The sequence below is a fragment of the Maribacter arenosus genome, assembly GCF_014610845.1.
Lineage (GTDB): Bacteria > Bacteroidota > Bacteroidia > Flavobacteriales > Flavobacteriaceae > Maribacter_A > Maribacter_A arenosus.
This window is the reverse complement of sequence record NZ_JABTCG010000001.1, coordinates 1095757-1143067: the sequence shown is the minus strand read 5'-3', so window position 1 is coordinate 1143067 and position 47311 is coordinate 1095757. Positions and strand designations below refer to the sequence as shown.

Genomic DNA, 47311 nt, shown 5'->3' with positions numbered 1-47311 from the left:
TTACCATTCCGAACAGGGAAGTTAAGCCCGTCTGCGCCGATGGTACTGCCACACCAGGTGGGAGAGTAGGCCGCCGCCTTCCTTGAAGCCCCCCGCAGCAATGCGGGGGGCTTTTTTTATGGGAACATACCGCCAATTCGTATTTTTGTCCCTGAAAGATGAAGTACCATTATGACAAAGGGATTATCATACCATACCGAGGAAAAACTAAACGCAATCTCCCACGCCCTTGGCGCCATACTGGGTATATTGGGATGTTATTTCCTATTACAACACAATTCCGATAAGACAGCATATGCCCAGACCAGTATTGTAATTTACAGTATTTCATTTGTATTGCTATTTCTGGCTTCCACCCTCTACCATTCGGTTTCAGATCCGGATTTAAAACGGAAATTTAGGGTAATAGACCATATAAGTATCTATTTATTGATTGCCGGCACCTACACCCCAGTCGCCTTGATTACCTTGCAAAATAGTAATGGATGGTTGCTGTTTTATATAGTGTGGGCTATCGCGGCCCTAGGAATCGTATTAAAGATATTTTTTACTGGTAAATTTGAGGTTTTGTCCCTACTCTTATATCTTGCCATGGGCTGGCTGATTGTAATAGACTTCCAAAATCTCATGGTACATACAACGGAAAGGGGAGTAAGGTTGCTTTTTTTGGGAGGCGCCTTTTATACCCTGGGAACGGTTTTTTATGCATGGAGAAGTATACCATATAACCATTTTATATGGCATCTATTTGTACTTGGGGGCGCCTTTAGTCATTGGTTCTATATTTACCTTGATGTGGTTTGACAATCGATAGTATCAATCGAATTTTCCACCGACCAATTCACGGTACTCAACGAAGAACGCTTCCAATAATAACATCCGTGTTTCCATAAATACCATGGTTTCCTGCCAGGTATCCTTATTATGTATGGAAACATCTGATTTTTCAACATAAATCCTTGATATCTCCTTTTGGTTTTCCAACAAGAAAGAGTCTTTATAAATAGCTTCTGGCAGGTATTCTTCTTTCAAAATAGATTTTAAAGAAATTAGTTTTTCCCATAATTCCATTCTTCTTGCCAAGTCCGAATGTTCTATATCTATAGAGACCATAGCCTTTTTCAAGCCAAAATGGAATTTGAGGGAAAGGCCTTTTGTTTTGGTGTCGTACAAGATCCATTTATGTGGGAAAGATTTGCCAAAGGCAATCCAGAAATCATGACGCAATTGTTTCGATTCTTCCCTGCTGAACATCTAAAGGGCATAAGCGATTGCTATTCCCATAAAAATCACGACCAGTTTTCTCAAATTGAATTTATGTCCTTCAGAACTTTCAAAGAGAATAACGGTGGAAATATGCAGAAAAACACCGATTACCAGTGCTGTAATTGGCGCATAGAATGTAGTGGCGAACTCAAAATTGGAAGCGATGTAATTGCCTAAAGGGGTCATTAACGAAAAGAAGACCATAAATAGCAGGGCATTTACCATTTTTATTTTGGAGTTCAAAAGGAATATGCTCAGGATAATGGCGATAGGTATTTTATGGATTAGAATACCGTAGAGAATAGTTCCATGTTCCTCAATTGGAAATCCTTCCAATAATGAATGAATGGAAAGACTTATAAATAACAACCATGGAAAATTGGTTTTTTCAATGTCAAAATGAACATGGCCGTGCTCTGCCCCTTTGGAAAAGAACTCGAGGAATATCTGTAATAAAATGCCAAGCATTATAAAGACCCCTATGGTTTTTGAATCCGATTTTTCGTAGACTGATGGAAAAAGTTCAAAAATGGTCAAGGCCAGCAAAAATGCTCCACTAAAGGCTAGTAAGAGCTTAAAATTACCGGTGTTTGTAGGTTTTACTAAGTATACAAAGGCAAAACTTAACAACACCCCGAGAATAAGCAATACATAAGTCATTAATACTGGTTTAGGTGCAAAACGAAATTAATCCACCTGTCATGGATGGCGCAAAAATACTGTATTTTTGTCTCAATCTTTGTAATGCATATGAACAATAATTTTAGAATGGTGGCCAAAACCTTATTTGGTTTTGAGGAGCTTTTAGCCAAGGAATTACGCAATCTCGGGGCTGGAAATGTTATTGAAGGTGTCCGCAGCGTCTCATTCGATGGGGATACCGGTTTTATGTACAAGGCCAACCTCTGTTTGCGTACAGCCATTAAAATCATTAAGCCCATACATTCTTTTACGGTGCGAAATGAAAATGAGTTGTATAGGAAAATCTATCAAATGGATTGGACCGAAGTATTGTCCACCGATTCTACCTTTGCCATAGATACGACGTTGTTTTCCGATGAATTTACCCATTCGCTCTATGTTTCACAGAAAGTAAAGGATGCCATTGTTGACAAGTTCAGGGATACCAATGGGCAAAGACCTAATGTGGATGTTAAATTTCCTGATATGCGCATCAATGTTCATATCCATAAAGAACATTGTAATGTATCCTTGGATAGTTCTGGACGGTCGTTGCACCATAGGGGGTATAGAACGGCGACCAACATAGCCCCGATCAACGAGGTCTTGGCCTCTGGATTGTTATTGTTGAGCGGATGGGACGGTCAATCCGATTTTTTAGACCCCATGTGTGGCAGTGGTACCTTTTTGACCGAGGCAGCGATGATCGCTTGTAATATTCCGGCAAATATCAATAGAAAGGAATTTGCCTTTGAGAAATGGAATGATTTCGATGAGGAACTCTTTCAAAAGATCATTGATAGTAGTTTGAATAAAACCCGGGAGTTTCACCATAAAATCGTGGGTTATGATACAGCCCCATCGGCGGTGAGAAAATCAATTGATAATATTGCCAATGCCAACCTTTCGGAATATATCCATGTGGAACGTAAAAGCTTTTTTGAGTCCACGAAATTCACCGATAATCACTTGCATATGGTTTTTAACCCACCATACGGGGAACGATTGGATTTGGAAATGGAAGAATTTTATGCATCGATCGGTGATACTTTAAAACAGGAATACCCAGGAACCGATGCATGGTTCATTACTTCGAATTTAGAGGCACTTAAATTTGTAGGCCTAAGACCATCTAGAAAAATAAAGGTTTTCAATAGTCAATTAGAATCCCGATTGGTCAAATATGTGATGTATGAGGGGAGTAAAAAGGCCAAATTTCAAAATAAGGGGTAGCGACAAGAATTGTTGTGTTGAAATCATTTTTCGTCGAAGGAATTAGTGAAATCTATAATCTGATTCGATGTAGACCACACAAAAAAAGATTCAATTTTGTGGTTTGTTCCCCGGTCTTTCGGGTCGCTCAGGTTCTTGTTCCTTCGTTGGTTTTGTCTTCTTACTTTTGTTCGCCTTTTTATATAAGGGAATCATATAGGTTATCGAATAATTATATCCAATCCCGAATTTGCTGTTTTCGGTAACTTTGTTAAACCCCGGAATAAACAGATTTGGGAAATTGTCATCTTCCTTATTGCTGACCAGAAAGCCGATTCGAACACTTCCGCCTAAATATATATTGGCAAATAATTCCGCTTTTAAACCTAACACAAACTCTAACCATGAAGCATTTAATCCGTCAAATTCACTGACCACATCGGAACCCATGGCAAAATCGTTTTCAGACCAATATCTTTCAGTATTGAAATATTGGAAATTATTCAAGGTCTGATTAAAACTACTTAGAGCGAACCTACCACCAATAAATATGGAATTGTCCATGCCGTACCAATTTTCATAGGTATTATAATCTACCCCAACTTTCAAATAACTACCAGAAGTGGTGAAATTATAGAGGTCTTCTTGTCTGGTCCTTTCTTCATTTCCTATTTCGCTGGCCAAGTAAAGCTTTTGGGAAAGTCTATAGTCACCAACGATTTCAAAACCGGAATAATCGTCACTGGTCTGGGAAATAATAATTCGACTCAAATCGACCCCTACCCTTAAACCGTACGACTGTTTATGTACAACGGAATCCTTGGGCTGCAAATCAATGGGTTCATTTTGTGCCCATCCTGTAAAAACGCAAATCAGAAGACTTATGCTAGTGAAATATCTTAACATGGGCTGTGTCTGAATTTTCTATGGTAGTATTAACGATTTCGATACTTTCTATCCAGTTATCCGAATCAGTTGTTAATTCGGAGCTTAGATTTTCATAATTGGCAATAAATCCGCAGGCACGGGAAATAAATACGTCCTTGGTCCCATGGCTGAAGGTAAGAACATCAATATTCTCGGTATCATCACTTGATTCTTGGCGGGAGATTACAAAAGATGTAAAGGAAGCATCTGCCCGAAGGGGTATCGCGATCGAATCCAAATCGGCATTGGAAATCACATCCAAAGTATCAGGGGATATAAGGCCCCTCACCTCAAGATTCGTAACATCTTTGAATTCGGTGGTATCGGTTATGTCATAGAACCGAATCACCAGCAAGGGCTCATCGCCATCAACACAAATATCATCTTTTTCGCAGGCAGCGAATGAAATGATACCCAATACAATAAAAAAGGTAATTCTAATTTTATTCATCTGGCTAGAGCTTTTCCAAAAGTACAACATTTTCTACATGATGGGTTTGGGGAAACATATCAACGGGTTGTACTTTGATCACTTTATATTTATGTTTCATCATCTCCAAATCCCGAGCTTGGGTGGCACTATTACAACTTACATATACGATTCTCTTGGGAGCGATGTCAACTATTTGTTGCACAACATCCTTATGCATGCCATCCCTAGGAGGATCTGTAATAACAATATCGGGGTGCCCATGGGTTTTGATGAACGCTTCATTGAATACATTCTTCATATCACCGACAAAAAAATCTACATTTTCGATATTATTATTGGCTGCGTTCGCCTTTGCATCTGCAATCGCTTCAGGTACCGATTCGATACCAATGACTTTTTTAGCTTTTTTAGCAACAAATTGGGCGATGGTGCCTGTACCTGTATAGAGGTCATATACCAGCTCCTTTCCGGTGAGTCCGGCAAAATCGCGTGTTATTTTATATAATTCATACGCTTGTGCCGAATTAGTTTGATAAAATGACTTGGCATTGATTTTGAACTGTAGCCCTTCCATCGCTTCAATGATGTGATCTCGACCGGCAAAACAGAGAATTTCCTGATCATAAAGAGTGTCGTTCTGTTTCTTATTGATTACATATTGCAAGGACGTAATTTCTGGAAAAACCGTCGCCAAGTGATTCAATAACAGTTCCCTTTTAACCTTGTCCTCCTCATAAAACTGAATCAAAACCATGATCTCTCCAGTAGAGGAAGTACGAATCATCAAGGTCCGAAGCATACCATGCTGCTTTCGTGGATTGAAGAAAGTAATCTTGTTCTTTACTGAAAATGCCTTGACTTCCAAACGTATGGCATTGGATGGGTCTGCTTGAAGATGACAATTTTTTATGTCCAAAATTTTATCCCACATCCCGGGAATATGGAATCCCAATGCATTTTTATCCTCGATTTCAACATCGGATCGAATTTCTTCCAAAGTCAACCAGCGGCTATCGGAAAAGGAGAATTCCATTTTATTCCGGTAGAAATACTGGTCTTTAGAGCCTAAAATGGGGTTTGTAATCGGCAAATCCAGATGCCCGATTCGTTTCAGGTTGTTCTCCACTTCTTGCTGTTTATAGAATAATTGGTGATCATAGGCCATATGTTGCCATTTGCAGCCACCACAAATGCCAAAATGTTCACATTTTGCCTCAATACGTTTATTGGAATACGAATGGAAATTGATGGCCACCCCTTCAAAAAAGGACTTACGCTTTTTGGTGGTTTGCACATCAACCACATCGCCAGGGACGGTATTCGTCATAAAAATAACCCTACCGTCAGGAGCCTTGCCTATGGTTTTACCTTTGGCCACTGCATCCAACACCTCAATGTTTTCAAATACAACCCTTTTATTCTTTTTACGCATGGCGCAAAAGTACTAATAGGTTTGCATTTATTACCCCTATCTTTAATGGGAATACTATAAAAAAATCATAAAAATTTAACCTTTCCGACATATTACTGTCAATAGGTTAGAACAAACAATTCATGACTCCTGACAAAATCTTTGATGCCTGTTGGTGTTGCAATTTCAAGCTGATGACAGGCACGCTTTGGGCATGTTGGCCAAAAGGCACCATAGAAAACATAATAGCCATGCTTATTGGTTTCTGCACGATATTGAAGCTTGAAAGGATGTCGTACACGATTGTTGGGGAACCATCATTAATAAGTTATATACGCTAAGAGATGTCACTATTTTTCGAGCTCGGCGATGCGTATCATAATCCGACAATCGATTGAAGTTTTTATATAGAAACATTTTTAAATCATATATCATGAAGAAAGAAAAGGAAAAAATCGACGAACTAATTAAAAAAACACTTAATCAGGAGGAGGCAAAATTCTATGATGAATTAGAAGAACAAAATCTAATCGGGAAATTGGGCGAAGTCTATAAAAGTAAAGTAGGGTGGCTTGCGATAGTCATGAACATTGTGTACTTAGTGATTTTCGGGTTGTTCATTTATTGTATGTTCCGGTTTTTTGGGACCACCGAGACAAACGAACTTATTAAATGGGCATCTGCAGGTTTCTTATGTATGATTTTCATGGGGATGTTGAAACTTTATTTTTGGATGCAAATGGACAAAAATGACATTTTGAGGGAATTGAAAAGATTGGAACTCCAAGTAGCAACAATTTCGGGAAAGCTCGACGCATAGTTTTATATGACCTAAATGTAATATTTCAACAATGTCATAACATTTTGTATTTTAGCAGCTCTACAAAGGATGATTTCTCTCCTACGCTGAATTTTCGAATCTTCGAAAGGATAAAGGTGCAGAAGGAATTACTGAAGTTTTATTTAAAGTAATTTTTATCATGTCGGTTTTAGAAAAAATGAGTTCAAAAGAAGCTATTGCTTTGGAGGAAAAGTACGGCGCACAGAATTATCATCCATTACCCGTAGTTCTAAGTAAAGGGGAAGGCGTGTTTGTATGGGATTTGGAAGGAAATAAATACTATGACTTCCTATCGGCCTATTCCGCAGTAAACCAAGGGCATTGTCATCCCAAAATCATTAATGCCTTAAAGGTCCAGGCAGAAAAATTAACCTTGACTTCAAGGGCATTTTATAATGACATGCTCGGAAAATATGAGAAGTATGTTACGGAGTATTTTGGTTTTGACAAGGTATTGCCCATGAACACGGGGGCCGAAGCGGTTGAAACCGCAATTAAATTGGCGCGCAAATGGGGCTATGAGAAAAAGGGTATACCAACCAATCAGGCCAAGATCATTGTTTGTCATAATAATTTCCATGGGAGGACCGTAACCATCATTTCAGCTTCAAATGATCCGATTGCCACGGAAAATTTTGGGCCCTTTACACCAGGAATGGTTTCTATTCGGTACAATGATCTCAATGCGTTGAAAGAAGCCCTAAAAGATGAAAATGTAGCTGCATTTTTAGTGGAACCAATTCAAGGGGAAGCTGGTGTTTTTGTCCCTGATGACAATTATATAAGTGAAGCCTACAAATTGTGTAAGTCGAAAAACGTATTGTTTATTGCTGATGAAGTCCAAACGGGAATTGCAAGGACAGGAAGGTTATTGGCCACTTGTGGTAATTGCTCTTGTCCCGACAAATGTTGTAGTGAAACGCCAGAGGTAAAACCCGATATCCTAATATTAGGGAAAGCCCTTTCTGGAGGCGTTTTCCCGGTATCGGCCGTATTGGCGGATCATGGGGTGATGGAGGTAATACGCCCTGGAAACCATGGTTCTACTTTTGGAGGCAACCCCTTGGCATGTGCTGTGGCCATAGCTGCTTTGGATGTTGTTAAAGAGGAAAAACTAGCAGAAAATGCATTTGTCCTCGGCAATCTCTTTAGGGAGGAAATGCAAAAATTGATCAATCAGTCCGATTTGATCAGCATGGTTCGCGGTAAAGGCCTTTTGAATGCCATTGTAATCAATGATTCTGAAGATAGTTCTACGGCATGGGACATATGTATGGCAATGAAAGCGAACGGACTCTTAGCCAAACCAACCCATGGCAATATCATACGTTTCGCACCACCATTGGTGATGACCAAGGATGAGTTATTGGATTGTATTTCAATAATCTCAAAAACAATTAAAGAGTTTGAAAAATAAAAAAATCCCCTGAACAATTCGTTCAGGGGATTTTTTATGTCACATTAATTATAATCCCCACTCAGACGAAGATCCTGCTATAATAGCGGCCAATGCCCCAAAATAGATGATGGTGAAGACCAGCAATATTGCAGCAAGGGCAATACCAATGTAAGACAATATTCTTCCGGTCTTTACATTCTCAAATCCTGAATATCTGTTAGGGTCCGAATTAAAAAGGCGTTCGGCACTTTTCGCCTGGGAAAGGGCAATTATACCAAATATTCCACCAAAGGGACCGCAACAAAGCAAGGTGAGGGCAATCGATAATATTCCGAAGGTCAGTACGTTCCCTGAACCCGGTAAGGTTTCTTTATTCATATTTATTATTTAATCGGTTGTTTGGTTATTGCCATTGATCCATCATGTCCTGAACTTGTTCCATATAGGCATCCCAACCGCCCATTTGTTGTACGGAGTATACCGTCCAGATCAAGGAGAGTACTCCCAATACAAGACCTATAATAGCTATGATTTTTGCCGTTTTCAATGTACTGAAATTACTGTAGTTTTCAGGATTCTGTTTATATAGATTTTCATCCTTTTTCGTTAAAAATAAGGCGATACCGGAGAGTAATATACCACCAATCCCAGCACTAAGACAGCAGCAGAAAAATGAAACAATTGAAAGGACAATTGCTATAGTAACATTAGGTAATTTTTGTTGTTCCATAAATTAAAGTGTTTGGTTATAAAAATTTTAAAATATAATTTCCAAGGATCAATACTACACTTGAAACCATTAAGGTAATAATAATCTTGTTTGAATATTTAATTGTAAAAAAATTGTCGGCCAATAAAAAGCCCAGTAAGGGAATAATCGTAAAAATAGCGGGGTACATTTCAAAGGCAGCAGCGAATTCACCTTGGAACAACAATGAGAATGCGCGTTGTGCCCCACAGCCTGGACAATCGATTCCGAAGAATTTTTTATTCAAACATGGAAGCATATAGCTTTCTAGAAAAAATATAAAAGTGGACAGATACATTTTTACCCAAATTCCAATTCTTAGGGAAAAATAACCATTATTTTTGGGGTATAAAATAAAATTATGGCGCTTTTTGAAGTAGGTGATAGGGTAGAGGTTCTAGACGAGGTGATGCATGGGAAAGTAGTTGCCGTTTTCAATGATGAAATTACCATTGAGTCAGAGGATGGTTTTATGCTGAATTTCATGCCCAATGAACTAGTAAAGATTTCAGGTGACAGTCCCATCAAGGTTTCCAATTTTGAAGTAGCCCAGGTCAAGTCCGAGGAAGCGATTGCCAAGAAAAAAAGACCATCGGTACAAAAACCTAAAGAACGAAATTCCCCAACTATGGAAGTGGACCTGCATATTAATCAGTTGGTAAAATCATCCAAAGGAATGAGCCATCATGAAATGCTGAATTTGCAGATGGATACGGCCAAACGACAATTGGAATTTGCCATGCGCAAACGTATCCAGAAAGTGGTATTTATTCATGGCGTAGGAGAGGGGGTTTTAAAGGAAGAACTGAACTATCTTTTTGGACGGTACGATAATCTAAAATTCTATGATGCCGATTATCAAAAATACGGGTTGGGAGCTACGGAAGTGTATATTTATCAAAATAGTTGAATTTTATTCCACTGTAGTGGTAACCGTACCGAAATCATTAATCTGTAAATCGGTAATCCTCTGATCTTTGGAGGTGATAAAGGTAATCTCACTTAAGCTTATATCATGCGTAAATGTAATGGAATCTTCCGTCGTGGTATTAATGAGAATAGAACCACCTTCAGCCTCAATTTCATCGATTACGGTTGGAGACGTTACTGGAATTTGGTCACAAAAATAGTCGTCATCAACAGTATCGGAGAATAGGCGATAGGTCAATGTTGAACCACTTGGCACATCGCTTGTTATCGTGGTTTCGGAAACTTCGTTCTTTAGCGCGCCACTCGGTAAAACAAGGATCAAAGCCTCATCATCATTTATTTTAAATAGAACATTGCTCTGACCAACGGCAACATCACCACAATCCTCTATGGCCACACTATCAAAATCGATGGTATCAATTTGCAGATCCCCATCATCACAGGACAAGAGCAGGGCAAAAATGCATAAAACGAATAGGTGCTTCATGCCCCAAATTTAAAGGAAATAAACAACAAGTTTATCTTCTTTGGGATAGATTTTACATTTTATTCGGTTATTTTTGACTCGTTTTTAGCACTGTGCCTACCCATGGAAAATGTTTACTTAGACAATGCCGCCACAACCCGAATTAGGGAGGAAGTCATTCAAAGAATGCAAGAAGCATTGTCTGGTTATTACGGGAATCCATCATCTATCCATGGGTATGGACGTACGGCCAAAACAGCAGTGGAACAAGCGCGGAAAGCCATTGCCAAACAATTGAAGGCACACCCTTCCGAAATTATTTTTACCTCCGGGGGCACCGAGGCCGATAATATGGTTCTCAAGAGTGCCGTTCGGGATATAGGCGTAAAAACCCTCATCACCTCAAAAATAGAACATCATGCAGTACTTCATACCAGCCAAGATTTAGCCACTGAATTTGGTATAGCCTTGAAGTATGTTGATCTTGATGGAAATGGTAATCCACAACTCTCTCATTTAAACCGATTGTTGCAAGAAGATGATACCAAAAAATTGGTAAGCCTCATGCATGTGAATAATGAAATCGGCAATTTACTGCCTATTGATACCGTGGCCGAATCGTGCAAGGCAAATAATGCTTTGTTCCATTCAGATACCGTACAGTCCATCGGACATTTTGAAATCGATGTTCAAAAAACACCCATTGATTTTATGGCTGCCTCAGCACATAAATTCCATGGCCCAAAAGGTGTTGGTTTTGCATTTATTCGAAGAAATTCAGGCATAAAGCCTTTAATATCGGGAGGTGGGCAGGAAAGAGGCCTAAGGGCGGGTACGGAATCCGTACACAATATCGTAGGCTTGGAAGAAGCCTTTAAAATGGCCTATGGCAATCTTGACGAGGAGCGTAATTATGTATTAGGTCTCAAGAAATATTTTATCGATACCATTACCCAAAGCATTCCCGGTGTGGGGTTTAATGGACATTCAGGTTCTTTAGACCAGAGTACCTATACCTTGGTAAATCTTAGTTTGCCCATTAGCCAGGAAAAGGCGAGAATGCTTTTATTTAACTTGGATATTAAGGGGATTGCCATATCCCAAGGAAGTGCCTGCCAATCGGGTAGCGATATGGGTTCGCATGTATTAAAAGAAGTGGTTGGCGCAGAGGACCTTAAAAAACCATCATTTAGATTTTCATTTTCAAAGTATAATACAACCCAGGAGCTGGATTATACCATTAGGGTTTTAAAGGAATTTATGAAGGTTTAAATCCGTGATTTGTTCCGATCCTTTTTCTTCTCACGGTCATACGGAAATTTTCTAGCGGCCAGTTTCATCATCCTATCAATAAGATCATAGGTGTTTTTCCCTGTTTTCTTGTCGATTTTTTTCTCATACTTCCAGAGTAATTTGCCCGACCCGCCATCACTTATCTTTATCCCGATCCTACCATAATTAGAATCCCCTCGAAAGTAATCCATGAGACTGAATTCTGTTGGAACCCCTTTTGAGAGTAGTATATTGATATCCATATTACCACTTATTATCCCATCGACTTCCAATATCCCACTAAGTTGTTTTATAGTGTACACATCGATGTTTTCATAGGTGATATTGTGCTGGGAAAGAATGGCATTCGTGTTCTTTGTGTTCTGGAATTCTACCGAAAACTTTTTCTTTCTTTTTCTTTTGGAAAAATAAGTTTCCAAGGCGTTCTGTACCACATAACCCTCTTTCTGTTCCAGTTGTTTTACTTCATTCTTCGATACTTCATCCTTCAAATCCAAATTGGTGAGAAAGGGAAGGATTGCCAAAACCTTATGGTTCTCACTAAGATCATCGAAATTCTTATGCTCATAAATATTTTTTTGGGCACTTACCATGATACCACCCAAAAAGAGCACTAATACTAAAAGTTTTTTCATTAAACCAGTTTTTGACGGCCGCATCTTCCAATCAAAGCCGTATTTTAAGTCTGAGGTTCAAAACCCGACTCGTCATATAGTTCGGAATCGCAAATTCATTTTTACTTTCGACATCCCGGATCCAAGTATTAGTAATTGAGTTTTGATTGTTGAATAGATTAAAGATCTCAAAGCCAACACTCAATTCTTTACACTTATGCAACCAATGGTTCTCGGGATATTTTTTTTCCGCACCTACAAAAATATGGGAAATTCCTAAATCGGCACGTTTATAATCCCTTAATCTATTCTGAAAAATATAAGAATCGGCATATGTGGGCGATCCCCCTGGCACTCCTGTGTTATAAACTAAGTTGAGATACATTTTTAAATTCGGTATGGTAGGCACATAATCCTGGAAAAGTATTCCCAATTTTAGACGCTGATCGGTGGGCCTTGGAATATAGCCCCTATCATCGCTGTTTTCCTCGGTTTTCAGATACCCTAGGCTCACCCAAGATTCGGTACCAGGGACAAAGGCGCCGTTCAATCGGATCTCTGCACCATATACATAGGCCTTGGCATTGTTGTTGGCTGTATATCGTATACGCACGTCGTTTAAAGTATACGTGTTTACATGGCTCAATTGTTTATAATATGCTTCACTGATCAATGTAAAAGGTCGCTCCCAAAGCAAAAAACCATATTCATTGCCCAATACATAATGGATTGATTTTTGGGCTTTTACCTCGGGCTGTACCGTTCCTGTTCCATCCCTTAATTCCCTATAGAATGGGGGTTGGTGGTAAACACCGATCGAAGTCCTGAAAAGCATGTCTTTTTTCCATTTCGGTTTAATGGCAAACTGGGCTCTGGGACTGATAACCAGCTGTGCGGACTTTTCAATTTGCCGACCATTTACCCTCCAAAAATGGGTTCTTACACCTAGATTATAGTATATCTCCCCTAAATTATAAGACCTACTTTCACTGAACTGGGTGTAGGCCGATAATCTATTGGTTTTTATGAAGTTTGTTGCCGAGATACCTTGATAGGGGACGAGGGCTTCCGAAAAAGGGATTTCCGGTTGGTTGTTTACATATTCAGGCAATGGTGGGCGAATGGAAAAACCGGCGGAATCCAAAAAAACAGATTCGCGCAACTGGTCTCGGATGTCTTCATGTGTAAATTTTAGGCCCCATTGCAGTTTTTGCCTCCCTTTGATCAAGACACCTTGTTGTTCCAAATTGAAAATCAGGGCATCCAATTCGTTCCTGGCCCTAGTGAATTGCCCGCCTACGCCCCTTACCGATGTAGCCTCGCCCAAAGATTCGCTCCCCAAGTCAGTATCTATACCTCCTAAGGCATAGCGGGCGATCACATCGGAATATTCTTCTTGCGTAGTGTGGTAAAGAGAGGCAATGAGTTTCAGGGTAACCATTTCATTCAAGAAATAATTGGCCTTGACTGCCCCTAGAGCAGTTGCATACTTATTGTTTTCACTGCCCGCATACCTAACTACAAGGGCCTTAGGGTCGGAAAGCGTCCCAAAATTCGTCTGCCTATCCAAAGGTTCATTTTGATAATCATTGATCGCTACATTTCCTAAAATATTAAAATGAAGTTTTTTTGACAGGCGATAGGTGGCATAGCCCTGAATGTCGGCAAACACTGGATTGAAATTTGAATTCGTCTGTTGACTGTTCACCAATAGACCATTGTTGCGGTATCGCGCACCTGTAATATAAGAGAGTTTTTTGTTTGTTGAAAGATTTTCCAAGGCCAGGCTAGCCCCCAATAAGCTTACATCCATTTGGGCCCCAAAAGTTGTGGGATTTTTATAGGTGATATCTAAAACCGATGAGAGCTTATCCCCATATTTCGCTTGAAAACCACCAGGGGAAAATTCCACTTTGCGTATTAGATCGCTATTGACAATACTAAGGCCTTCCTGTTGGGCTGAACGGATTAAAAATGGGCGATAGACTTCGATTTCGTTGATATAGACCAGATTTTCATCATAATTACCTCCACGTACGGAAAATTGTGTGCTCAGTTCATTATTGGATGAGACCCCGGGAAGAAGTTTAAGGATATTTTCGACTCCGGCATTCGCACCTGGTATTTGTCGCACCATTCCTGGAGAAATACTTGTGATTCCGTCTACTTTTTTTTCTCCTGTCGCTGAAATGGTTACCCCATCGATCTGCATTATTTTGGTGCTAAGTACAGGGTTGAACTCATAGATTTCATTAGTTTTAAGGATCAAGCCCTCCAAGACTACGGCTTTATACCCTAAGTGGGAGAATTCAATGCGGTTTTCTTGATCGGCAACAATGTGCAGTATATAATAGCCATTAAGATCTGTTGAAGTACCACTATCCGTACTAACGATATTTACTTCTGATAAGGGATTATTATTTTCATCGAATACAACTCCTGTAATTGTTGCGGTCTGTGCCTTAATTTGAAGATATGGACACAGTAAAAATGAAAGTAAAGCTATCTTGAGACACTTCAAAGTGTTTATTTTCTATAAAATGAAACCTCGTATGTATTGGTATTGCCTACATTATCTGTAACGATGACTTTTAGTTCACATTGCTTTTTGTCTAAAATCTTATCGTCGAAATTATAGGTGAGAGTATTGGTTTTAGGCTCATATTCCATCAAAATCCACTCCCCATTCAAGGTGGCTGAGTAGGTGTCTATTCCGCTAAGATCATCGGAGATCATTAGACTTAGATAACGGTAGTTGGTCAGCCATTGTTTATGTTTAAAGTTTTTTGAACGTATTGAAGGGGCAATTGTGTCCTTCGCTAAAGTGTAGGTCCCAAGATTTCGGGTCCTGGTTGTAAATGTGTTCCCTCGCTTATAGGTAGATGCATAAGAAGGTTTCAAATCCCTATCTAAACGGGCGATGAAAAGTTGTTTACGTTCTTCCTCCGAGTATTTTGAAACATCAAAGGTCAATGTAAAATTTCTATGCGCCGGTACCCGATTATTATGCACGGTCACCGTATCACTACCATTTTTCAATTCAATATGGAAATTCTCATAGAACGTATTGGCCGGAAAGTAGACTTTGGCCAATCCCAAATCATAATTATTGGGTCGATTGGCTACAACATAATTATCGGTTTTTGGTTTTTCTTCGGTGATTTTTAAAGTTTGTCGTTTACCTTCAACGGGAATGGCCAATTTAGTCAAATTGCCTTCTAAATCACTGATCAGAATTTCTACGGTATATGAGAAACCTTCCTTGACCACTATTTTCCCATCATTCACCAATTTATTATAAATACTTAAACGATTCCCTGGGGTTTTAAAACATTTCTGGATACGTTGTCTATAGTTTCCGAAATGATCGTAATCGATCAACGTATTGATATAACGTGTTTCCGTGAATGAAAAAGTCTCAAAGTCGTAATCGGTATAAACTTGTCCGTTGACCACTTGGCGTACAGAATACACGCCATTTTTATTCGCTGCCAAATCTTGACGGTCAAAACCGATAAAACCGAAACCAATGGTGCCCAAAGCGGTTACCTTATCGGCAAGATATGTCCCGTCTTTCTGCCTTGTGAAATTCAATTGTGATTTTGTGGTACTTTGGTTCAGCTGGGCGTTTGCAGAAAGTGGATATCCATAGAGTGCTACGAGGGTAGGATTGGTGGCATCACGCACCTCCAGTCCATATAAAAGTGGGTTGGTTGGTTTTTCTGATATACTGCTCCTGATTTCGAAATGCAAATGTGGTCCTGAAGAACCACCTGTATTGCCGCTATAGGCTATAACCTCCCCTTTATCCAGTTTTATTTCGCCATATTCGGGAAATAGTTCCACCTCAAATGATTTCTTATCGTATTGTATCTTTTTAACATATTCCTCGATTTTTGGTGCAAATTTTTGTAAATGCCCATATACAGAGGTATATCCGTTGGGATGGGCTACATAGAGAACTTTGCCATATCCCCACAACGAAACTTTGATTCGGGTTACTGTACCATTGCCTATGGCATATATGGGAAGTCCCTCTCTTTGCTGTGTTTTTATATCAATTCCCGAATGAAAATGATTGGATCGCAATTCGCCAAAAGTACCCGCCAGAACTAGGGGAATATCCAAAGGTGATCTAAACGCTTCCTTCGGGTAATTCTCTTGGGCCATTAAACCGAAGGAAAAAATCATTGTAAATAATAAAACAAGAAATGTTCTGCCCATAAGCTCTTAAAATTGGTAACATCGTGACCAAATACCGAATATCGTATTAAACGAACTCGGTATTTGAAACCTATATTAAGCGATAAAATTAATCAGATGAAAATAATTAACCGCCTCGAAGGGGAAAAAACTGCTTTAAATTCAGATTGTTTCGTGCCATAGGGCAATTAATATCAGGGTTTAAAGTATTACTTAAAGAATATTTTGAAAAAGTATTGCCCAGTCGCTATATCTATGTTAACTTTGTGTAATACGCATTGAGTATTGTATATGAGTGAATTGGTGAAAATTGTTGATTCCCTGGAAAACAAAATTAGTAAGTTGTTGCATAAATTGGAGATGTTACAGCAGAATAATCAAAAGTTGGAAGAGGAATTGGTTTCAACACGAAACAAGCAGAATTCAACCGAAAGAACCGTTTCTGAATGGGAACAAAAATATAACTCACTTAAACTTGCAAATTCAATGCTCGGCAGTAATACAAATAAAACAGAAGCTAAGCTTAAAATAAATACATTGATTAGGGAGTTGGACCATTGTATTGCCCAACTTGCCGAGTAAGGTTTAAAATAGGATGTCAGAAAGGCTCAAAATAAAGCTTTCAATTGCAGATAGGGTATACCCTTTGACAATTGACCCCAGCCAAGAGGAAGGGCTAAGGAAAGCGGCCAAGAATATTGAGCAATTGGCGAAGAAATTTGAACAAAACTATGCCGTTAGGGACAAACAGGACGTGCTTGCCATGTGCGCACTACAGTTTGCCTCTAAAATAGAACAACGAGGCATTGATCAATCTGAAGGGAACCAAGAAGCCACTGATCGATTAAAGGCACTGGACGAACTGGTGAATTCAAAGCTTAGTATTGAATAAGTTCTTTTAAATAGCATTAAGTTACTGCCCACATTGGTATTATCTTTTGACGAACTCAACATTAATTTGTTTAAAAAGGGTGAGTTTAGATTGTAAAAGCAGGCCTTACTCGTATAAGGATCCTTGATCAGTCTGTTAGCCCTAAACCTGTTTTCTGGAGTTTGTACAAAACTTCCCCAATGTGGGTTTTTTTATATTAAATTTTGAAATTATGGACAGTACCACAATTATATTAGTCGCAATAGCGGGCCTCGTTATTGGATTTGTTATTGCGAAAATCTTGGAAAAAGGCAAGGCCTCAAAGACTGTTGCCAACGCTAAAAAGGAGGCGAGTGCCATCCTTAAAGAAGCAAACATTGAAGGGGAGAGCATTAAGAAGGATAAAATTTTCCAGGCCAAGGAGAAGTTTTTGGAACTCAAGGCAGAACACGAGAAAGTAATAATCAATAAGGATAAAAAAATATCCGAGGCTGAAAAACGGATTAGGGATAAAGAATCGCAGGTCAGCAATGAACTGGCTAAAAACAAAAAACTAAGCGAACAGTTAGAGGTTAAAATCAAGGATATTGCCCACAAAGAGGAGTTTTACGATAAGAAGCATGCAGAATTGGAAAAGCTGCATAATAATCAAGTACAACAGTTAGAGGTAATTTCGGGATTATCGGCCGAGGAGGCGAAAAGCCAATTGATGGAATCCCTTAAAGAAACAGCCAAGAGCGATGCCATGGCCTATTTACAATCTACCATGGAGGAGGCCAAATTAACGGCCCAACAAGAAGCACGAAAAATCGTAATCAATACCATTCAGCGCATTGGGACAGAGGAAGCCGTAGAGAATTGTGTTTCTGTTTTCAATTTGGAATCCGATGATGTCAAAGGGCGAATCATTGGTCGTGAAGGCAGGAATATTCGCGCTATTGAAGCAGCTACAGGGGTAGAGATCATAGTAGATGATACGCCAGAGGCGATTATACTTTCATGTTTCGATTCCGTTCGTAGGGAAATTGCGCGATTGTCATTGCATAAATTGGTGACCGACGGTAGGATCCACCCAGCAAGAATTGAGGAAATTGTAAAAAAGACAGAAAAACAAATAGAACAGGAAATTGTTGAGATTGGGAAACGAACGGTCATTGATTTAGGTATTCATGGGTTACACCCCGAATTGATCAAAGCGGTCGGTAGAATGAAATACCGCTCGTCTTATGGCCAGAACCTGTTACAACACTCCAGGGAAGTGGCTAAACTTTGCGGGGTTATGGCAGCTGAATTAGGATTGAATCCAAAATTGGCCAAACGCGCAGGACTTCTACATGACATCGGAAAAGTACCCAATACGGAGGCGGAGGTTGAGACTCCACACGCCATTTTAGGTATGCAATGGGCCGAGAAATATGGGGAAAAACCGGACGTTTGCAACGCCATTGGAGCCCACCATGACGAAATTGAAATGAAAACATTGATTTCTCCGATCATCCAGGTTTGTGATGCCATCAGTGGGGCAAGACCAGGTGCCAGAAGACAGGTGTTGGATTCTTATATTCAACGTTTAAAAGATCTGGAAGAGATTGCCTTTGCTTTTGGTGGTGTTCAAAAGGCGTATGCCATACAAGCAGGTAGGGAGCTTAGGGTCATTGTAGAAAGTGAAAAGGTGAGTGATGACAAGGCAGCGCAATTGTCCTTTGAAATCTCCCAAAAAATACAAACCGATATGACCTATCCTGGCCAAGTAAAAGTGACGGTTATTCGGGAAACACGATCTGTAAATGTTGCCAAGTAAGGTATCGGTTTTGATATGAACAATTTGAAAAGGGGCCTAAATGGCCCTTTTTTTTATATCTTGAATAAATTGGATTTATGGTCAGTTGTGTAAAGTATGACCGAAATCATTTTTTAGAAGAATCGATTGGATTAACATTGCAGAAAATTTAAAAGCCTTTAAATGGACTTAAAAAAAGCTATTCACAATCTAAAAAAGGAAAAGAACGCCGTGATTTTGGCACATTATTACCAATATCCGGAAATACAGAATATAGCCGATTATGTTGGTGATAGTTTGGGCTTGTCACAAAAGGCCGCAGAAACCGATGCGGATATCATTGTTTTTGCAGGGGTACATTTTATGGCGGAAACAGCAAAAATCCTCAATCCTGAAAAAATGGTGGTGCTCCCCGACCTGAATGCGGGTTGCTCGTTGGCCGATTCTTGTCCACCAGAGGCATTTGAAAAATTCATTGAAGCCCATCCGGGACATACGGTTATTACCTATGTCAATTGTTCGGCCGAAGTAAAGGCATTGACCGATATCGTATGTACTTCTTCCAATGCCTTGAAAATTGTGGAATCCATTCCCAAAGACCAACCTATCATTTTTGCGCCAGACCGCAACTTAGGTAAGTACATTAATAAAAAGACAGGCAGGGATATGCTTTTATGGGATGGAAGTTGTGTAGTACATGAAGCTTTCAGTCTTGAAAAGCTGCTACAGGTATATAAGAAAAATCCAAATGCACTGATCATTGCCCATCCAGAATCCGAGGAGCATATTTTAAAAACGGCTACCTATATCGGTTCAACAGCCGGCATGATAAATTTTGTAAAGCAGAATCCCAAGGAAAAATTCATTGTAGCGACAGAGGCGGGCATTTTGCATCAAATGAAGAAAGAGGTTCCGGAGGCAGAATTAATTCCGGCGCCGACGCAAGAAGATAATACCTGTGCTTGCAGCGAATGCGCGTATATGAAGGTAAATACGCTTCAAAAACTATACGATTGTTTGCTAAATGAAAGCCCTCAAATTGAAGTTTCAAAGGAAATAAGGGAAAGAGCCTTGATCCCCATACAGCGTATGCTGGATCTTTCTTGAAGACTATGAAAGAAACGAATTATTTGGTTATTGGATCTGGCGTGGCAGGTCTTACTTTTGCCGTAAAAATCGCTGAAAAACATCCGAGGAGAAACATCATCATTGTAACTAAGGGAGATGAGGATGAGTCGAACACAAAATATGCGCAAGGAGGTATCGCCGTGGTTCTCGACTTAGAAGAAGATTCCTTTCAAAAACATATTCAGGATACCTTGATTGCTGGGGATGGACTTTGTAACGAGGAAGTGGTTGAAATGGTAGTCAAGGAAGGTCCACAACGCCTCAAAGAACTGATAGCATGGGAGGCGAACTTTGACCTTACCTCAGATGGTGATTTTGATTTGGGCAAGGAAGGGGGGCATTCTGAATATCGAGTGGTACACCATAAGGATGTGACCGGTTACGAGGTCGAAAGGGCTCTATTACAACGGGTACATCAACTACAAAATATTACACTTTTATCGCATCATTTTGCGATAGATCTTATAACGGACCATCACTTGAAAGCTAATAATAAGGACAATCTTTCGTGTTATGGGGCCTATGTACTGAACCAAAAAAATGGAAAAATAATAACCATTCAGGCAGATCATACATTATTGGCATCCGGGGGTATTGGCAGGGTTTACGGGCATACAACCAACCCGGCCATTGCAACAGGCGATGGTATCGCCATGGCCTATAGGGCCAAAGCTTTGATCAAGGATATGGAATTTATACAATTCCATCCCACGGCCTTATACAATCCAGAGGGTGGATCCTATTTTTTGATCTCTGAAGCTGTTCGTGGATTTGGGGCATACTTGCGAAATAAAGAAGGATATCGCTTTATGCCCGATTATGATCAACGGGCCGAGTTGGCTTCTAGGGACATTGTTTCCCAAAGTATCGATAGCGAACTAAAGAAATCTGGGGATACCCATGTATTTTTAGATTGTACGCATTTGGATATCACCGCATTCAAAAAGCACTTTCCCAATATTTACGATAAATGCCTGGAATACCACATTGATGTTGAAAAAGATTGGATACCTGTGGTACCGGCTTCCCATTACCTTTGCGGGGGTATCGTGGTTGATAGGGATGGTAAGACCTCCATACATAATTTATTCGCTTGTGGCGAATGTACCAGAACCGGACTACATGGTGCCAATAGACTAGCGTCTAACTCTCTCTTAGAAGCTTTGGTCTATGCCCATAACATCTTTAAATACCTAAGTGTTGACCAACAGGTCGTCAAGTCATTACCTATCCCTGATTGGAATGACGAGGGAACAAGCATCCCTAAAGAACATATTTTAATACAACATAATTTAAAGGAATTACAGGCCTTAATGCGTGATTATGTGGGCATTGTCCGAAGCAACAAAAGATTGTCAAAGGCAATAGTGCGTTTGGATTTGATCTATAACGAAGTCGAGGAATTCTACAAGGAATCAAAAATTACAACAACGCTGTGTGAACTAAGGAATATGGTGAACGTAGCCCATTTGATTATTACCCAATCCTTGGAAAGAAAGGAAAATAGGGGAGGGTATTTTAATCAGGATTATTACGACCCAAAAAACTGATTTCACTATCTACCTAGCGTTGGGGTAATAGATACTTAATTTGAGCCTAGTGCTAACCTATGCCCTTTCAGCCGCTTGATTTCAATGGGTTTTTGTCTCCGCATCCTTCAACTTGATATTTTCAAAATGCGCTTCAACCAACTCCGGCGTCACCCCTTTGGCATGGGGATTTAATTTATGGACTTCACTTAAGGCATAATAGGCAGCCCTAGGATAAAGCTCATACAATCCTCTTTCATTGGTAGGACCTTTTGCACAGATACCGAACCATTCTTCATTCATGTTGTTCTTACCTTCTTCCAAGTCAATAGAATACCCCCCATTGGCCCAAGACGCATTTTTATCGTGGATATCCAAATTTTTGGTTTGACCGAATTTCCACCAACCATCACTAAACTGAAAGGTGAAACCTCCGATTGAATTTCCTGCTTTTCCCTGACCAGCGGCATTCTCATAAATTTCTTTCCAATTCCCGACTAAATAATAGGCCTGGGTTCTTTGGTCCTCGGTATTTTCAATCGCATTAAAGGCATCTGCACCAAATTCGGTAAACATGATCGGTTTGTTCAATTTCTCTTTAACAACCTCGAACGCATCGCCAAACGAAACACCACGATACATATTTACCCCATAGACATCAACCTCCTTACATTCTTCGGATATAATATCTATAAAAAGAACATCCCCATTGCAAATGGCCACGGGATGGGATGAATCAACTGCTTTTATTTTTATTGCCGCATCGTTCATAAGTCTATACATAGGTCTTCCCCGCTGTTCCCCAATAAATTTCTTTTCTTCCTCGTCATCTGGAAAATCCTCGGTTTCGGCCCCAGCCCAGAAAAGACCATAGTTGTTCTCGTTCCCCAACAAATACATTAAAAGACCTGGCGTGTTTTTGTAATTTTTGACCAAATCATCCATTTCGGATAGAAGTAACTCTTGTGTTCGAGGGTCAGAATAATCAGTTACGGCTTCCCAAGCTCCATCAATAGTTAAACCGTAGCGGCCAAATGAATGATTGAGTAAGGTGTAAATGCCATATTCTTTAAAAATATATTCTATCCATTTTGAAGGGACACCCGTATATTGTCGTATAGCATTAACGTTCATATTTTTCAACAATCCCATCTCAGCATCAAGGGCTGCCTTGATAACATCGTCTGATTGTTTCCATAAACTATATGAAAAATTAGTGCCAATTGGAAAATAATCCCAGTTCATTCCATTGATCATAAAGTCCTCCCCATTGATAACCAATTTTGCCCCTTCATCATTTTGAAGCACTGAAACTTGATCTACTTGGGCAAAAGCAACTGCGGCTAAAAAGAAAAGAAAGAATCCTAGAAAATTATTTTTCATTGTACCAATTATTTTAAGCGTCATCCAATCTCCATACCTTGTATATAATGATTTGGAATATTGTAGTATTGTAAACTTAACACATGAATTTGTATTATCAATAAAAGTCACCTATACAAATTACATACAGATACTATCAAAAGCCATATTGTTATTTAATTCATATTAATTGCACTAAAAATAGTAGTGTTTTATGTCTTTGGTAACTTGTGAAATGTGTTTATTGTTGTATATCATTAATGGGTATGTTGTGGTAATGTATGGGTCTGGCGAATAAAAGAAGAAATGACCCTATATTTGCATAATAAAGAATTTAAGTATCCATACAAAGAAGATATACTGAGTGGTTCCAATGAATATTAGAAATTATTTTAAACCATTAATCTATTATTAACCTTACTATTTTTTAGATAAACTCCCTGATAACCAAATGCAAAATTTTAAAAGACCAACTTATTTGATAGCGATACTTTTGTGTGTTCATTGTGTTGGGATTAAGGCACAAGAACTACCCCCATTGCGAAATTATTCGCCAACGGATTATCAGGCAGAAAACCAAAATTGGTCAATTTCCCAGTCTTCGGATAAGCTTATATATATTGCCAATGGAAAGGGTTTATTGGAGTTTAATGGAGATAGTTGGAATTTATTTCTTACCCCCAATGAATCAATTATGAGATCTGTTCGAGTAATCAAAGACCGAATTTATACCGGTAATTACATGGATTTTGGATTCTGGGAGAAGGATACTTATGGTGAGTTGCGCTACACATCTTTGGCAAACCAGATTGGGATACAACTTATTGATGACGAAGAGATTTGGAATATAATCGATGTAGACGATAGCATTTTATTCCAATCATTGGATCGCATATATATCTATAACACGAAAGACGAATCGGTAGAATCTATTGATTCGGAATATAAGATTGTGAAAATATACAAGCTAGGTAGTAATATTTACTTTCAACGTTACAAGAGAGGGTTGTATAAAATTGAAAACGGTAAGGATGTTCTTGTTGCCGACCATCCTATGGTACAGGAGCAAGAACTTATAAATGTTTTTAAGGATGGAAATAATTTATTGCTGCAGACCAAGGATGATGGATTTTATAAATTAAAAGATAATGACCTAGTAAAATGGAATTGCGGTTCATGTGAATACATTGCTGCGGTAAGTGTTTATAATAGTATTAGATTAAAAAATGGGGGGTTTATGATAGGCACCATATCCAATGGTCTCATTTATCTTGACGACAATGGGGATTTACAATTTCAAATAGATAAAAGCAAGGGCTTGTTGAATAATACGGTATTATCGCTTTTTGAGGATGTGGATAATAATGTTTGGATGGGCCTTGACAATGGCGTGGGTAAAATTAATTTGGATGCCCCCTATAAAGTATATAGCGACAATGAAGGTAAGGTAGGCAGCGTCTACGCTTCGGCTATTTATGACGGAAATCTATATTTGGGATCAAATCAAGGGCTTTTTTACAAACCTCTTAAAAGTGATGGTGGCTTCACCTTAATTGGCGGGACCCAAGGTCAGGTTTGGTGTTTAAAAGAAATAGGCCAGACTTTGTTCTGTGGGCATGATAGCGGTACGTTCATTGTAAAGAACAATAATGCGAAATTGATCGCTAATTACGAAGGAACCTGGGATATTAAACCCGTTGATGACAAAGATATTCTCCTTCAAGGAAATTATGACGGCCTATACGTACTTGAGAAGCTAAATGATAATTGGAGAGTTCGAAATAAAATTAAAAACTTCAATAATTCTTCAAGGCATTTCGTGGTAATGCCTGGGAATGAGATATTCATTAACCATGAGTACAAGGGGGTATTCAAAGTGAAAGTTAACATGGATTTCACCGAAGCCATGAAGGTGTCTATAGATTCATTGATTAAGGGGGCCAATTCAAATATCATCAAATATAATGGCGATTTGCTCTATTCTTCAAAGGACGGGGTTTTTAGGTATGAGCTTTCCGAAAAAAGATTTAAAAAGGACAGTGTTCTAAGCACCTTATACTCAACAGGGGACGATTTTATATCAGGCAGGTTGATCCATGACGATAAGACTAATAAATTGTGGGGAATCTCTAGCTCAAATATTAGTCTCTTAACTTCAGGTGGGGTGTCTAGTAAACCTAAAATAAAGAGGATTCCTATTCCATTGGCCTTGCGAAATGACCTTATCGACTATGAGAACGTTCTTCAACTACAGGATGATGATGTTTATTTATTGGGCAATTACTCAGGTTATTATACTATTGATATCGATAATTTCGATATAGGAGACTTTAGAATAGGTTTCACTAAAATTACAAATCAAAAAAGGGATGATGATGAGGCTTCACATTTATTGGACAAAAGTTTGGAAGGCAATTTTAAAAGCGAAGAGAATACTTTGTCATTTTCTTTTTCGGTACCAGAGTATTACGAGTATCTGGAAACCGAATATCAGTATCAGCTTTCGGGCCTTTACGATAATTGGAGTGATTGGTCCGAAAATTCCACCGAATTGTTTGAAAATTTACCTTCCGGTGATTATACCTTTAAAGTAAGGGCTAAAATCGGGGATACCCTATCTGGGAATACTGCTTCGTATTCATTTAAGATAGCAAAACCTTGGTATATCTCTAATTTGGCCTTGGTACTATATGTCGTGGTCATCTTGCTCGTATTGTACGTAATACATATTACCTATAAAAAACATTATAGAAACCAGCAACAAAGGTTGATAGAGCGAAACAAGCGTGAGCTAAAATTGTCACAGGTGCAAAATGAGAAAGAAATCATAAGACTAAAAAATGAAGCGTTAAAGAGCGATATCAAGAGTAAAAGTAAGGAATTGGCGGCTTCAACAATGATTATTATCAAGAAAAACGAGCTTTTGACCACAATTAAAAACGGGCTCAAGAACCTACCAGAGAAAAACCTGGTGAGTCCAGTAATAAGAATTATCGACAAGAGTTTGAAGAAAAATGATGATTGGGAGTTTTTTAAGGAGGCTTTCAATAATGCCGACAAGGATTTTTTGGGAAAAGTGAAGGGACTGCATCCCGAATTGACACCTAACGATTTAAAACTATGCGCCTATCTTAAGTTAAATCTTTCTTCGAAGGAAATTGCACCACTACTTAATATTTCTGTACGCAGTGTTGAGGTAAAGCGTTATAGATTGCGAAAGAAGATGGCCTTGCCGCATGATAGGAGCTTATCTGACTATATACTAAATCTGTAGGGGTTTATATTTATACCAAAATACCACAACATCACCTATACAAATTCAAATATCTAAAAAAAATGTTAATTATTTGATATTTCTTTTTGATTGCTAAACCCGCATTTTTATTGGGGTTTAAATATCATATCCATATATTTTGCTTTTATTATTGATCATGTATGTTTTTTGTAGTGGTGTAATTTAAGGATTCCTTATTATTATGAAATACCTTGTGACTTCTAAATACACAACACATGAAGCGCATTTTTTTATTTCTTACTGTCATCTGTAGCATGCAAAATTTATGGAGCCAGGACTTGACAATTAGTGGAGTTGTTAAGGATGCAAGTTACAGTGAGCCCTTACCCGGGGTAAGTATAATAGTTAAGAATTCTACCACCGGAACCACTACCGATTTTGATGGAAATTTCAATCTTACAAATCTTTCAGCCGGGGATATTATTGTCTTCTCCTATTTAGGGTTTGTTACCCAGGAGATCCCTATTAGCGAATCCGTAGAACTTACCGTAATAATGCAAGATGATGTAAGTGCATTGGAGGAAGTTGTTGTCGTGGGTTATGGTACACAAAAGAAGAGCAACGTAGTTGGCTCTGTAACAAGCGTTGAGGTTGACGACGCCACGTCTGTACCAACCACAAACGTATCGGAGATGTTACGGGGTCGAGCGGCAGGTGTCCAAGTTAATCTAGGCGATGCAAGACCAGGAGGGGCCTCCAATATTGTCATTCGGGGTAATGTATCTGTTGCTCCAAATGGAAACTCTCCGTTAATAATAGTTGATGGCTTGCCATTTGATAGCTTAAATGATGTATCACCGGATGATATAGCCAATATAGAAATCCTAAAAGATGCCTCGGCAACTGCGATTTATGGTTCAAGGGCGTCAAATGGTGTTATACTGGTTACCACTAAAACGGGGAAGACCGGCAAAGTATCTATTGACTACCACGGCTATACCACTATACAATCATTGTCTAAAAATTTCAATCAATATACCGGTCAGCAGTACATTGATTTAAAGAGGGAAGCGAACCGTAATAGATTTACTGGAGAATACTTGAGGGATGAAAACATTTTTACTCCTTTTGAAATCGAAGCCATAGAGAATGGTAACTTTGTAGATTGGGAAGATTTGGTATTACAGGACGCAGTAATACAGAGCCATGCTTTGAGTTTTTCAGCAGGTACTGAAAAAACCAAGGTTTTTTCAAGTGTCAATTATTTCGCTCAAGAAGGTATTATCCCAAATTCTAGTTTTGATAGAGGTACTTTGAAACTGAACTTGGAGCAGGAATTAACGGATAAACTTTTATTCAGAGGAATTTTCAACTATCAAAATTCCATACAGGATCAAGAAACAGGCGGCCTAAACTTTACTACCATAACACCCTTGGCCAAACCAATAGGCGATGAGGGCGAATTGCTCAAATTCTATTTAGGGCCATCAAACACTGCGGTAAACCCACTATGGGATCAAAGGGAATCAACCGACGAGACAAAAACAAACCTCACAGATGTCAACCTCAGCTTGGTGTACAACTTTACACCCAATCTAAGCTACACCTTAAAGACGTTTTTGAGGAACAGAAATACAAATAGGGGCATATATAGAACATCCTTACATTCAGCAGGGGATGAAGGGATAGATGGACTTGCAGTTATTTCAAACCAATTATTTAAACAGGTTTTGGTGGAAAACATCATCAACTATACACCACAGATCAACGAAAACCATAGTCTAGACTTTACTGCAGTTCAAGCCTTTGATGAACAGCGGAATGAATATACCCAAATTGACAAATCAGGCTTTACCAATGATGCTCTTGGTTTTAATGGAAACGCAACTGTACTTCTCAATAACCAAAGAGACGTATCACAACGTAAATTGCTCTCCTTTTTGGGTAGGGTACGATATGGATATCTTGATCGGTATTTGCTGGAGGCAACGGCCCGTGCCGATGGTGCCTCTGTATTTGCTGAGAACAATAAATGGGGATTCTTCCCCGCAGTTTCTCTAGCCTGGAAAATGCAGAACGAGCCATTTTTAGAAAATGTGGATGCCATAAATGAAATGAAATTGCGGGTCAGCTACGGGACCACGGGAAATCAAGGTATCAATTCGTTGGAGTCCTTGGGTGTAGCCGATGACATACCTTATGTTTTTGGGGATCAAACCGTGGCAGGAGCAACTGCCTCTTCACGTTTGCCCAATCCAGACTTGAGGTGGGAAACCACTACTACCTTGAATACCGGTATTGATTTTAGGTTGTTTAAAAACCGCTTTGAGGGTACTTTGGAATATTATAAAGCGAACACCACCGATTTATTATTGGATAGGTCAATTGCCGGTACTACGGGGTTCAACGTAATCCGCTTTAACGCTGGCGAACTTGAGAACCGCGGTATTGAAGCATCTTTGACGTCTCATATTATACGAAATGAAAACTTACGATGGTCTTTAGGTATGGTGTTTTCAAGGAACAGGACCGAGGTTCTTTCGCTCACAGGAGAACTTGATGAAAATGGTAATGAAATTGATATCACGGACATTGCTTCAGGAAGACGATTATCAGTAGGTCAGCCTATCAACAACATTTGGCTACCGAAGTACGATGGAATCTATCAAGTAGGTGATGATATTGCAGGTTCAGGGAACCCTTTGGCCCAACCAGGTGACGTTAGGGTAATAGATCAAGATGGGAATGGACAGATTGATAACAGGGACAATGTATTTACAAGTACAGATCCTGATTGGTATGGTTCGATAACCAATACCATTTCATTCAAGAATTTTGACCTGTTTGCCGACATCTATATCGTAGAAGGAGCAACAAAATTGAATCCAGTTCTGGCCAATGGGGAGCTATGGAAAGGAGCGATCAATGGAATTCGGACGAAGTACTATACGCCAGAATTTCCTTCAACGGACTATCCCAGACCTAAACCTGACACCCATTTACACCTTTTTCCGTTTGCTGTCAGGGACGCTTCATATGTTCGGTTGAGGACATTGTCACTGGGTTATAATATCCCTAAAGAGACGCTTTCAAAAATTGGATTTCAAAATGCAAAAATATATGTAACGGGCACCAATTTGTTCACTTTTACAGATTTCAGATCATATAGTCCAGAACAAAATCCGCTCAACGACAGCGGTGGAACGGCATTTCCAGAAACCAGAAATATAACGATTGGGGTCAAAGTTGGGTTTTAAAAAAAATATTATGAAAAATTTAAATAATATGTTATCAAAAAGCTTTTATACAATTCTAGGTTGCCTTTTCCTTTTTACTTCCTGCGGGGAGGATTTTCTAGAGGACAAGCTTCTTTCGAACACTTCTGTTGATTTCCTGTATTCAACCCCTCAAGGCCTGGAGTCTGCAGTTGTGGGATTATATTCTTTAAATAGGAATCTTTACCAAGACTTAAGCTTAAACGGCACATACCCACTTATTCCACAGGCCAAGAGTGACCTTGGAGTTGGAATAACCGGAGAAGTTTCTCTATACAGTAGATTACTTTGGGGTGCAAGTTTGGGGGACTTCGGAACCACTTCAGGGGTTAATGCCTATTGGGTGAATTATTACAAAATAGTGGACAGGGCAAATGCCATTATACAAGGAGCTGAGAATTTACAGGATATTGATGATAGTAGAAGAAACCAAATCTTGGCCGAAGCCAAATGCATGCGGGCTAATTCCTATTTTATCCTGTACAGACTCTTCAACAATATTTTTATCACTACGGAACCTACCACTCCTGAAAATGCGTTTGATGTACCACAAGACAAATCTTCCAAAGAGGAAATATTTTCGCTATTAAGGGCAGATTTGGATTTTGCCATTACCAACCTGGAATACAATCCAGAAGAGTTTGGCAGATGGGGTCAAGGTGCGGCAAGGCATCTTAGGGCCAAGGTGGCCATGTGGGAAAATGACTGGGACGAAGCAGCCGCACAAACAGATGCTGTAATAAATAGTGGCAACCATAGCCTAACCGCAACAACTGCCGAAGTATTTGCGGGTGAATTAGATCATTCTGAAACATTGTTTGCCCTTAATTTTGAAAATGAGACAATAGGAGGAGGTAGTCCACATATCATGAACTGGAATGTGGTATCATCCTATGCCGATGCGCCTGGTATGATACAGTCGATTGAAAATGGAGGGGCCGGAGTAGGTTTCCTATCATTGAATGATTATACCATCAATTTGCTGAATGAGGACCCCAATGATGACAGAAAGGACAATACCTATTATATTTTCAAGTATGCCTATAACGATGAGCCTTCGCTCCCACCAGGCAAACAGTTGGGTGATCCATTGGACCTATATGAAAATAGTGAAACCGATCAAAATGAGTTTATGCTCTATTATAGGAGACAAAACCCAGGGGTCTTGAAATTCTTTGATGAGAATGTGGAACCCACTGATAGAAATCACTTTAAAAATATTATGATCTACAGATTGGCCGAAACCTATTTAATAGGAGCCGAAGCACACATGATGTTGGGAAATAATACGAAAGCGTTGGAATACATTAATGAAGTACGGAATAGAGCCAATGCAGCATCTGTAACCACAGTTGATCTGCAGGCAATTTTAGACGAGAGGGCCCGCGAACTTGCATTTGAAGGGCAACGTTGGTATACCCTCAAAAGAACCGGTAAATTGTATGAGTTTTTGCTAGATCATATGAACAACGATAATATGAATGAGTCGTACCCTGAAGGTAACCCAAAGGTTATACTTCGAGAGTATATGCAAAATTGGCCAATTCCTCAGCAACAAATGGATCTATTAGGGCCTAGTTATCCTCAAAACGATGGATATAACTAATGACCGATATATTACATTAATTAAAAAATTGTGAAATGAATACGAATAGAAGCACTAAAAGTAAGATTAGTACAAGATTACCCCTGATAGCATTAATTTTCGGATTGGGGATAATAAGCATTATCATTTCCTGCGAAACGGAAGATGACATTCCACCACCTTCGGCCTATGTTGAACCAGAACCTTTACCGGTTGTTGAAGGCTGTCCAGAGGATCCTATCGTGAATGACATTTCCATCGGATTGGATTTTGAATGTGGAGGCCCTGAGATTTCTTTTTTTGGGGAAAAAGACGGCTCCTTTACATTAGAATATGTCGATAATCCAGTTGCTTCTGGAATAAACACTTCAGAAAAAGTCGTTGAGTTTATTCAGACCGCAGGTGTAGAACCTTGGGCTGGTATGTTTTTCGATTTGTCCGGTAAGGTCGATTTTTCTGAAAATCAGGCTATTAAACTTAAGGTGTATTCACCTGCGGCCGAGCAGACCATACTTATAAAATTAGAGGATAGTGGTGATGGGTCAATTAATAAAGAGGTTATGGGTACTACAACAGTGGCCAATGAATGGGAAGAATTGACGTTTAATTTTTCTACAAGTGATTCTGACAAATATGATAGATTGGTACTCTTTTTTAATTTCAATGGTGAGAAGGATGCCCCAACGACACACTATTTTGATGACATCATATTGGGGGAGGCAGGTGAAATTATCCCACCAGTTGAAGCCGAAGAACCTACAACCGCAGCACCGGCGCCAATATTACCAGAATCAGATGTGATTTCAGTTTACAGTGACTCATACACACCAACTACGGTTAGCGAATTGCCTACTGAATGGTCTGGTTCCGGTTTCGAAGAAATCCAGATCGAAGGAAACAATACCATTAAATATTCTGATCTCGATTTCACGGGAATCGTAACAGATTATGGAAATCCTACAGATTTGACAGCTAAAGCCTTTGTGCATTTTGACTATTGGACAGCTGATGGAACGGAATTAGGAATTAAGCTTGTGAATACTGCGGTTGACCCGGCGCAAGAAGACTTGGAATCTTTTGGCACCGTAATACAAGGCCAATGGGTAAGTGTAGATATAGCATTGGACGATTTTGCAATGGATAGATCTCAAGTTACTCAAATATTGTTCGATAATTTAGTAGCTGGTGCGGACATCACTCTTTATATAGACAACCTTTATTTCCATAATGGGCAACCAACAGGGCCCACAAGTGCTGCGCCCACCCCAACCGTCGCCGAGGCTGATGTGATTTCAATTTACAGTGACTCATACACACCAACTACGGTTAGCGAATTGCCTACCGAATGGTCTGGTTCCGGTTTTGAAGAAATCCAGATCGAAGGAAACAATACCATTAAATATTCTGATCTCGATTTCACGGGAATCGTAACAGATTATGGAAATCCTACAGATTTGACGGCCATGACCCATGTGCATGTCGATTATTGGACAGCTGATGGAACGGAGTTAGGAATTAAGCTTGTGAATACTGCGGTTGACCCGGTACAAGAAGACTTGGAATCTTTTGGAACGGTAACACAAGGCCAATGGGTAAGTGTAGATATAGCACTGGACGACTTTGCAATGGATAAATCTCAAGTTACTCAAATATTGTTGGATAATTTGGTAGCCGGTGACGCAAACATCACGGTGTACATAGATAATTTATTTTTCTATGCTTTAAATGAGTCTTCTATCGAACCCACTGGTGCTGCACCCACGCCAACCGTCGCCGAGGCTGATGTGATTTCAATTTACAGTGATGCATACACACCAACTACGGTTAGTGAATTGCCTACCGAATGGTCTGGTTCCGGTTTTGAAGAAATCCAGATCGAAGGAAACAATACCATTAAATATTCTGATCTCGATTTCACGGGAATCGTAACAGATTATGGAAATCCTACAGATTTGACGGCCATGACCCATGTGCATGTCGATTATTGGACAGCTGATGGAACGGAGTTAGGAATTAAGCTTGTGAATACTGCGGTTGACCCGGTACAAGAAGACTTGGAATCTTTTGGAACGGTAACACAAGGCCAATGGGTAAGTGTAGATATAGCACTGGACGATTTTGCAATGGATAGATCTCAAGTTACTCAAATTTTATTCGATAATTTAGTGGCCGGTGATGCAAGTATTACTGTGTATATCGATAACCTTTATTTTTATAGATAGACTGCATTTATTTCTTCCAATTGTCCAATAACGCTATAAAAGAAAAAGCATACGGCACAGTGCAATTAGATTTAGTTTGAGTTAGCCTAGTTAACAGATAAGCCCCTATTTTTTGTAGGGGCCTATCAATAAGTTAAAGTACATATGATAGAACATAGAAATAAAATCTCATTTATCAAATATTTAAAATGAACTATTTACACAGGGCCTTGATAATCCTAATGCTTGTGATCTCATGTAGTGAAGGGGATTCACAGCCCAACAATATACCATCCAAACTAGTGTTGAACGTAACCATAGTTGGTTCGGATGCCACAAACCCAAACGGGGATGGTTCAGGGGTAGTGCAGGTTTCTGCCTCGGCCGAAAATGCTGTCAGATATGCGTTTAGATTTGAAAATGGGGATTTGCAAGAAAGCCCTTCTGGCTCCATAGAGCATGCATTCACCAAAGTTGGTACGCATTCGTATACTATTACGGCATGGGCTTATTCAGAAGCCGGAGACTTTGTCAATGAAACGCTGAGCGTGGAAGTTTTTAAATCTGACGAAGGTTTTGCCACCTTGGTATTCTCAGATGAATTTGAATATGAAGGAAGCCCTGATTCTGAAAAGTGGCACCATCAAGTCATTCCACCAAATAATGGGGGTTGGTATAATAATGAGCTGCAGCATTATACCGATAGAGCTGACAATTCATTCGTGAGTGACGGCACTCTAAAAATTGTAGCTTTAAAAGAACAATACACTACAAACAGCTCCACTAAATCATATACTTCAGCAAGATTAAATTCAAAATTTGTATTTACCTATGGCCGTATTGAGTTTCGCGCCAAACTTCCTATTGAAAAAGGTACATGGCCTGCATTTTGGACTCTTGGTGCGAACATCAATGAAACAGGCAACTATTTTGGTGACCAATATGGCAGCGTGGGTTGGCCAGCTTGTGGAGAAATTGATATTATGGAACAAAATGGATGGAACAAAAATAGTGTTATAGCTCATTTTCATTGGGGAGACATGAATACAGGTGAATATATGAACTCTGGTGGTACAACTTCAATTTCGGATGCTTCCAGTGCATTTCACATTTACTCTATGGAATGGAACAGCAGTAGCATAAAAATATATGTGGATAACGAAATGATCTATGAACTGCCTAATTCTTCTAACAAGCCCTATAACAATCTGCACTATGTATTGATGAACCTGGCTATAGGAGGTACTTTGGGCGGGGATGTGCCGGAAAACTTTACCCAAGACATCCTTGAAATTGATTATGTGAGGGTATACCAATAACTGAATCCCTGGATAAATTCTTAAGGAATTATACAATGTATCCATGGTTCAGAAATTATTTTCAAACAAACTAGCTGAAATGAAAAGATTACTTTCAGTTTTTGTATTTCTCCCAATGTTATCAATAACTTTACTTTCTTGTATGGACAAAGTGAGGAGAAAGAATACCGGTAATCCGAAAAAAGTTGAGAACGCTACTATATGCCAGAAAGAATATACATATGAGCCTGGCAGGGATTGTAAGTTAACATGGTCAGACGGGTTTGAGGCTAATTGTATTGTTAAAAATAATTGGAATTTTCAATTAGTTGAGGCTGGACACTTCGATGATGAGTGGCAACGCTACACGAATCACGGTAAATAACCCATAACTAAAGTCATTTAAATACTAAAGTGCTACTGCCATGAAAAAAATCGATCCGGAAATAAAAATGAATAAATCCTATACTATCCTTATCAGCTTAATCGTTGCATTGGGAGGATTTTTGTTGGGTTTTGATAGTGCGGTCATTTCAGGAGCGGTTAAGGGCATAACCGTTTATTTCGATATGACGGATTCCATGCTAGGTTTTGCGGTTGGATGTGTCATTTTTGGCGCTATGGCAGGTAATCTTTTGGCAGGACCTATGGCTGATAGATTTGGAAGAAAAAAAATACTGATAATAGTTGCTGCCCTATTCGCTATATCCGCTTCTTGGTCTGCAATGGCTACGGGTTATACCGAATTTATCATTGCAAGGATAATCGGTGGAATTGGAATTGGTGGTGCGATTTTGATCGCCCCTATTTATATTGCCGAAATAGCTCCTCCCAAACTTAGGGGTAGCTTGGTATCTTTTAATCAATTGAATATTGTTATTGGTATATCGGTAGCTTACTTTTCTAATTATTTTCTGGTCAATTTAGAAGGTGAAAGCTGGCGATGGATGCTTGGTGTGGAAGCGATCCCTGCGGCTATATACTTTATAACCCTCTGGACCGTACCTAGAAGTCCAAGATGGTTGATTCTAAAACTGAATGAAGTAAAGCTCGCCCGAAAAATACTATTGAAAATCGGAGGTGAAGAATATGCCGAGATCACAATAGCAGAAATTCAGAGGGGACAGGCCAAAAAAGAGGCAAAAGGCAAACTATCCGATTTGTTTAAAAGCAAATATGCCACCATTATGACCATCGCCCTCGGTATTGCATTCTTTCAACAGATTACAGGGATCAATGCGATCTTCTACTATGCTCCCACCATATTTGAACAAGCCGGCGGTAGTACGGATTCATCCTTTCTACAAGCTATTGTTGTTGGACTTACAAATTTGGTTTTCACTTTGGTGGCCATTTGGTTAATTGATAGATTAGGGAGAAAACCTTTATTACTAATAGGTACTACATTCATGACCATTGCCCTTATGATGGCGGCCTTTGCCTTTAATAATGCAACGTACGACTTTAATGATGCAAATTTGGATAAAATTGGTAATATTGAAATTCAAACAGCCTTGACAGAATTGAAAGGGAAGACTTTTGAAGGCCAAGCAGCACTTTTCGAACAAGTTGAACCCAAATTGAATGACGATCAATTTTTGGATTTTAAAAGAAACCAGATTACAAATTTCATTCAGATCAACGCAACATTGGTCTTGATTGCTATCTTGCTTTATGTGGCTTCTTTTGCAATCTCACTAGGACCGGTTATGTGGACCCTTTTTTCGGAGGTATTTCCTAGTAAAATCAAAGGAATTGCGATATCGGCAGTTGGTTTTTTCAATTCTTTGGTCAGTTTTTCAGTGACACAGGTTTTCCCTTGGGAATTGTCAAATCTAGGACCAACGGTCACTTTTGCCATATATGCGATTCTTTCATTATGCGCAATTCTGTTTGTCTATAAGTTCGTAATTGAAACAAAGGGAAAATCATTGGAAGAAGTTGAAGAACTGCTTGTGAGAAAATAATGATTGAAAATAAAACGGGTGACCCAAAAATAAAAAGAATGAATACAAATCCAATTTATATACGAAACCAAAAAGCTTCGTTTAAAGAAGTGGAAGTAAAGGGAAAACAAATAGTTTTTGAAAATGAGAACTATTATAAAATTTTTAATAGTGATGCCATAAGGCCTTTCTTCATGAGCATCGTTAGCGATTCAAACCACTGGATGTTCATCTCAAGTAATGGTGGGTTGACCGCAGGAAGAAAAGACAGCGAATCTGCTTTATTCCCTTATTATACTGATGATAAAATTACTGAATCAGCAGAAATTACGGGAAGTAAAACCTTACTTCAAGTACATGCCGATGGCAAGACCTATTTATGGGAACCTTTTTCCACTAGATATGTCGGTATCTATAAGACCCATAGAAATTTGTACAAAAACAACTATGGCAACAAGATTGTTTTCGAAGAAATCAATGAAGATTTAGGCCTTACATTCCGGTACCAATGGAACTCGAGTGATAAATACGGTTTTGTAAAAAAATCGACCATAATCAACGATACCAATAACGGGATTCAAGTTACCGTGTTGGACGGAATTCAAAATATAATTCCCTTTGGTGTTATATCCGACCTACAGAATAGACAAAGTAATTTGGTCGATGCTTACAAAAAAAATGAATTGGAGGCAGAAGTTGGCATCGGCATATATGCACTGAGTGCCATTATTGTTGATAAGGCCGAACCTAGTGAAGCCCTAAAAGCGACAATTGCCTGGTCGGCGGGTATTGAAAATGCCAAATATTTGGTTTCTTCCCTACAACTTGATGCCTTCAGGAGGGGTAAAGAGATTGAACAAGAGATAGATATTAAGGCCGAGAAAGGCGCTTATTTTGTTTGTTCGGATATGGCATTGGAACCCGGTAGTGAAAAAACCTGGATGATAGTGGCCAATGTAAACCAATCCATGGTCAATATCAGTGAAATCACCGAACTGATTAAAAGTAAAACCGATATAATCCCAATTATTCAGGAAGACATAGAACTAGGGTCTGGAAATTTACTGGAGTTGAATGGGGCTTCTGACGGGATACAGCTCACAGCGGACAAACTAAGGAATACAAGACATTTTTCAAATACCCTTTTTAATATTATGCGTGGGGGTATTTTTGATGATGGCTATCATATTGAAAAATGGGATTTTGTAAAATACATTGAAAACGCGAGTAAAAAAGTATTCAAGAAAAAGGAAGATCTCTTAAGAAATCTTCCAGAAGTATTTACACTTGGTCATTTGAAATCCTTAACAGAGAAAGATCAGGACAAAAACTTTAAAAGACTTGCGATTGAATACATGCCTCTTAAATTTAGTAGAAGGCATGGAGACCCCAGTAGACCTTGGAACAGATTTTCAATTAACACGACCAATGAACTAGATGGTTCAAAAATATTGGATTATGAAGGTAATTGGCGTGACATTTTTCAAAACTGGGAAGCCTTGGCACATTCTTACCCAGAGTTCATCGAAAGTATGATCCATAAATTTTTGAATGCAACCACCTTTGACGGTTACAATCCTTACCGTGTCACAAAAGGAGGATTTGATTGGGAAACCATAGAACCCGATGATCCATGGTCATATATAGGGTATTGGGGAGATCATCAAATCATCTATCTACTAAAGTTCTTGGAGTTTATCGAAGACCATTATCCCAACAAATTAGCGACATATTTTAAACAAGACATATTTGTATACGCCAATGTGCCTTACAAAATAAAAAGCTACCGGGATATTTTGGCCAACCCCAAGGATACGATTGATTTTGACCATGAATCGGATCAAAGGATTGCCCAAAAAAGAATCGAACTGGGTGCCGATGGTGCCTTACTTAGCGATAGGAACCACTTTATCTACAAAGTAAATCTTGTCGAAAAATTATTGGCAACCGTATTGGCCAAGGTGTCGAACTTTATTCCAGAAGGAGGAATCTGGATGAATACACAAAGGCCTGAATGGAATGACGCCAACAATGCCTTGGTAGGAAATGGCGTATCGATGGTCACGCTATATTATTTACGACGATTTTTAAACTTCCTTGAGGGCATTGTTAAAAATCGACCTGGTAAAGACAGTGAGGTTTCAATCGAATTAGCCGAATTCTTTAATAAAGTGCTTTCGACCTTAAATAAAAATGAAAGCATTCTTACTGGGAAAGTTTCCGATAAGGATAGAAAGACAGTATTAGACGGACTTGGAAGTGCAGGGAGTGATTATAGAACACATATTTATGAAAATGGTTTTTCAGGTGATAAAGAGGCCATAACCAAAAATGATCTGTTGCGCTTTCTTGAAATCTCCAAAAAGTACTTGGATCATTCCATTGATGCCAATAAAAGGGATGATAACCTTTATCATGCCTACAATTTAATGACAATAAAGAATGATTCAGAAGTATCTATTTCTTACTTGCCGGAAATGCTGGAAGGACAGGTGGCCGTATTAAGTTCCGGATATATTTCGGGGGCGGAATCATTAGAGGTATTAGACGCTTTAAAAGCGAGTGCCTTGTTTAGACCGGATCAATACAGTTATATATTATATCCGAACAAAGAATTACCGAGGTTCGATGTAAAAAACAATATTTCTACTAAAAATATAGAAGCATCTGCCTTACTAAAACGACTTTTAAAAGACGGGAACAAACAGATAGTTCTACAGGATGTTCAGGGCAACTACCATTTTAACGGAACATTTAATAATGCCAAAAGCTTAATAGAAGCATTGTCTAAGCTTCCATCCGAGCCATATGGAGAATTGATTGAAAAAGATAAAGACTTGCTCCTAGATACGTTCGAAGAAATTTTCGATCACAAATCCTTCACAGGTCGTTCAGGAACCTTCTTTGGTTATGAAGGTTTAGGGTCTATCTATTGGCATATGGTTTCGAAATTACTGTTGAGCGTTCAAGAAACCTGTTTATTGGCAATTGGAAATAATGAAAGCGAAGTGACAATAGGAAAGTTATTAGAACACTATTATGAAATCAATGAGGGGATAGGAGTTCATAAATCCCCAGAATTATATGGTGCTTTCCCAACTGACCCTTATTCCCATACACCAGCGACAAAAGGTGCCCAGCAACCGGGTATGACCGGTCAGGTAAAAGAAGATATTTTAAGCCGATTCGGGGAACTGGGCGTATTCGTATCAGAAGGCAAACTAATGTTTAACCCTCGTTTGTTAAGAAAAGAAGAATTCCTAAAAAAGGCAGAGACATTCACTTATGTGAATATCAAGAAGGATATAGAAGAAATTGAACTTGAGATAGGGTCAATTTGCTTTACCTATTGCCAGATTCCTATCATCTACAAATTGGCAGGGAAAGAGGGAATGAAAGTAATTATGAGTGATGATTCAGTTCTTGAATATGACCGCTTAAACCTTGACCTGGCAACAAGTAAGAAAGTATTTGAACGAACAGGAGAAATCAAACAAATAATAGCATCGATAAACAAATAAATTATTGGGATGAAGAAACATTTAAAAACAACTATGGTTCTATTATCAATGATTTTTAGTTTTTCTTGCAAGAACGAACCTAATAAAGAAAGTAACCCGGATACCGTGAAAGAACAAGTAAGTTTAAGTGCAAAAGACATTTTGGGAAATCCAGATTATTTGGCCATGTCCTATGGAGGGTATAGACATGTCGATCACGACATTGAACCCGCAATAGAACAGCTCAAAGAGGATCTGGGAATTTTGGCGGCGATGGGTATTAAAATTCTACGCACCTATAAAGTGCACTTGCCTCAAGCTACTAATCTAATAAAAGCTATTAGTGAATTAAAACAAGACGACCCAAATTTTGAAATGTACGTCATGCTAGGTGCTTGGATAGATTGTAAAAATGCATGGACAGATATGGAGCCGGATCATGAAAAAGAAAGTGAAGCTAATGCAAATCAAATTTTAGTAGCGGCCTATTTGGCAAATCAATATCCAGATATTGTGAAAGTAATTGCAGTAGGTAACGAGGCCATGGTGCGTTGGGCAGCAACGTATTACGTACAGCCTTCGGTTATCTTAAAATGGGTAAACTATCTCCAAGATTTGAAGAAGGAAGGAAAGCTTCCTAAGGATTTATGGATAACCAGTTCTGATGATTTTTCTTCATGGGGCGGAGGTGATGCGAGTTATCATACCGAAGATCTTGAAAAATTGGTTAGTGCTGTAGACTTTATTTCAATGCATACCTATCCTTATCATAATACGCATTATAACCCTAAATTTTGGGGAGTTCCAGAAAATGAATCAAAGTTATCGGACATCAAAAAAATCGATGCTGCGATGCTCAGAGCATTGGATTTTGCCAAAGCCCAATATGACAGTGTTTCGAATTATGTGGCTAGTTTGGGCATTAAGAAACCCATTCATATTGGCGAAACAGGTTGGGCGACTGTTTCTGATGGTTTTTATGGACCTTCTGGATCAAGAGCTACGGATGAATATAAAGAAGCATTGTACTATAAGCATATACGCAAATGGACCAATGAAGCGGGTATTTCATGTTTCTACTTTGAGGCTTTTAATGAACCATGGAAAGATGCTGATAATAAAATGGGGTCAGAAAACCATTTCGGATTATTTACGGTTGATGGCAAAGCAAAATATGCATTATGGGATGCTGTGGATAATGGGGTTTTTGAAGGATTGACAAGAAATGGAAATACTATTGCCAAAACATTCGATGGGGATAAAGATACCTTAATGAAAGATGTAGAAGTCCCACCAACTGCTAAGGAAATAGCCGAAAAACAGAAATAACCTATATTATGAAAACACGACATTACTGGGTACTAATGCTATCGATTTTAATCATGGTCAGTTGCAACAAAAAAGAGGATGGGACATTAGAGGTTGAAGTTTATGAGACTTCCGCTAGTGGAAATAAACTTAAAAAGGTCACAGAATTCGCTAAACAAGGGAATGCAGTCGAAATAAAAATAGTTCCTGAAGAAGAATTTCAGACCATAACAGGGTTTGGTGGTGCTTTTACAGAATCTTCGGCCTATTTATTGAACCAATTGGGCAAAGAGAATCGCCAAAAAATAATTGATGCCTATTTCAGTGAAGATGGAGCAAATTATTCGTTAACACGTACACACATGAATTCTTGCGACTTCTCTATAAGTAATTACTCATACAGCCCGGTAGAAGGGGATAAGGCCTTGGAGCATTTTTCCATTAAAGAAGATCAAGACGACTTGATTCCTATGATCAAGGAAGCTATGGCAGCATCTAAGCACGGGTTCAAGATTTTTGCCTCACCTTGGACTGCAGCTCCTTGGATGAAAGACAATAACAATTGGGTCGGAGGAAAATTATTGCCAGAATATTATGATACTTGGGCACTTTTCTTCTCTAAATACGTAGACGCTTATAAAGCAGAGGGCATTGATATCTGGGGATTTACCGTGGAAAATGAACCATTGGGTAATGGTAACAATTGGGAAAGTATGCATTTTACCCCCAAAGAAATGACCGATTTTGTCCAAAATCATTTAGGGCCAAAATTAGAAGCCGACGGCAAAGGAAATTTAAAAATATTAGGGTATGATCAAAATCGGGAACACCTAAAGGAATGGGTGGATGAAATGTTCCGGGATGAGGCCAGTTCAAAATATTTCGCTGGTACAGCAATACATTGGTATGCCAGCACCTTTGAAGTTTTTCCTGAAGAACTTCAGTATGCCCATAAAAAAGCTCCAGATAAACTTCTTATTCAATCCGAGGCATGTGTAGATGCAGAAATTCCTGTATGGCAAGATGATGCATGGTATTGGGAAAAAGAAGCAACTGATTGGGGTTGGGAATGGGCTCCGGAAGAGGACAAACATCTACACCCAAAATATGCACCAGTAAATCGTTATGCCAGGGATATCATAGGATGCTTGAACAATTGGGTTGATGGTTGGGTAGATTGGAATATGGTACTTGACACTAAAGGAGGTCCGAATTGGTTTAAAAACTGGTGTATTGCCCCAGTGATAGTGGATCCCGAGAAAGATGAGGTCTATTTTACACCTCTGTTCTACACGATGGCGCATTTTAGTAAATATATAAGACCGGGTGCTGTTAAGATCGGAATCGAAAATTCTGATAGGACTTTATTGATTACAGCTGCCAAGAATCCAGATGGTTCGATTGCGGTTGTAGTATTCAATCAGGATAAAGAAGAAATGCATTTTCAACTTTCATTGGGAGAGTTAAAAAAAGTTATAAGTATTGATGCACAAGCCATACAAACAATAATAGTACAACCAAACTAAAAATAAGTAATATGTCCACAACCACAATTAAAGTCCCATTCGGTCAAAAAGTAGCATTTGGCGTAGGAATGCTCGCCAATCAAATGTTCCCAGCAATTCTAGGAATATTTATGGTTGTACTTGTACAATCATTTGGATTTAATGGATGGTTATGGTCTCTTGTTTATTTTTTTCCAAGAGTTTTTGATGCTATTACAGATCCTATAATGGGTTTCATTTCTGATAATACCAAATCGAAATGGGGAAGACGCAAACAATATGTTTTAATTGGTGCAATTTTAATGGGTGTGGCGTTTACCATTATGTGGCAATTATATACGCATAATTCTTTACAATATAATTTTTGGTATTTCTTTTTATGGTCAATCGTCTTTTATTTGGGGCTTACCTTTTTTAGTGTACCCTATGTCGCTATGGGCTATGAAATGAGCGATGATTTTCACGAACGAACCAACATTATGGCTGTTGCACAATGGATTGGCCAATGGGCGTGGGTTATTGCGCCATGGTTTTGGGTGATTATGGATGATCCAGAATGGTTTCCGTCTCAAGATGTCGCTGTTCGCGAATTGGCTGTTTGGGTGGCCGTACCATGTGCAATTGCTGCCATGGTACCTGCCTTGTTTATTAAGAGCAAATCGACCCTTGAAGAAAATTATGAGCCACTGAACTTTGCCAATATCGGGGGTAGTTTGAAGAAAATTGTTGAAAGTTTTAAGGATGCCTTTAAAATAGAAGAGTTTAGGAAGATATGTGGTGCCACGTTTTTGATTTTTAATGCATTTAATACCGTAGCTGCGCTAACCTATTTTGTTATTGTTTATAGACTATTTAATGGTGATGCAGCTGCTACTGGTATTTGGGTCGCATTATTCGGTTGCATAGGAGCGTTGGGAACCACTTTTATTGTAATTCCTGTGGTTACTTGGATGTCAAAAATGATGGGTAAGAAAAAGGCGTTTATGTGGGCCCAAGCGATTTCGATTGTAGGCTACATAATGATGTATTTTCTCTTTGTGCCGGGAAAACCTTGGTTGTACATCATTGCATTGCCCTTCTTCTCTTTTGGAATAGGGAGCTTATTTACCATCATGATGTCAATGACTGCGGATGTAATCGATATAGATGAATTGAAGTCAGGTAAAAGACGGGAAGGTATTTTTGGTGCAATTTATTGGTGGATGGTAAAAGTAGGCTTTGCCATAGCTGGAGCACTTAGTGGGGTAATTATTGGCATTGTTGGTTTTAACCCTGATTTGGCAACAACCGAACAACTGGGAGCGGTTGATGGCCTGCATGCTTTCTTTTGCTTTTTCCCAATGGTAGGAACAATAGTTGCAATGCTTATAATGCGAAACTATAATGTTACTGAAGAACGAGCCAATGAAATACGTGCGGAATTAGATAAACGCAAAAGCAAAACCACACCGCAACTCTCTACTTACTATAAAAAAGGTAAACTATTAACACTCGTCGGGATTGATTCAGGTTACAGGTCAAACACAGACTTGGATTTTACCTCAAAATCTGAACGGGAAATCAAGAAACTTTTTTCAGCTACCTTGAATAAAGGAGTGCACGGCTTTTGTTTTAGCCCGTACATGGAAGGTCAAAATATTGGGGATCAATTATCAGAAGACCAAATACAGCGGAGAATGGATGTGATTGCACCTTACACCAAATGGGTGAGGTCTTTTTCATGTACCGATGGAAATGAGTTCATTCCTAAAGTAGCACATAAGAAAGGATTAAAAACAATGGTCGGTGCTTGGATCGGGAATGACAAAACAAAAAATGACGAGGAGATAGAAACCTTGATTGATTTAGGGCAAAATGGATATGTGGATATGGCGGTCATTGGTAATGAGGTGTTGATGCGAAATGAACTGACAGAGCTTGAAATCCTGTCTTATATTGATAAGGTGAAAAGTGCATTGCCAAACATAAAAATAGGCTATGTTGATGCCTATTATCAGTTTCTTGATCGACCGGCACTTATTGACGCCTGCGATGTAATTCTAATCAACTGCTACCCATTTTGGGAAGGATACAATTTTGATCGTTCTACACTTTACCTTAAACAGATGTATTCAGTTGTCAAGAATGTTTCAAAAGGTAAACCTGTGATTATTTCTGAGACAGGTTGGCCAAATCAAGGAGAAAAAATCAATAAGGCCTTACCTTCATCACTAAATACAATGAAGTATTTTATCAGCGCAAATAATTGGGCAAAGAGCAATGATGTGGAATTGTTCTATTTCTCGTCGTTCGACGAATCATGGAAAGTCCATCATGAAGGTGATGTTGGTTCCCGTTGGGGAATATGGGATAAAAATGAAAAGATAAAATTTGGTAACTAAGAAAATAAGAAATTATGTCGTACAGAGAAGGACAAGAATTTTCAATAAAGGATATTGATTTAACCCAACAAGTTGGTGTTGATTTTAGTAAGTACCTATCAAAAGATCTTGAAAAATTATGGCGAAAAACGTTAAAAAGTGGAATGCACGGTTTGTGTTTCAGCCTTTATGAAGATGGGCAGAAACCGGGTGATGTTATTACTGAAGAGCAGGTGAGAAGGCGAATGGAGATCATTAAACCATATACCAAATGGGTTCGTTCCTTTTCTTGCACAGAAGGCAATGAGTTTATACCTAAAATAGCTCGGGAATATGGCATTAAAACCTTAGTTGGGGCATGGTTGGGAGATGACCCTGAAATAAATGAGCGGGAAATAGAAGGACTTATTCAATTGACCAATGAAGGATTTGTTGATATCGCAGCCGTTGGTAACGAAGTGTTATACAGAAACGATTTGAGTGAGGAAGAATTAATAGGTTTCATTGAACGTGTAAAAGCGAAGCTGCCAGAGGGCATTCCTGTGGGTTATGTAGATGCGTACTATGAGTTTAGTGAACATCCTCGAATTACCACCTTATGTGATGTCATTTTAGCCAATTGTTATCCCTATTGGGAAGGCTGTCCGTTCGAATATTCCTTAGGTCATATGCAACAGATGTACGGACAAGCCACACATGCCGCTAATGGTAAAAAGGTTATTATTACAGAGACGGGGTGGCCAAGTCAAGGAACAGGATTAAAAGGCGCCCAGCCATCAGCTGAAAATGCAATGAAATATTTTATCAATGCCCAAGTTTGGTCTGCCAAACAGAATATTGAGATGTTCTATTTTTCCTCTTTTGATGAATCATGGAAAGTTGGACCTGAAGGTGATGTTGGCGCATATTGGGGATTGTGGGATAAAGATGAAAAATTAAAATTTTAGATAGTATAAAAGTTCATTAGTAACGATACCAATAGTCCATGAAATATACCAAGGAATTACAAATCGAACCTGGAAGGGCTATATGTTATTCCGGTTTTAGGGAAGGGCAAATGCCTGGAGGAAAAGTTCCTACTTATGAGGAGATAAAAGAAGATCTTTTAATACTTCATAAGCATTGGAAATACTTAAGACTCTACGATTGTGATGTGCATGCCGAAATTGTATTGGATGTTATCCAAAAAGAAAATTTTGATTTTAAAGTAATGTTAGGGGCTTACATAGTTGCAGAGGCAAACAATTATGGCTGCCCTTGGGGAGGGACATATTCTGAGAAGCAACTCGAGAAAAACAAAATATCAAATGACACTCAAATCAATAAATTGATTCATTTGGCAAACCAGTATCCCGATATTATTTTCTCGTTATCTGCAGGAAATGAAGCTTGCGTAGATTGGACCGATCACTATGTCCCCGTTGACAATGTCATCAAGTACGTAAGGATGATTAAAAATGGAGCGAAACAACCTGTTACCTTTTGCGAAAACTACCTTCCTTGGCTTGATAAGTTAAAAGAATTGGTCGAGGAAGTCGATTTTATTTCGATTCATACCTATCCCGTATGGGAATACAAGCTCATTCATGAGGCATTGGAGTACACTAAGGAAAATTATTATGCCGTGGCCGACACTTATCCGAACAAGCCTGTGGTAATCACTGAGGCAGGATGGACAACTTTTTCTAACGGAAAAGGCATTTGCCCGAGTAATGTAAGTGAGGAACACCAGCAAATTTACTACAATGATTTGGTTGATTGGTGCGAAGAGAATGACATTCTTACATTTGTTTTCGAGGCTTTTGATGAACCCTGGAAAGGATCGGGAGAAGCTCTTGAGCCCGAAAAACACTGGGGATTATTTAAGGTAGACAGGACTCCAAAATTGGTAATGAGGGAATATTTTTCAAATCAATTGGTTGAAAAATAGGTTGAAATATTAAAGGGAAACGGTCTATGCTTGATAAAGCTGTGGGTAGTTTGTGTATGCTTTGATCATCGATT

Annotated in this window: 37 protein-coding genes, 1 rRNA gene and 1 other RNA gene; 26 read left to right on the top strand and 13 right to left on the bottom strand. The window is 39.0% G+C overall.

Annotated features, from left to right (window positions below):
• Positions 1 to 82, top strand: a 5S ribosomal RNA gene (gene rrf / locus HPE63_RS18665); the annotation flags it as partial.
• Between the two features lie 89 nt (positions 83 to 171).
• A complete protein-coding gene (trhA, locus tag HPE63_RS05005; protein ID WP_188313116.1) occupies positions 172 to 804 on the top strand; it encodes a PAQR family membrane homeostasis protein TrhA in 633 nt (210 codons plus the stop codon).
• Positions 805 to 816: 12 nt separating this feature from the next.
• Here trhA and HPE63_RS05000 read toward each other — a convergent pair whose 3' ends face one another.
• Complete coding sequence (locus tag HPE63_RS05000) at positions 817 to 1254, bottom strand: DUF4268 domain-containing protein (RefSeq protein WP_188313115.1); 438 nt, start codon at positions 1252 to 1254, stop codon at positions 817 to 819.
• Positions 1255 to 1926, bottom strand: coding sequence for a ZIP family metal transporter (locus HPE63_RS04995; protein ID WP_188313114.1), 672 nt, complete (start codon positions 1924 to 1926; stop codon positions 1255 to 1257).
• Positions 1927 to 2016: 90 nt separating this feature from the next.
• Between HPE63_RS04995 and HPE63_RS04990 the strand changes: the two genes are divergently transcribed.
• A complete protein-coding gene (locus tag HPE63_RS04990) occupies positions 2017 to 3180 on the top strand; it encodes a THUMP domain-containing class I SAM-dependent RNA methyltransferase (RefSeq protein WP_188313113.1) in 1164 nt (387 codons plus the stop codon).
• A gap of 90 nt (positions 3181 to 3270) precedes the next feature.
• Here HPE63_RS04990 and HPE63_RS04985 read toward each other — a convergent pair whose 3' ends face one another.
• The 3 genes from HPE63_RS04985 to rlmD are packed head-to-tail and all read right to left on the bottom strand — an operon-like array spanning position 3271 to position 5951.
• Positions 3271 to 4065, bottom strand: a complete 795-nt coding sequence (locus HPE63_RS04985) for a DUF6048 family protein (RefSeq protein WP_188313112.1) — start codon at positions 4063 to 4065, stop codon at positions 3271 to 3273.
• Positions 4046 to 4537 (bottom strand): DUF6452 family protein, encoded by a 492-nt coding sequence (locus HPE63_RS04980; RefSeq protein ID WP_188313111.1) that lies wholly within the window; start codon positions 4535 to 4537, stop codon positions 4046 to 4048. The genes HPE63_RS04985 and HPE63_RS04980 overlap by 20 nt, the downstream gene beginning before the upstream one ends.
• Before the next feature lie 4 nt (positions 4538 to 4541).
• Entirely contained in the window at positions 4542 to 5951 is a 1410-nt protein-coding gene (rlmD, locus tag HPE63_RS04975) for a 23S rRNA (uracil(1939)-C(5))-methyltransferase RlmD (RefSeq protein WP_188313110.1), read from the bottom strand.
• A gap of 412 nt (positions 5952 to 6363) precedes the next feature.
• On the opposite strand from rlmD, the gene HPE63_RS04970 reads away from it, so the two are divergent.
• Both HPE63_RS04970 and rocD read left to right on the top strand, forming a co-directional pair.
• On the top strand, positions 6364 to 6750 hold the full coding sequence (locus HPE63_RS04970) for a DUF6768 family protein (RefSeq protein ID WP_188313109.1): 387 nt from the start codon (positions 6364 to 6366) through the stop codon (positions 6748 to 6750).
• 160 nt (positions 6751 to 6910) lie between these two features.
• Positions 6911 to 8188, top strand: a complete 1278-nt coding sequence (gene rocD / locus HPE63_RS04965; RefSeq protein ID WP_188313108.1) for an ornithine--oxo-acid transaminase — start codon at positions 6911 to 6913, stop codon at positions 8186 to 8188.
• A gap of 48 nt (positions 8189 to 8236) precedes the next feature.
• Here rocD and HPE63_RS04960 read toward each other — a convergent pair whose 3' ends face one another.
• The 3 genes from HPE63_RS04960 to HPE63_RS04950 are packed head-to-tail and all read right to left on the bottom strand — an operon-like array spanning position 8237 to position 9165.
• Positions 8237 to 8548 carry a CCC motif membrane protein gene (locus HPE63_RS04960; protein WP_188313107.1) on the bottom strand — a complete coding sequence of 104 codons (312 nt, stop codon included), beginning with the start codon at positions 8546 to 8548 and terminating at the stop codon, positions 8237 to 8239.
• A 25-nt stretch (positions 8549 to 8573) separates the two neighbouring features.
• Complete coding sequence (locus tag HPE63_RS04955; protein ID WP_188313106.1) at positions 8574 to 8900, bottom strand: CCC motif membrane protein; 327 nt, start codon at positions 8898 to 8900, stop codon at positions 8574 to 8576.
• A gap of 16 nt (positions 8901 to 8916) precedes the next feature.
• Positions 8917 to 9165 carry a DUF2752 domain-containing protein gene (locus HPE63_RS04950; RefSeq protein WP_317172899.1) on the bottom strand — a complete coding sequence of 83 codons (249 nt, stop codon included), beginning with the start codon at positions 9163 to 9165 and terminating at the stop codon, positions 8917 to 8919.
• 114 nt (positions 9166 to 9279) lie between these two features.
• Between HPE63_RS04950 and HPE63_RS04945 the strand changes: the two genes are divergently transcribed.
• Complete coding sequence (locus HPE63_RS04945) at positions 9280 to 9828, top strand: Smr/MutS family protein (RefSeq protein ID WP_188313104.1); 549 nt, start codon at positions 9280 to 9282, stop codon at positions 9826 to 9828.
• Between the two features lie 3 nt (positions 9829 to 9831).
• Here the strand turns inward: HPE63_RS04945 and HPE63_RS04940 are convergent, their stop codons facing one another.
• The gene (locus HPE63_RS04940; protein ID WP_188313103.1) at positions 9832 to 10335 is read right to left on the bottom strand and encodes a hypothetical protein; all 504 of its coding nucleotides are present in this window, start codon (positions 10333 to 10335) and stop codon (positions 9832 to 9834) included.
• Positions 10336 to 10437: 102 nt separating this feature from the next.
• On the opposite strand from HPE63_RS04940, the gene HPE63_RS04935 reads away from it, so the two are divergent.
• Positions 10438 to 11586, top strand: a complete 1149-nt coding sequence (locus HPE63_RS04935) for a cysteine desulfurase family protein (RefSeq protein WP_188313102.1) — start codon at positions 10438 to 10440, stop codon at positions 11584 to 11586.
• On the opposite strand, the gene HPE63_RS04930 is transcribed toward HPE63_RS04935, so the two are convergent.
• From HPE63_RS04930 to HPE63_RS04920, 3 genes are read right to left on the bottom strand one after another with little or no spacing between them, the layout of a single operon-like run.
• Positions 11583 to 12242, bottom strand: coding sequence for a hypothetical protein (locus HPE63_RS04930; RefSeq protein WP_188313101.1), 660 nt, complete (start codon positions 12240 to 12242; stop codon positions 11583 to 11585). The two genes, HPE63_RS04935 and HPE63_RS04930, sit on opposite strands and share 4 nt — an antisense overlap.
• Before the next feature lie 31 nt (positions 12243 to 12273).
• Entirely contained in the window at positions 12274 to 14742 is a 2469-nt protein-coding gene (locus HPE63_RS04925) for a carboxypeptidase-like regulatory domain-containing protein (RefSeq protein ID WP_188313100.1), read from the bottom strand.
• A gap of 5 nt (positions 14743 to 14747) precedes the next feature.
• On the bottom strand, positions 14748 to 16445 hold the full coding sequence (locus HPE63_RS04920) for a M23 family metallopeptidase (protein ID WP_188313099.1): 1698 nt from the start codon (positions 16443 to 16445) through the stop codon (positions 14748 to 14750).
• 270 nt (positions 16446 to 16715) lie between these two features.
• Here HPE63_RS04920 and HPE63_RS04915 point away from each other — a divergent pair, with 270 nt between their 5' ends.
• From HPE63_RS04915 to nadB, 6 genes are all read left to right on the top strand, one after another.
• Positions 16716 to 17006 (top strand): hypothetical protein, encoded by a 291-nt coding sequence (locus tag HPE63_RS04915; protein ID WP_188313098.1) that lies wholly within the window; start codon positions 16716 to 16718, stop codon positions 17004 to 17006.
• A 13-nt stretch (positions 17007 to 17019) separates the two neighbouring features.
• Entirely contained in the window at positions 17020 to 17316 is a 297-nt protein-coding gene (locus HPE63_RS04910; protein WP_188313097.1) for a cell division protein ZapA, read from the top strand.
• A gap of 53 nt (positions 17317 to 17369) precedes the next feature.
• A non-coding RNA gene (gene ssrS, locus HPE63_RS04905) (6S RNA) lies at positions 17370 to 17479 on the top strand.
• A 48-nt stretch (positions 17480 to 17527) separates the two neighbouring features.
• Positions 17528 to 19096: a ribonuclease Y gene (rny, locus tag HPE63_RS04900; protein WP_188313096.1), complete on the top strand. Its 1569-nt coding sequence runs from the start codon at positions 17528 to 17530 to the stop codon at positions 19094 to 19096.
• A gap of 162 nt (positions 19097 to 19258) precedes the next feature.
• Complete coding sequence (nadA, locus tag HPE63_RS04895) at positions 19259 to 20182, top strand: quinolinate synthase NadA (protein WP_188313095.1); 924 nt, start codon at positions 19259 to 19261, stop codon at positions 20180 to 20182.
• Between the two features lie 5 nt (positions 20183 to 20187).
• Positions 20188 to 21753, top strand: a complete 1566-nt coding sequence (nadB, locus tag HPE63_RS04890) for an L-aspartate oxidase (protein WP_188313094.1) — start codon at positions 20188 to 20190, stop codon at positions 21751 to 21753.
• 81 nt (positions 21754 to 21834) lie between these two features.
• Here the strand turns inward: nadB and HPE63_RS04885 are convergent, their stop codons facing one another.
• Positions 21835 to 23115: a glycoside hydrolase family 2 TIM barrel-domain containing protein gene (locus tag HPE63_RS04885; RefSeq protein ID WP_188313093.1), complete on the bottom strand. Its 1281-nt coding sequence runs from the start codon at positions 23113 to 23115 to the stop codon at positions 21835 to 21837.
• A 430-nt stretch (positions 23116 to 23545) separates the two neighbouring features.
• Here HPE63_RS04885 and HPE63_RS04880 point away from each other — a divergent pair, with 430 nt between their 5' ends.
• The 13 genes from HPE63_RS04880 to HPE63_RS04820 all read left to right on the top strand — a co-directional run bounded on the left by HPE63_RS04880 (position 23546) and on the right by HPE63_RS04820 (position 47237).
• Complete coding sequence (locus HPE63_RS04880; protein ID WP_188313092.1) at positions 23546 to 26368, top strand: helix-turn-helix and ligand-binding sensor domain-containing protein; 2823 nt, start codon at positions 23546 to 23548, stop codon at positions 26366 to 26368.
• A 236-nt stretch (positions 26369 to 26604) separates the two neighbouring features.
• On the top strand, positions 26605 to 29586 hold the full coding sequence (locus HPE63_RS04875) for a SusC/RagA family TonB-linked outer membrane protein (protein ID WP_188313091.1): 2982 nt from the start codon (positions 26605 to 26607) through the stop codon (positions 29584 to 29586).
• A 10-nt stretch (positions 29587 to 29596) separates the two neighbouring features.
• Complete coding sequence (locus HPE63_RS04870) at positions 29597 to 31210, top strand: RagB/SusD family nutrient uptake outer membrane protein (protein ID WP_188313090.1); 1614 nt, start codon at positions 29597 to 29599, stop codon at positions 31208 to 31210.
• Positions 31211 to 31245: 35 nt separating this feature from the next.
• A complete protein-coding gene (locus HPE63_RS04865) occupies positions 31246 to 33411 on the top strand; it encodes a carbohydrate binding domain-containing protein (protein ID WP_188313089.1) in 2166 nt (721 codons plus the stop codon).
• 188 nt (positions 33412 to 33599) lie between these two features.
• Entirely contained in the window at positions 33600 to 34709 is a 1110-nt protein-coding gene (locus HPE63_RS04860; protein ID WP_188313088.1) for a glycoside hydrolase family 16 protein, read from the top strand.
• 79 nt (positions 34710 to 34788) lie between these two features.
• On the top strand, positions 34789 to 35073 hold the full coding sequence (locus HPE63_RS04855; protein WP_188313087.1) for a hypothetical protein: 285 nt from the start codon (positions 34789 to 34791) through the stop codon (positions 35071 to 35073).
• Positions 35074 to 35113: 40 nt separating this feature from the next.
• Positions 35114 to 36655 carry a sugar porter family MFS transporter gene (locus tag HPE63_RS04850; RefSeq protein ID WP_188313086.1) on the top strand — a complete coding sequence of 514 codons (1542 nt, stop codon included), beginning with the start codon at positions 35114 to 35116 and terminating at the stop codon, positions 36653 to 36655.
• Positions 36656 to 36693: 38 nt separating this feature from the next.
• Positions 36694 to 40155: a hypothetical protein gene (locus tag HPE63_RS04845; RefSeq protein ID WP_188313085.1), complete on the top strand. Its 3462-nt coding sequence runs from the start codon at positions 36694 to 36696 to the stop codon at positions 40153 to 40155.
• A gap of 9 nt (positions 40156 to 40164) precedes the next feature.
• A complete protein-coding gene (locus tag HPE63_RS04840; RefSeq protein WP_188313084.1) occupies positions 40165 to 41463 on the top strand; it encodes a glycosyl hydrolase family 17 protein in 1299 nt (432 codons plus the stop codon).
• Between the two features lie 35 nt (positions 41464 to 41498).
• A complete protein-coding gene (locus tag HPE63_RS04835) occupies positions 41499 to 42968 on the top strand; it encodes a glycoside hydrolase family 30 protein (protein WP_394355016.1) in 1470 nt (489 codons plus the stop codon).
• A gap of 11 nt (positions 42969 to 42979) precedes the next feature.
• Positions 42980 to 45328, top strand: a complete 2349-nt coding sequence (locus tag HPE63_RS04830) for an MFS transporter (protein WP_188313082.1) — start codon at positions 42980 to 42982, stop codon at positions 45326 to 45328.
• A 14-nt stretch (positions 45329 to 45342) separates the two neighbouring features.
• Entirely contained in the window at positions 45343 to 46254 is a 912-nt protein-coding gene (locus HPE63_RS04825; protein ID WP_188313081.1) for a glycoside hydrolase family 17 protein, read from the top strand.
• Positions 46255 to 46292: 38 nt separating this feature from the next.
• Positions 46293 to 47237, top strand: coding sequence for a glycoside hydrolase family 17 protein (locus HPE63_RS04820; RefSeq protein WP_188313080.1), 945 nt, complete (start codon positions 46293 to 46295; stop codon positions 47235 to 47237).
• Positions 47238 to 47311 lie beyond the last annotated feature (74 nt).

What these genes read in the sequence shown, in the direction of transcription:
- HPE63_RS04860 (WP_188313088.1), top strand. Translation starts at nt 33,600, where the DNA reads ATGAACTATTTACACAGGGCCTTGATAATCCTAATGCTTGTGATCTCA.
- HPE63_RS04835 (WP_394355016.1), top strand. Translation starts at nt 41,499, where the DNA reads ATGCTATCGATTTTAATCATGGTCAGTTGCAACAAAAAAGAGGATGGG.
- rocD (WP_188313108.1), top strand. Translation starts at nt 6,911, where the DNA reads ATGTCGGTTTTAGAAAAAATGAGTTCAAAAGAAGCTATTGCTTTGGAG.
- HPE63_RS04920 (WP_188313099.1), bottom strand. Translation starts at nt 16,445, where the DNA reads ATGGGCAGAACATTTCTTGTTTTATTATTTACAATGATTTTTTCCTTC.
- HPE63_RS04850 (WP_188313086.1), top strand. Translation starts at nt 35,114, where the DNA reads ATGAAAAAAATCGATCCGGAAATAAAAATGAATAAATCCTATACTATC.
- HPE63_RS04985 (WP_188313112.1), bottom strand. Translation starts at nt 4,065, where the DNA reads ATGTTAAGATATTTCACTAGCATAAGTCTTCTGATTTGCGTTTTTACA.
- nadB (WP_188313094.1), top strand. Translation starts at nt 20,188, where the DNA reads ATGAAAGAAACGAATTATTTGGTTATTGGATCTGGCGTGGCAGGTCTT.
- HPE63_RS04840 (WP_188313084.1), top strand. Translation starts at nt 40,165, where the DNA reads ATGAAGAAACATTTAAAAACAACTATGGTTCTATTATCAATGATTTTT.
- HPE63_RS04955 (WP_188313106.1), bottom strand. Translation starts at nt 8,900, where the DNA reads ATGGAACAACAAAAATTACCTAATGTTACTATAGCAATTGTCCTTTCA.
- HPE63_RS04830 (WP_188313082.1), top strand. Translation starts at nt 42,980, where the DNA reads ATGTCCACAACCACAATTAAAGTCCCATTCGGTCAAAAAGTAGCATTT.
- HPE63_RS04820 (WP_188313080.1), top strand. Translation starts at nt 46,293, where the DNA reads ATGAAATATACCAAGGAATTACAAATCGAACCTGGAAGGGCTATATGT.
- rlmD (WP_188313110.1), bottom strand. Translation starts at nt 5,951, where the DNA reads ATGCGTAAAAAGAATAAAAGGGTTGTATTTGAAAACATTGAGGTGTTG.
- HPE63_RS05000 (WP_188313115.1), bottom strand. Translation starts at nt 1,254, where the DNA reads ATGTTCAGCAGGGAAGAATCGAAACAATTGCGTCATGATTTCTGGATT.
- trhA (WP_188313116.1), top strand. Translation starts at nt 172, where the DNA reads ATGACAAAGGGATTATCATACCATACCGAGGAAAAACTAAACGCAATC.
- HPE63_RS04960 (WP_188313107.1), bottom strand. Translation starts at nt 8,548, where the DNA reads ATGAATAAAGAAACCTTACCGGGTTCAGGGAACGTACTGACCTTCGGA.
- rny (WP_188313096.1), top strand. Translation starts at nt 17,528, where the DNA reads ATGGACAGTACCACAATTATATTAGTCGCAATAGCGGGCCTCGTTATT.
- HPE63_RS04880 (WP_188313092.1), top strand. Translation starts at nt 23,546, where the DNA reads ATGCAAAATTTTAAAAGACCAACTTATTTGATAGCGATACTTTTGTGT.
- HPE63_RS04935 (WP_188313102.1), top strand. Translation starts at nt 10,438, where the DNA reads ATGGAAAATGTTTACTTAGACAATGCCGCCACAACCCGAATTAGGGAG.
- HPE63_RS04995 (WP_188313114.1), bottom strand. Translation starts at nt 1,926, where the DNA reads ATGACTTATGTATTGCTTATTCTCGGGGTGTTGTTAAGTTTTGCCTTT.
- HPE63_RS04970 (WP_188313109.1), top strand. Translation starts at nt 6,364, where the DNA reads ATGAAGAAAGAAAAGGAAAAAATCGACGAACTAATTAAAAAAACACTT.
- HPE63_RS04875 (WP_188313091.1), top strand. Translation starts at nt 26,605, where the DNA reads ATGAAGCGCATTTTTTTATTTCTTACTGTCATCTGTAGCATGCAAAAT.
- HPE63_RS04945 (WP_188313104.1), top strand. Translation starts at nt 9,280, where the DNA reads ATGGCGCTTTTTGAAGTAGGTGATAGGGTAGAGGTTCTAGACGAGGTG.
- HPE63_RS04980 (WP_188313111.1), bottom strand. Translation starts at nt 4,537, where the DNA reads ATGAATAAAATTAGAATTACCTTTTTTATTGTATTGGGTATCATTTCA.
- HPE63_RS04930 (WP_188313101.1), bottom strand. Translation starts at nt 12,242, where the DNA reads ATGAAAAAACTTTTAGTATTAGTGCTCTTTTTGGGTGGTATCATGGTA.
- HPE63_RS04940 (WP_188313103.1), bottom strand. Translation starts at nt 10,335, where the DNA reads ATGAAGCACCTATTCGTTTTATGCATTTTTGCCCTGCTCTTGTCCTGT.
- HPE63_RS04865 (WP_188313089.1), top strand. Translation starts at nt 31,246, where the DNA reads ATGAATACGAATAGAAGCACTAAAAGTAAGATTAGTACAAGATTACCC.
- HPE63_RS04885 (WP_188313093.1), bottom strand. Translation starts at nt 23,115, where the DNA reads ATGAAAAATAATTTTCTAGGATTCTTTCTTTTCTTTTTAGCCGCAGTT.
- HPE63_RS04855 (WP_188313087.1), top strand. Translation starts at nt 34,789, where the DNA reads ATGAAAAGATTACTTTCAGTTTTTGTATTTCTCCCAATGTTATCAATA.
- HPE63_RS04870 (WP_188313090.1), top strand. Translation starts at nt 29,597, where the DNA reads ATGAAAAATTTAAATAATATGTTATCAAAAAGCTTTTATACAATTCTA.
- HPE63_RS04845 (WP_188313085.1), top strand. Translation starts at nt 36,694, where the DNA reads ATGAATACAAATCCAATTTATATACGAAACCAAAAAGCTTCGTTTAAA.
- HPE63_RS04990 (WP_188313113.1), top strand. Translation starts at nt 2,017, where the DNA reads ATGAACAATAATTTTAGAATGGTGGCCAAAACCTTATTTGGTTTTGAG.
- HPE63_RS04825 (WP_188313081.1), top strand. Translation starts at nt 45,343, where the DNA reads ATGTCGTACAGAGAAGGACAAGAATTTTCAATAAAGGATATTGATTTA.
- HPE63_RS04910 (WP_188313097.1), top strand. Translation starts at nt 17,020, where the DNA reads ATGTCAGAAAGGCTCAAAATAAAGCTTTCAATTGCAGATAGGGTATAC.
- HPE63_RS04915 (WP_188313098.1), top strand. Translation starts at nt 16,716, where the DNA reads ATGAGTGAATTGGTGAAAATTGTTGATTCCCTGGAAAACAAAATTAGT.
- nadA (WP_188313095.1), top strand. Translation starts at nt 19,259, where the DNA reads ATGGACTTAAAAAAAGCTATTCACAATCTAAAAAAGGAAAAGAACGCC.